This is a genomic window from Paenibacillus sp. MT86, from assembly GCF_058792535.1.
Genome location: NZ_CM179499.1, coordinates 786629 through 844299, shown reverse-complemented (window position 1 = coordinate 844299; position 57671 = coordinate 786629). Strand labels below are relative to the sequence as shown.

Annotated in this window: 48 protein-coding genes and 1 riboswitch (1 of these 49 cut by a window edge); of the genes, 16 read left to right on the top strand and 32 right to left on the bottom strand. The window is 53.3% G+C overall.

Annotated features, from left to right (window positions below):
* Positions 1-263 precede the first annotated feature (263 nt).
* Together map and AC3RCL_RS03630 are read right to left on the bottom strand one after the other, a co-directional pair.
* Entirely contained in the window at positions 264-1013 is a 750-nt protein-coding gene (map, locus tag AC3RCL_RS03635; RefSeq protein ID WP_096777091.1) for a type I methionyl aminopeptidase, read from the bottom strand.
* 268 nt (positions 1014-1281) lie between these two features.
* Entirely contained in the window at positions 1282-1470 is a 189-nt protein-coding gene (locus AC3RCL_RS03630; protein WP_006208082.1) for a hypothetical protein, read from the bottom strand.
* A gap of 378 nt (positions 1471-1848) precedes the next feature.
* Here AC3RCL_RS03630 and AC3RCL_RS03625 point away from each other — a divergent pair, with 378 nt between their 5' ends.
* The 4 genes from AC3RCL_RS03625 to AC3RCL_RS03610 all read left to right on the top strand — a co-directional run bounded on the left by AC3RCL_RS03625 (position 1849) and on the right by AC3RCL_RS03610 (position 5796).
* Positions 1849-2886: a serine hydrolase domain-containing protein gene (locus AC3RCL_RS03625; protein ID WP_492534594.1), complete on the top strand. Its 1038-nt coding sequence runs from the start codon at positions 1849-1851 to the stop codon at positions 2884-2886.
* Between the two features lie 165 nt (positions 2887-3051).
* Entirely contained in the window at positions 3052-3330 is a 279-nt protein-coding gene (locus AC3RCL_RS03620; RefSeq protein ID WP_009590511.1) for a hypothetical protein, read from the top strand.
* Positions 3331-3393: 63 nt separating this feature from the next.
* Positions 3394-5358, top strand: a complete 1965-nt coding sequence (locus tag AC3RCL_RS03615) for an electron transport protein (protein WP_096777093.1) — start codon at positions 3394-3396, stop codon at positions 5356-5358.
* A 99-nt stretch (positions 5359-5457) separates the two neighbouring features.
* Positions 5458-5796 (top strand): DUF4870 domain-containing protein, encoded by a 339-nt coding sequence (locus AC3RCL_RS03610; protein WP_009593435.1) that lies wholly within the window; start codon positions 5458-5460, stop codon positions 5794-5796.
* 126 nt (positions 5797-5922) lie between these two features.
* Here the strand turns inward: AC3RCL_RS03610 and AC3RCL_RS03605 are convergent, their stop codons facing one another.
* From AC3RCL_RS03605 to AC3RCL_RS03575, 7 genes are all read right to left on the bottom strand, one after another.
* On the bottom strand, positions 5923-7284 hold the full coding sequence (locus AC3RCL_RS03605; RefSeq protein ID WP_009593442.1) for a nucleobase:cation symporter-2 family protein: 1362 nt from the start codon (positions 7282-7284) through the stop codon (positions 5923-5925).
* A 39-nt stretch (positions 7285-7323) separates the two neighbouring features.
* Entirely contained in the window at positions 7324-7893 is a 570-nt protein-coding gene (locus AC3RCL_RS03600) for a xanthine phosphoribosyltransferase (protein WP_096777095.1), read from the bottom strand.
* A gap of 146 nt (positions 7894-8039) precedes the next feature.
* A riboswitch (purine riboswitch) is annotated at positions 8040-8140 on the bottom strand.
* Between the two features lie 164 nt (positions 8141-8304).
* Positions 8305-12117, bottom strand: a complete 3813-nt coding sequence (locus tag AC3RCL_RS03595) for a stalk domain-containing protein (protein ID WP_492534593.1) — start codon at positions 12115-12117, stop codon at positions 8305-8307.
* 171 nt (positions 12118-12288) lie between these two features.
* The gene (locus AC3RCL_RS03590) at positions 12289-13386 is read right to left on the bottom strand and encodes a metallophosphoesterase (RefSeq protein WP_492534592.1); all 1098 of its coding nucleotides are present in this window, start codon (positions 13384-13386) and stop codon (positions 12289-12291) included.
* A 117-nt stretch (positions 13387-13503) separates the two neighbouring features.
* A complete protein-coding gene (locus AC3RCL_RS03585; protein ID WP_009593441.1) occupies positions 13504-13815 on the bottom strand; it encodes a hypothetical protein in 312 nt (103 codons plus the stop codon).
* 223 nt (positions 13816-14038) lie between these two features.
* The gene (locus AC3RCL_RS03580; protein WP_492534591.1) at positions 14039-14971 is read right to left on the bottom strand and encodes a TrmB family transcriptional regulator; all 933 of its coding nucleotides are present in this window, start codon (positions 14969-14971) and stop codon (positions 14039-14041) included.
* Positions 14972-15068: 97 nt separating this feature from the next.
* Positions 15069-15899, bottom strand: a complete 831-nt coding sequence (locus tag AC3RCL_RS03575) for a zinc ribbon domain-containing protein (RefSeq protein ID WP_492534590.1) — start codon at positions 15897-15899, stop codon at positions 15069-15071.
* Between the two features lie 376 nt (positions 15900-16275).
* On the opposite strand from AC3RCL_RS03575, the gene AC3RCL_RS03570 reads away from it, so the two are divergent.
* A complete protein-coding gene (locus AC3RCL_RS03570; RefSeq protein ID WP_012818902.1) occupies positions 16276-16644 on the top strand; it encodes a hypothetical protein in 369 nt (122 codons plus the stop codon).
* Positions 16645-16815: 171 nt separating this feature from the next.
* On the opposite strand, the gene AC3RCL_RS03565 is transcribed toward AC3RCL_RS03570, so the two are convergent.
* From AC3RCL_RS03565 to AC3RCL_RS03555, 3 genes are all read right to left on the bottom strand, one after another.
* On the bottom strand, positions 16816-17694 hold the full coding sequence (locus AC3RCL_RS03565) for a M15 family metallopeptidase (protein WP_096777100.1): 879 nt from the start codon (positions 17692-17694) through the stop codon (positions 16816-16818).
* Between the two features lie 186 nt (positions 17695-17880).
* Complete coding sequence (locus AC3RCL_RS03560) at positions 17881-18624, bottom strand: hypothetical protein (protein ID WP_492534589.1); 744 nt, start codon at positions 18622-18624, stop codon at positions 17881-17883.
* A 79-nt stretch (positions 18625-18703) separates the two neighbouring features.
* Positions 18704-21805 carry a DEAD/DEAH box helicase gene (locus AC3RCL_RS03555; protein ID WP_213580152.1) on the bottom strand — a complete coding sequence of 1034 codons (3102 nt, stop codon included), beginning with the start codon at positions 21803-21805 and terminating at the stop codon, positions 18704-18706.
* A 321-nt stretch (positions 21806-22126) separates the two neighbouring features.
* Between AC3RCL_RS03555 and AC3RCL_RS03550 the strand changes: the two genes are divergently transcribed.
* Positions 22127-22339, top strand: a complete 213-nt coding sequence (locus AC3RCL_RS03550) for a PLDc N-terminal domain-containing protein (protein ID WP_096777103.1) — start codon at positions 22127-22129, stop codon at positions 22337-22339.
* Positions 22340-22418: 79 nt separating this feature from the next.
* Here the strand turns inward: AC3RCL_RS03550 and AC3RCL_RS03545 are convergent, their stop codons facing one another.
* The 3 genes from AC3RCL_RS03545 to AC3RCL_RS03535 form a co-directional block, all read right to left on the bottom strand.
* Positions 22419-23708 (bottom strand): ABC transporter substrate-binding protein, encoded by a 1290-nt coding sequence (locus AC3RCL_RS03545; RefSeq protein ID WP_096777104.1) that lies wholly within the window; start codon positions 23706-23708, stop codon positions 22419-22421.
* A 140-nt stretch (positions 23709-23848) separates the two neighbouring features.
* Positions 23849-24685 (bottom strand): carbohydrate ABC transporter permease, encoded by an 837-nt coding sequence (locus AC3RCL_RS03540; protein ID WP_012818896.1) that lies wholly within the window; start codon positions 24683-24685, stop codon positions 23849-23851.
* Positions 24685-25566: a carbohydrate ABC transporter permease gene (locus tag AC3RCL_RS03535; RefSeq protein ID WP_009593034.1), complete on the bottom strand. Its 882-nt coding sequence runs from the start codon at positions 25564-25566 to the stop codon at positions 24685-24687. Before AC3RCL_RS03535 ends, AC3RCL_RS03540 begins: the two co-directional genes overlap by 1 nt.
* Before the next feature lie 153 nt (positions 25567-25719).
* On the opposite strand from AC3RCL_RS03535, the gene AC3RCL_RS03530 reads away from it, so the two are divergent.
* From AC3RCL_RS03530 to AC3RCL_RS03520, 3 genes are all read left to right on the top strand, one after another.
* Complete coding sequence (locus tag AC3RCL_RS03530; protein ID WP_492534588.1) at positions 25720-27504, top strand: sensor histidine kinase; 1785 nt, start codon at positions 25720-25722, stop codon at positions 27502-27504.
* A gap of 1 nt (position 27505) precedes the next feature.
* Positions 27506-29122, top strand: coding sequence for a response regulator (locus AC3RCL_RS03525; RefSeq protein ID WP_213580150.1), 1617 nt, complete (start codon positions 27506-27508; stop codon positions 29120-29122).
* Between the two features lie 95 nt (positions 29123-29217).
* A complete protein-coding gene (locus tag AC3RCL_RS03520) occupies positions 29218-29982 on the top strand; it encodes a TspO-related membrane protein (protein ID WP_192569806.1) in 765 nt (254 codons plus the stop codon).
* Positions 29983-30088: 106 nt separating this feature from the next.
* On the opposite strand, the gene AC3RCL_RS03515 is transcribed toward AC3RCL_RS03520, so the two are convergent.
* From AC3RCL_RS03515 to AC3RCL_RS03480, 8 genes are all read right to left on the bottom strand, one after another.
* Entirely contained in the window at positions 30089-30469 is a 381-nt protein-coding gene (locus tag AC3RCL_RS03515) for a RidA family protein (protein ID WP_009593048.1), read from the bottom strand.
* Positions 30470-30537: 68 nt separating this feature from the next.
* Positions 30538-31212: an NAD(P)H-binding protein gene (locus AC3RCL_RS03510; protein ID WP_096777108.1), complete on the bottom strand. Its 675-nt coding sequence runs from the start codon at positions 31210-31212 to the stop codon at positions 30538-30540.
* A 71-nt stretch (positions 31213-31283) separates the two neighbouring features.
* A complete protein-coding gene (locus AC3RCL_RS03505) occupies positions 31284-32570 on the bottom strand; it encodes an MFS transporter (RefSeq protein ID WP_492534587.1) in 1287 nt (428 codons plus the stop codon).
* A 146-nt stretch (positions 32571-32716) separates the two neighbouring features.
* Positions 32717-32992: a hypothetical protein gene (locus tag AC3RCL_RS03500; protein WP_012818890.1), complete on the bottom strand. Its 276-nt coding sequence runs from the start codon at positions 32990-32992 to the stop codon at positions 32717-32719.
* 32 nt (positions 32993-33024) lie between these two features.
* Positions 33025-33228 carry a CsbD family protein gene (locus AC3RCL_RS03495; protein ID WP_009593042.1) on the bottom strand — a complete coding sequence of 68 codons (204 nt, stop codon included), beginning with the start codon at positions 33226-33228 and terminating at the stop codon, positions 33025-33027.
* 245 nt (positions 33229-33473) lie between these two features.
* A complete protein-coding gene (locus AC3RCL_RS03490) occupies positions 33474-33689 on the bottom strand; it encodes a twin-arginine translocase TatA/TatE family subunit (protein ID WP_012818889.1) in 216 nt (71 codons plus the stop codon).
* Positions 33690-33778: 89 nt separating this feature from the next.
* A complete protein-coding gene (locus tag AC3RCL_RS03485) occupies positions 33779-34330 on the bottom strand; it encodes a RidA family protein (protein ID WP_492534586.1) in 552 nt (183 codons plus the stop codon).
* A 22-nt stretch (positions 34331-34352) separates the two neighbouring features.
* Positions 34353-35957, bottom strand: coding sequence for a flavin monoamine oxidase family protein (locus tag AC3RCL_RS03480; protein ID WP_492534585.1), 1605 nt, complete (start codon positions 35955-35957; stop codon positions 34353-34355).
* A gap of 282 nt (positions 35958-36239) precedes the next feature.
* On the opposite strand from AC3RCL_RS03480, the gene AC3RCL_RS03475 reads away from it, so the two are divergent.
* Together AC3RCL_RS03475 and tatC are read left to right on the top strand one after the other, a co-directional pair.
* Positions 36240-36491 carry a MerR family transcriptional regulator gene (locus tag AC3RCL_RS03475; protein WP_012818886.1) on the top strand — a complete coding sequence of 84 codons (252 nt, stop codon included), beginning with the start codon at positions 36240-36242 and terminating at the stop codon, positions 36489-36491.
* A 23-nt stretch (positions 36492-36514) separates the two neighbouring features.
* Complete coding sequence (gene tatC / locus AC3RCL_RS03470) at positions 36515-37285, top strand: twin-arginine translocase subunit TatC (RefSeq protein ID WP_492534584.1); 771 nt, start codon at positions 36515-36517, stop codon at positions 37283-37285.
* 181 nt (positions 37286-37466) lie between these two features.
* Here the strand turns inward: tatC and AC3RCL_RS03465 are convergent, their stop codons facing one another.
* Both AC3RCL_RS03465 and AC3RCL_RS03460 read right to left on the bottom strand, forming a co-directional pair.
* Positions 37467-38972 (bottom strand): HD-GYP domain-containing protein, encoded by a 1506-nt coding sequence (locus AC3RCL_RS03465; RefSeq protein ID WP_192569809.1) that lies wholly within the window; start codon positions 38970-38972, stop codon positions 37467-37469.
* Positions 38973-39302: 330 nt separating this feature from the next.
* Positions 39303-40052, bottom strand: a complete 750-nt coding sequence (locus AC3RCL_RS03460) for a hypothetical protein (protein ID WP_492534583.1) — start codon at positions 40050-40052, stop codon at positions 39303-39305.
* Here AC3RCL_RS03460 and AC3RCL_RS03455 point away from each other — a divergent pair.
* A complete protein-coding gene (locus tag AC3RCL_RS03455; RefSeq protein ID WP_492534582.1) occupies positions 40051-46623 on the top strand; it encodes a WIAG-tail domain in 6573 nt (2190 codons plus the stop codon). The two genes, AC3RCL_RS03460 and AC3RCL_RS03455, sit on opposite strands and share 2 nt — an antisense overlap.
* Positions 46624-46949: 326 nt before the next feature.
* Here the strand turns inward: AC3RCL_RS03455 and AC3RCL_RS03450 are convergent, their stop codons facing one another.
* Complete coding sequence (locus AC3RCL_RS03450) at positions 46950-48200, bottom strand: MFS transporter (RefSeq protein WP_492534581.1); 1251 nt, start codon at positions 48198-48200, stop codon at positions 46950-46952.
* Positions 48201-48560: 360 nt separating this feature from the next.
* On the opposite strand from AC3RCL_RS03450, the gene AC3RCL_RS03445 reads away from it, so the two are divergent.
* The gene (locus AC3RCL_RS03445; protein ID WP_492534580.1) at positions 48561-49079 is read left to right on the top strand and encodes a sigma-70 family RNA polymerase sigma factor; all 519 of its coding nucleotides are present in this window, start codon (positions 48561-48563) and stop codon (positions 49077-49079) included.
* Positions 49076-49924, top strand: coding sequence for a DUF4179 domain-containing protein (locus AC3RCL_RS03440; protein ID WP_492534579.1), 849 nt, complete (start codon positions 49076-49078; stop codon positions 49922-49924). The genes AC3RCL_RS03445 and AC3RCL_RS03440 overlap by 4 nt, the downstream gene beginning before the upstream one ends.
* A gap of 123 nt (positions 49925-50047) precedes the next feature.
* Here the strand turns inward: AC3RCL_RS03440 and AC3RCL_RS03435 are convergent, their stop codons facing one another.
* The 3 genes from AC3RCL_RS03435 to AC3RCL_RS03425 form a co-directional block, all read right to left on the bottom strand.
* Entirely contained in the window at positions 50048-51109 is a 1062-nt protein-coding gene (locus AC3RCL_RS03435) for an NAD(P)-dependent alcohol dehydrogenase (protein ID WP_492534578.1), read from the bottom strand.
* Positions 51110-51148: 39 nt separating this feature from the next.
* Complete coding sequence (locus AC3RCL_RS03430; protein ID WP_492534577.1) at positions 51149-52825, bottom strand: glycoside hydrolase family 13 protein; 1677 nt, start codon at positions 52823-52825, stop codon at positions 51149-51151.
* Positions 52826-53023: 198 nt separating this feature from the next.
* Positions 53024-55276 carry an ATP-binding cassette domain-containing protein gene (locus AC3RCL_RS03425; RefSeq protein WP_492534576.1) on the bottom strand — a complete coding sequence of 751 codons (2253 nt, stop codon included), beginning with the start codon at positions 55274-55276 and terminating at the stop codon, positions 53024-53026.
* Between the two features lie 288 nt (positions 55277-55564).
* Between AC3RCL_RS03425 and AC3RCL_RS03420 the strand changes: the two genes are divergently transcribed.
* Complete coding sequence (locus tag AC3RCL_RS03420; RefSeq protein ID WP_012818875.1) at positions 55565-56140, top strand: 5' nucleotidase, NT5C type; 576 nt, start codon at positions 55565-55567, stop codon at positions 56138-56140.
* Positions 56137-56367 (top strand): hypothetical protein, encoded by a 231-nt coding sequence (locus tag AC3RCL_RS03415; protein WP_009591802.1) that lies wholly within the window; start codon positions 56137-56139, stop codon positions 56365-56367. Before AC3RCL_RS03420 ends, AC3RCL_RS03415 begins: the two co-directional genes overlap by 4 nt.
* 72 nt (positions 56368-56439) lie before the next feature.
* Here the strand turns inward: AC3RCL_RS03415 and AC3RCL_RS03410 are convergent, their stop codons facing one another.
* From AC3RCL_RS03410 to AC3RCL_RS03400, 3 genes are all read right to left on the bottom strand, one after another.
* On the bottom strand, positions 56440-56595 hold the full coding sequence (locus AC3RCL_RS03410; RefSeq protein ID WP_006208027.1) for a hypothetical protein: 156 nt from the start codon (positions 56593-56595) through the stop codon (positions 56440-56442).
* Between the two features lie 191 nt (positions 56596-56786).
* Positions 56787-57314, bottom strand: a complete 528-nt coding sequence (locus tag AC3RCL_RS03405) for a DinB family protein (RefSeq protein ID WP_492534575.1) — start codon at positions 57312-57314, stop codon at positions 56787-56789.
* A gap of 108 nt (positions 57315-57422) precedes the next feature.
* Positions 57423-57671, bottom strand: the 3' portion of a protein-coding gene (locus tag AC3RCL_RS03400; protein ID WP_009591821.1) for a phage holin family protein. Its footprint extends 51 nt past the window's final position; 249 of the gene's 300 nt are visible here — the last part of the coding sequence; its start codon lies beyond the right edge, outside the window; the stop codon is at positions 57423-57425.

Below are 57671 nucleotides of genomic sequence, written 5' to 3'. Positions count from 1 at the left end.
AAGTCGTCAAAGTCGCGCCGTTACTGATTTTGCAATCGCTTTCAAATCGCACCTTCCACCCCGCGACCCCTCATTCGACATTCTTCACATCCCGTCAACGACAGCCTTCATAGCTATATATACAGTCATTTCCGCCTTTTTGAATCTGTATGCAGCCCTCCCCCCTTTCGACCCTAACAAACATGATGAAGGAGGTGTTCCTCGAAAGCCGCAACCGGCCCTGCAAAGAACGCCTCCTATTATTATGGTATATTTTCGGCATCTTAATCCGTCAGAATAACAGCATCTCCACGCGTAATGGCAATCGTATGCTCATACTGGACGCCCACCGATCCATCCGCGCTGGAGATGGTCCAGCCGTCATCCCCCCAGAACACCGCCCCTGAACGGCCCAGGGTAAATACCGGTTCGATGGTAATGACCATGCCTGCTTTGAGTTTGAGGCCCCTTCCGGGATTTCCATAGTTCGGCACATCGGGCGGCTCGTGGATGGCGCGGCCGATGCCATGACCGACAAGCGGTTTGACGATCCCGTAGCCTTCCCTCTCGGCAACCCTTTCGATCGCATGGCCGACGTCACCCAAGGTTGCGCCGTGCCGCGCGGCCTCGATCCCTTTAAACAGAGCTTCGTGCGTATGCTTCATCAGCCGCCTTACTTCCGGGGAAACCTGATCCACCGCATAAGTCCAGCCCGAGTCGGCCAGCCAGCCGTTCTTGTTGACCACCATATCAATGGTGACGACATCCCCGGATTGCAGCGGCCGCTGGTCCGGAAATCCATGGCACACCACCTCGTTGACCGATGCGCAAGTCGCGTAAGGAAAACCTTTGTATCCTTTTTGCTCGGGGAAGGCCCCGTTCTTCTCCAGAAACTTCTCGACCCTGGCATCGATCTCGCCGGTCGTGATCCCCGGTTTGATGACTTTCGCTATTTCACGGTGACAGGCGGCCAATATGCGCCCGGCCTCGCGGATATGTCCGATCTCTTCCTTCCGTCTAAGCTGTATCCTCACATCTGCCCACTCCCTTATATCCTTATCGGATCGATTGCTAACAATATATGTAGGGACCGATGCAAAATGCCCCGAGAAGCAGACTTTCCGCGTAACACGAAGACACCATGATTGAAAAATGGCTAAACGCAAAAAAACCGCTTTCGGGACATTTGTCCCAAAAACGGTTTAACCATAGGCTCTAAAATGGTTCATGTCATTAGTCGTTAACAAGGTGAAGATGCGATGCGTGTCTGTGATATTTCTATAGACCAGGTGCTGTTACAGGTTACGAAACGGAGGAATTCAGCTTGCCAAGTTCATGCTCAACAACAAGAGTAAGCTCTTCTTCGTAGCCCCCCATAATATGGTACTTCCGGACATACTCCTTTACAAATTTTTTCGGATCTTTAGGCCGGAAAATTCGTGTCATTTCCCGCAGACTTTCCTTAACCTCATTGTGACCTTTCGTTGCCATGATGGATCCCTCCCAAAACGTGTGGAATAAATTACTCCGTTTAAAGAGAATGCCGAAAAGATCTACCTCATTAAGTTGAAGCCATATTGCAGTTCTTACGGTGACCATTAGGTTGATATTCAGCAACTTACCAATGCACCTGACACTATACATACCCTAACAGCATGCAACTGAATCATTAATATATTATATCATATTCCTCTGTTTGTTTCATCTTTCCCAAAAATTGTTTTTCTGTACTATGTTTTTTCGCCGCGTCATCGGTTGCGCACAGAATTGGTTAAGATACTTTTAAGCGATCCTGCCGGCTGCAAGCGGCGAATGCCGTCACCGGAATCAAAGATTTGAGAAGATGAGATACAAGGAGGCCGTTATATCATGGTGAAGTCACAGACTATCCTGCATTCCCCCGTTGCCTCAAGCCCGCCTATTCCCGTTGCGGAGCCTGAAGACGCAGGCCTTCGGCGCGACGCGCTCGATCGGGTAGACCTGATCATACAGAAGCAATATCCGAAAATGCGGAGCTTCCTCCTCCTTCATGCCGGCAAACTTATCTACGAACGCTACTACGGCGGCCACGGCATATCCTCGCTGAATGATTTAAGGTCGGCCACCAAGAGCTTCACGTCTGCGCTTTGCGGCATCGCCCTCTCACGCGGCGAACTGCCTGAACTGAAAGCCTCCGTGACCGATATCTTTCAGCGATACGTTCCCCAGCGAGCTCATCCGTTATTGCGCAACGTGTCCCTTCATCATCTGCTGACGATGACCTCGGGCTTTGCGTGGCAAACCGGTAAAAAGCTCGGGGAACCGCTCATCCACCGTTTCCACCGCAACCGGAAATGGACGAGCTTCGCCCTATCCCTCCCTGTCGTCGAACAGGAAATGGGCCGATTCCAATACCGGAGCACCGATTCCCACCTGCTCTCCGTTGCGATTAGCGAGGCCACGGGAATGGACGCCTACACCTATGCCCGGAAATATCTGTTCGAGCCGCTCGGCATTCGCCATGCCGCCTGGTCCCCGAGCCCCGAGGGGCACAGCATGGGTCATATCGGCCTGTATCTTACCTCCCGCGACATGGCCAAATTCGGTCAATGCTGCCTGGACGGGGGACAGTGGCAAGGCACGCCCGTCATTCCTGAAACCTGGCTTAAGCAGGCGCTCACTCCGCAGGTGAAAGGCTATCCGGCTTTCGGCGATTACGGGTTCCAATGGTGGACCGGCATTCAGAACGGATCGGTTTATGCGCTCGCCCACGGCCATGGAGGACAGCAAATCTACCTTTTTCCCCAGTTGGATACGGTCGTCGTATTTACGGCAGACAGTAAGGTCAGCCGCTGGAAGAACCCGCGGGTACTGCTGGAACGCCATATCCTCGAGGCCCTGAAATCCGCAGCGGCTTCCGCCGAATAGCTGGCAAATCGCAAACCTCGTTCTTTCTTCGCAAGAAGCGTTTGTGCCTTTTCCAAGCCCATTCACTGGCTAACATGCAAATTTCGGCGGATAGTCCCCCCTCTTTCTGGTTACTTTATGCCATATGAATCATTTCTTAAAATCAAGCTGAGAGGAGCATGCGACATGTCCGGTAAAGACAAGAATCTTCACCCGATTTCGAGAGAAGGGGTTGACGTGGACGGAACGTACACGAATGAATGGGGACGGGAGGAATACCTGAAGCGAGGAGAGGAATTCCCGTTCGATCCGCAGATGGGCTCCACGGAGTGGCGGCTGGCGGAGTATGACTTCGACAACCACCATCAAGGCAGAACAGACGAGCGTCTGGTTCCGAAAGAAAAAGGTCCGGATAAACAGGTGAATGCCGAATCTCCGCTCCGCCATGACGTGGAGGTAGATTAAAGCCCTTGCATACGGCAGCGAAGAGATGATTCATCAGACCCGCTAATAAAAGGGTGATTTGATATGCGAAAATCGAAGCGGCTTCTGCTGTGGCTGATCCCGATCGCCATCGCGGCAGCCTTATGGCTCATAGCTAATGTCGTGGAACCGGAGTATGCCTATGTACCGCCTGCGCATAAATTGGAAAATTCCAATTCCACGCAAATCCAAGTCCGGCAAACCGATGTCATTCGCCAGTATGACCTGTGGGGCAAGACGCTTACGGTCCCGGGAACCGCTTTGCAGGATCAGCACCCCCGTTTGACAGCGGCCAATGGCGCAGTTGAGGTAAACAAAGAGCTGCTTGCCCTGGGGCGCCGCACGATGTATGAGGAATCCTTTGGCAATGAGGTGTTCTTGACCGATATTTTGGGAATCGTCGACGGTCCGATGAAGCTCAAAAACGTTGCTAAAGCCCTTGCCGAGCTGAAAGGACGGGGAACCACCAATTTGCGCGTCGAGCTTGATCAGGATGTGACCATCGGCGGCAAAACCTTCCGCAAGGGGGATAAAATCGATACCGGCTTTGACGTAGCCAAAGGAGCTTATTCCCCCATTGGCGTAACGTTCAAATATGCCGAAGGCAAAACCCGCATCGGCGTTAGCTGCATGGCCTGCCATGCCACCGTGAACCGTGATACGGGAAGGGTCGTGGAAGGCGCGCCCAATTCCGATCTGAACCTCGGTTTAATGCTGGCGTTGGCCCCGAATAGCGCAGCGTATTTCACCCACACGGACGTTGCGAACCTCGTGGATTATGTCAAGAACGGGCAGCGTACCGTCATAAATTCCAAAGGGCAAGCCGAAGCCCTCCCGGATCCCGCCCTGCTGGAAAAAGCCGTTGACGACAATCTGATCAAATGGGCGCCCGGCAATTTCGATACCACCGTCGATAAGGTCAGCGACGTGACCCAAATTCCCGATATGTTTACAAAGGGCGACCATCCGTACAGCTGGAGCGGCTTCGCTATCGCGGGTCCCTTCAAAGGACTCAGCACCTTCAGCAACAATGTTCACGCCCAAAATACGGATACCTTGAGCCAAACCGAGGTCAGCGAGCCGCTAATGGGGATCGACAAAGAGATTTATGTGGGCACCATCCTGCAAAATGCGGCCCATCGCAAGTTTCGCTATGATCCAAGCAGCGGGCTGAAGCCGACCGAATTCTTCGACCGCCTGGACCCGAATCCCGGAACCCCCGGCGTTAATGAGGTCATCAAGATTCCGAACTTCCCCAAGGTTTCGGCCATAGCGCCGAACGGGCTGTATATCAGCTCGCCGGGTTTTAAGGCCGGGGAGCAGGTTAATGCCATGTCCGCTTATCAGAATACCGTCCGTCCGCCTGAAACCGATAAGGCTGAAACCTCCGATGCCAAGACCCTCAGCCTCGGGGCGGAAGTTTTCAAAAAAGCGCAGTGCATCACTTGCCACGCAGGCGACTATTTTACCAACAACCGCATTCTGCGTGCGGCAGAAATCGGCACCGAGCCTGCAAGGGCGAAGGCCTTCCATTTTACGCAGAACGCTTTTGGCGAGGCGGAGTTCTACCCGCCCGACACGCCTGTCCCGATTCCTCCGGACGCCAAGGCGACTAAAGTCCCGCTGGATGGAATAGATCCGGAGCAGATTCAGCTGGGCTTCGGCCATAAATCGGGCGGCGGTTATAAGGTCAAAGGATTGATCGGCCTCCGCTGGTCGGCACCGTATTTGCACGACGGGGGCGTCGCGGTCGGGCCGGAGCTGTCGCAAGCCGGAGTGCCGGCAACGCTTATGAAGGGCATTCACCCGGATCCCTACAACAGCCTGAAAGCCCTGATCGACCGCAAGCTGAGACTGCGGGTCGTTGAGGCGAACCGCAAGGATTCGAGACTCAGGGACACCCACGTCACCGGTCAGGGACATGAGTATTGGGTCGACGAAAGCAGCGGGTTCACGCAGGAGCAGCAGGATGCGCTCGTGAAATATCTGCTCCAATTGAAAATGAAATAAGTCCGGGATATATCCATCATACTTTGTCCCATCGGCTCATAAGGTAAGGTATATAGCTTGCCCTACCCCAGAACCGGTCTAAGACAAGGAGTTGATGAGATGTCCCCTTTCAAATCGTCCACAGGACTTCCCGAGAATCTGGCCGCGACGCTGTGCTATCTTCTTCCGATGGTCGGAGGAATTCTGTTTCTTTCATTAGAAAAGAGAAGCCGATATGTCATATTCCATGCGCTGCAGTCCTTGCTGGCCTTCGGCCTTCTGGCCGTCGCCCACCTGCTGTCGAGCGCGGTGCCCATCATCGGCCTTCTGGCCTCCGCCCTCCTGGCGCTGGTCGGCGTGCTGATGTGGCTGGTGCTTATGTTTAACGCCATTCAAGGAAAATGGTTCAAGCTGCCATGGATCGGCAATTTCGCGGAGAAACAAATGCAGCGTATCTAAGCTAGGTCATGCAAAAACGGCTTCCTCCCATGATTGGGAGGAAGCCGTTTTTTTTGGGCTTTAGCCCTAGACCGATCAGGATCAAAAAAGCAGCCGGAACGGATCCGGCTGCTTTCGAAGATCATCTTAAGCTGCGTGCCCTTCTGTCGTCTCGCCTCGCTCAGTGCGGGTCGGCTTCGTATATTTCAAGCCGTTAAAGATCAGATTCAGCACAATCGCGGTCAAGCTGCCGGCCACGATGCCGTTATCGGCAAGAATGCGCAGGTTGTCGGGCAGGCTGGCGAACAGGCCCGGCACGGTTGTGACGCCAAGACCCATGCCGACGGAACACGCGATAATGAACAGATTCTCATGACGGTTAAGGTCTACTTGATCCCCTAACATCCGAATGCCGGAAGACACCACCATGCCGAACAGGGCAACCATCGCCCCGCCCAGAACCGACGTCGGCACAAGCTGCGTCATGGCGGCAATCTTCGGCACGAATCCGATCAATACAAGCAAACCGCCTGCCACTACGATGACGTCGCGCGTCTTCACGCGGCTCATCTGAATCAAGCCAACGTTTTGGGAGTACGTGGTATACGGGAACGAGTTGAAAATACCGCCTACCACAATCGCAAGACCCTCCGCACGGTAACCTCGGGACAAGTCCTTGGAGGTGATATCGCGATCCACGATTTTGCCAAGCGCCATAAATACGCCCGTCGATTCGGCAACGCTGACGATCGCTACCAGAATCATCGTCATGATCGGAACGATTTTAAACTCCGGCGTGCCAAAAAAGAAAGGCTGCGGCGCGCGGAACCAGCCGGCTTCGCGCAATGGGGTGAGATCGACCCCGCCGTATAACGCGGCAACCAGGGTGCCGAGAATGAGACCCAAAAGAACGGAGATCGAACGCAAGAAGCCTTTGGCAAAACGGTTCATGATAATAATGAAGGCAAGAACGCCGAAGCCAAGGGAAATGTTCAGTGCGCTGCCAAAATCCTCGCTGCCTTGGCCGCCCCCAAGGTCGTTCAAGGCTACGGGGATCAGCGTCAGACCGATAATCGTAACAACAGAGCCTGTAACGACAGGCGGGAATACCTTAATCAGCTTACCGAATAAACCGGAGAACAGAATGACAAATAAACCGGAAGCGATAATCGCTCCATAAATAGCCGACATGCCATGCTGCTGTCCGATAATGATCATCGGACCTACGGCCTGGAACGCGCAGCCGAGCATGACCGGAAGGCCGATACCGAAGTACTTGTTCCCGAATACCTGCAGCAAAGTAGCGACCCCGCATGCCAGCAGGTCGATGGCGATGAGATACGTCAGCTGCTCCGTCGTTAAACCGAGCTGCCCGCCAACGATAAGCGGTACGATGATTGCCCCTGCGTACATTGCCAATACATGCTGCAAACCCAGCGAAAAGGTTTTGCCCGGACTCCGATTTTTATCGAAAATCGGTTCTTGCACCGCTTGTTTCTGTTGTTCCATGGCTTGTTGATTCCCCCCGTTAATTTGTTAGCTTTCGTTCTATGCGAATGTCACAACGCCGTCGTCAAGTGATGCAATCCGTACGAGCGATTCTACCCGGTAGCCCGCTTCGGCCAGCAGGCGTCCTCCCGGTTGAAACGCCTTTTCAATGACGATCCCGATGCCCACCACTTCGGCACCCGCCTGCTCGACGATTCGAGCAAGCCCGAATGCCGCCTCGCCGTTGGCAAGGAAGTCATCCACGATCAATACTTTATCGCCTGGCTTGATGAATTTCTTAGCGACCGTAATTTCGTTGGTCTCCTGCTTCGTGAAGGAGTACACCTTCTCCACGAATATATCCTCACGGAGCGTCAGCGATTTCTGCTTCCGTGCAAAGATGAGAGGCACTTCCATCTCAAGCGCGGTCATGATGCCCGGTGCGATGCCGGAGGATTCGATGGTCAATACGCGAGTCACGTTCGCTTCCTTGAACAATCGCGTAAATTCCTTTCCCACCTCTTTCATCAATACCGGATCCATCTGGTGATTCAGGAACGAATCCACCTTCAGTACCTGTCCGCTTAATACAATGCCTTCCTCTTTCACTTTGTTCTGCAGTAATTGCATGATGCTCCCCCTTAAATTTGTTGTCCGCATTCCAAGCAAAAAAGCCCACTTCCTCCCTTCACCGAATCGCCGGGAAAGAAACAAGTGGGCATAAGCAGCAAAAACGCACCGTTAGCCGTCCGATCAAACGGAATTGACCTGGCTTGTCCGCTGCTGCTATAACCCGTAGTCCAATCATTTCCGGTGATCGGGTAGAGACATGCAGGCCGATTCCTGCACCTATACGAGAAAATGTATGATATCCGAATTCCTTAGAATGCTTACGTATAAATGTTATATTTCCGAATGAATGAAGTATAACGCATTCCCTATGAAAAAATAAAGTGAAAATTTACGGAAATAATAAACTACTGGTCAATTAAAGAAAAAAAAGGCTGCCCCATACGATTAATGGGACAGCCCTCCCTTGCATCAACTTGTAGGTGTCACTTCGATTATCCATTCCAGGGGCTCACCGATGGGCACCGACATATCGCTGTTTATATCAACCAGCTGGATACGGAGCGTATAAGTCCCGACATGAGCTTGCTGCCAGCGGAACAGGATATCGCTCCCATTCCCTCCCAGATCCATATCCCCAGCCGTTAAACCTGCATTCACTCGGTACACCCCTTCACGATCCGGAGTTGCGATCTCATACCCCTCCGTCGGAACCGTTCCCGGCTCATGCGGCTTCATCCGGAATCCGAGTACGCCCAGACTTACCGGCTGACCATGGTCATCGAGAATCGTCAATTCGTAGCCAACCCGGGTATCCTCGCTCAGTCCGTACGCTTTGGAAGAAAACCCCCAATACATATCAAGGGCTGCCGGAAACGGCCCTTCGCCAATGAATTCGAACTGCGAGAAGGGACTGACCTGGATGGAACGGACGCCTTCTCCAAGCACAGTCAATTGTCCTTCCTTGATCTCAAGCAGCTCAATCTTCTCCGTATAGCTGCCCGGCTCCAGCAGATCGGCGTAGAACTCCAGCGGAATATCCGGCGAAGCGACCTCGCTTAACTTAAAGCCGATACCATCAACAGACTGCAGCGTAAAGCTTCCCTCTGCGTTGGATTCCACCGTCTGCTCGCCATGACGGACAGGCAGACCCACGACCGGACTTCCATCCCTTGTCAGCGTCACCCTGACTTGAACTTCCATGTCATCGGCATAGCCTTTCGTCTCGAAATGAATGGATCCAAAATAATTGTCTGGGCGGGCCGACAGTTCACTGCTCATATCATCGCTATATATAACCTTCACGAAAGGGTCGGTCACAGGCGGCTCCGTCGTAGGAGGTTCCGTTACCGGAGGCTCAGTCACTGGGGGCTCGGTCACAGGCGGACCGGTTACTGGCGGCGATACGCTGCCTCCTGATCCCGAGCCGCCGCCAGGAATAACCGGCGTCGGCAGCCGAGCGCCTTTCTCCTGCTCCGCCTCTTTCTTGCCCTGGAGAAAGCGTGCCTTCTCCTCTGCGCTTAAGGATTGAAGAAGCTGCTCTTCGGCCTTCTTTTTCATTTCCTCCTGTGCTTTCCTGTTCGCTTCGTCCTGCTGCTTCTTCTGCTGCTCGATCTTTGCCAGCATATCGCCGAGTTTCTCATGCAGCTGATCCAGCTGATTCTGCTGTTGATCTTGCTTCTTCTGTACCTCTTCCTGCTTGCGCTTCAGTGCTTCCAAGCGCGCCTGCTCCAAGGCAGGGTCGAGGCCGGCTTGTTTATCCAAATCTTTCACTTGGCCAAGATCAAATATCTTCCCCGAATCCGGGTTTGCTTCTTTAATCAGTTTATCTAATTCTTCTTGGCTGGCTTTTTTCTTATCAAGCGCCTCTTTCGCGATATTACCGATGAGGTTATTCAAATTATCCGCGACTTTTGCCAAATCGTCCGGCGATTTCATAATCAAGTCCTGGGTGCCGTTTCCGCTTTGCCCGGACTGTAGTTCTTGCCGCTTCTTCTCAAGAAACTCCTCGTTCTCCCGGTCGATGTCGTTCTTATTCTTAATTATCTGAGCAATGATTCCCGGCGAAGCGTTCCCAATCAAATCCTCAATATCGATGAATTGTACAGGGGGTCGTCCCTCTTGTGAACCGCCTAACGATATTTGTTGCGCGGGACTAATCGTGACCATGCCGGATAGCAGCAAGGAACCTTCTGTGCCTGCCGGCACCAGCGAAGAGCTGACTTTCCCGCTAGCCGTCACTACGTTTGTCATTCCTGTTAAGGGGTTGACGGTGATTATAAAATGCGTGCCTTGTACGCTATTGTCCGCATAACCGGTCCGCACGTCGAATCGATCCGTCGACCGGGCCAAGTCGGTAACATCATAATAAGCCTGCCCAGCCTCCAGATTCAGCCGAGTTACGTTGGAGATGCCAATCTTGCGAAGCTGCTCGGCCACCAGCGTCGTGTCGTTGCCTAACGTAATGACATCTTCCGTATCCAGAATCCGAAGCTTGGCGCCTCCCGTGCCGGAGCCGGTAACAATTTCATCGTCTTCGCCCAGCATCATCCCCTTGTAGGCATCCACCTGCGCATACCCGCCGTAACGGATCTTGGCCGAACCGGTGATTTCCACGATCTGCATGCGTCGCGGCGTAAATTTCGAAGTGCTGAAGCTAACATCCCCCGGCTTCGTTTCACGTTCAGCCAAATCCCGGATGATAACCAGCTTGCCGCTTTCGTTCCATTGGACATCCTTGCCCATCAGTTCGGCCACCGCTCGCAGCGGAGCCATCATCTGGCCGTTGGCGATATACGGCTCAACTTCCGTCGCCGCTCGGGAAACTTCTTTGCCTGCCTGATCCCGAGTCATATAGGGATCTCCGGCTTGCAGCGTGATGACATCCTCGCCAAGGGCTAATGTCATTTCCTTATTCTTGGCATCGTAACTCATACGGGTTCCGAGCAGCGTGCCTAACGTTCTGACAGGCACCACGATCTGGCCCTCTTTCATAACGGCCAAGTCGCCCAATTGAGCCGCCTGATCTCCATAAGCTGCGGCGATCCCTTGGCCTGGTTGCCAGGCATCGGGCGTCTTATAGCCGGACCATGCCCGGACGGCCCCATTGCGTTGGTCCGCGATGAACAGCTCCCCACTATCCGAAGCAACGGCAATATCCGCCGGCGCGTTGAATCTGACCTCGCTTTCAATTCCATCCGCGTAACCTCTGGTTCCGCCGGCCATGGTGGATACGCGTTCGTCTTTCAGTTGACGCACGGCATGATTATGGGAATCTGCAATGAGAAGTCCATCCTCCGCGCTCCATGCCAATCCCCGAGGCGAGTTGAAGCGGGCTGCACCCGCAGCTCCGTCCAGATAGCCAGGATCTGCGTATAACGCGTCCTTGGCGTAGCCATCGGATGACGGACCGCTGCCGGCGGCCGTCGAAACGGTCCCTTTCCCGAAATCGATATAGCGGATCGCGTGATTGCCCGAATCGCTGACATACAAATTGCCTTTACCGTCAAGCGCAAGACCTGCCGGCTCGTTAAATTGCGCTTCAGCAAGCGATCCGTTCTTGTAGTCCCCTGCCAAGGCGATGACTCCGGTGCGAACCTGGACAGCACGCGTCGACGGGCTGCCAATCGTCGTTACTTCCCCACCCGGGGAGATTCTCCTAATGACGTGGTTTAGTGTATCCGCCACAAACAGAATGCCGTCCTCCGTAACCGCAACGTCCTGCGGCTCTTGGAACAAGGCATCTTGAGCCTTCCCGTCCTTCAGCCCCATCCGTCCGTTGCCCGCTATGGTGGTTACCCTGCCCGCTTGATCGATTTTACGAATCGCATGGTTGCCTGAATCGGCTATGTACACTTGACCTTTTCCGTCAACGGCAATCCCGGACGGCCGGTTCAAAAACGCAAGCTCGCCCTGGCCATCCAGGAGCCCGCCGATCGGAAGTCCCCCGCCGTCCCGCTTGTAGGACAAGGAGGCACCTGCGAGAATGCTGCTCTTCCCGTCCTTTATTTTGCGAATCACATGGTTCTCCGTATCGGATACGATAACGGAGCCGTCAGGCAGCCAAGCCACACTGCCCGGTTGTCGCAATCCTTCCGAAGCCAGTGACGAGGATAGCCCGGCTGCATTCCCCGGCCCCCCTGCAATCGTAGTCGATTGACCTAAAGGTAATCCGTTGCCGGCGACGAGCTTCTCTTTGCTTGGAAGAGGTGCAGTTGATGCTGCCATGGCGTCGCTTGCTCCCCCAAATATACTCCCCGCAAGGACAGCGGCTAATGCCATCATGCCCATCCTTCTAAACCTAATCGAAACCAAATCCTTAACCCCCCTATACCTAAGTGATATTTCTAGCAAAAATCATACAATAATCCGGTCCTATCTGGATACATAATTTTCCTGATATATCTGACATCAAAAAAAAGCCACCTCAACGGTAGCTTTCTCCGACAATTTCATCTATTGAAACGTAACATGGATCTGCACGATCTCGGAGCGGGAGCCCAGCCGAATCGGCGGTCCCCAGAAGCCGTAGCCCGAGGACACGATGGAATGCATCCGGCCTTTTTGCAGATATCCCCAATCGTTCTCGAACAGGGCCCTCGTAATCAAATGAGCCGGGAATACCTGACCGCGGTGCGTATGCCCCGACACGATCAGATCAACGCCCTGCTGCTGTGCTTCGTCCAGCGCATTCGGCTGATGATCGAGCAGAAAGACCGGCTTGGATAAATCGGCCCCTTCCATGATCGCGGACAAATCGGCGCGGTCCTGATCCTGCTTATCCCGCCTGCCTACCAGCGTCAAGCCCTCCACCGTCAGTTTCTCGTCATACAGCACGGTCATGCCGCTGTCCTCGAGAGCCGATATCAGCTCCGTAATCTCCCCTTCGAATCGGTCATGATTGCCAAGCGAAGCATATACGCCATAGGTCGCCTGGATATCTCTCAAAATCCGATCTATCCCCTGGCTTAAATAAGCATCCAGATCATCATCAATAATATCGCCTGGAAACAGCACCAGATCCGGCTTCAAGCCGTTGATCTCCTTCACCATGCGCTCAGCGTGCGCCTTGCCAGACAGGACGCCGAAATGCATATCGGACGCCATGACGATATTCAGCTTCTCCATGGTACCCGCATCCTTGTCCACCAGAATATCGTAAGCACGTACGGTTGGACTATAAGCGTTAAAGGAGCCGAAACCGATCGCGATCACCATCAGCACCAGCACGACGGATACCGCCGCCTTCTCCAGCCCATCTCTTCGCAATGCCGTCATCCTCAGCAGCCATAACACGATGTGCATCAACGGGAGAAGGATAATCAGCACATAAAAAATAGCCATCCAATACGATCCTATAATATTCAGCACGGTTGGATTACCGAAAAACCGTCCTGATATAAACGATGTCGATACCACGGTCAGCACGACTATGTATACCCATTTGAGCGCCATGGACGGCCCCGGCCTCAACCAGCTCCATACGCTTCGTCCAATATAATAAACCAGCAAGCCGTATATCAAAAGCGCCACGATTCCTGCAATAATAAACATCGCCATCCCCTTCCGTACATCCATTATAGCAAGCGGATTTTACAAATCCCAGCGGACGTTGGCGGAAGGCGGAGGGCTTATGATCTTCGCATGGTTCTAAATAGCATCAAGAAGCCGTTACAAACCCGTGCGTTGTTTCGGCAGCAGCTCGTTCAGCAGCGCCTTCAAATTACGGTCTTCCGTATATCGCTCCTGCCCCATATCCAATTCATTCACGCGTATATACGTATAGCTTTCCGCGCCGTTCTCCGGTTTAAAGAGAAGTTCATCATGCGGGTCAGGCACCACCCGGTACTCCATTTCATGAAACATATCGAGCAGCTGCTCACCTGTAGGAGTCTCTCCCTTATCAACAAAAATCAATCCCCGCAGCTTCTTGGGGCCTTCTTTATGTCCGACTGTAAAATGAACGATGCATTCCATGCTCATCCATCTCCCTTCTTGGTTGTTATGTTATCGGTTCATACCCGTCTCATTCATGTTCTCCTGCCATCTCGGCCTTCATTCAAGCCGGTTGCCGGTCTTAAGCAAATAAACGCCAAGATGAATCCCGGCGTTCCTAATCATTATGTCTATTCCATTCTACGATGAAACATGATGCTTAACTGTGACAAAAGTCACTTCCAGAAAGGTATTGATCTACAACGTGCCCCTAGGCCGTATTGCGATTGGAGTCCCCGTTCACTTCTTCTTCGGGATCGCCTTCACGCCCCGCCAGCGGGCGGGTTATCGATGACGCAGCCACGTCTTCCTGGTCTTCCTGGTCTTCCTGGTCTTCCTGGTCTTCAGCCTCCGGCTCCGCATTAAGATACTCGCTTTGAATCAGGCCAAAGTGTTCTCCGTAACGCGCTTCCAGCTGCCCGCCCATATCCTGTTCCAACTGGAACAATACCATCTCCTGGGTAAAATGATGCAAGAGCAGCTCTGCCATGACCGGATGCTCCGTGATGACCGCTCCCGTATCATAGTCCCCGCCGCGCATCCCTAAGATGCACCATTGCCGATCGACGACAAACGAGAACTTCCGGCCGCCGGCCCTGCGATTCGCAAGGTCGCTCCACCCGGGCCACGCCAAAGTTCTAGAGAGTCCCTGATCCGGACCGTCGCAAGCCCACAGCACCTTTACCCCTCTGGCCTCCGCTTCCGCCAGCGGCTCACGGAGCAGCGACGCCTCCTCGCGCCAGACGTCAACGACGATCTCCCGTTTCGCCCGCTTCAGTTCCCGTACAAGCACATCAAGCACCGCCTGATCCCCCTCCATGCTAAGGAAGGGAGCGGCCGTGCCGCTGCTCCGCGGCAGGCTCTTCTCCACAAAAGCGAGGGATGCCTCCACGCGCCCGGATATCATCCGCGTCAATTCCTCCGGCTTCAGCGAGCGGTAACGGACAGGTTCCCCGTCCATTCGCTCAAGCGCTCCCTGCCGCTCCAGACGCTGCATGGCCGCATAGACGTTGGAACGCGAAGCGCCCAAACGTTTAGCTACCTCATACCCGCCTGCAGGCCCATGCTCGGCAAGGTCCACCATAATCTTCGACTCAATTTCCGTAAATCCCAAATTGCGCAAATGATGCAGCAATTGTTCCATAATATTAGTCCTCCCATAGATGCTCGAACGCTTGCTCTATCATTCACACTGTCCTTTATTCATCGCGCAAGGGCATGATCGTCCGAATCCCTATCTCTTAAATCTGTTCAGCTCCGCAGCGCGGACACCATTTCGAGCCTTTCGGCAGGTCGACGCTGCAAATTTGGCACTTCACCATGTCGCGGGTCGCTTCATCGTCTCCGACGTAGTCTTGACTTTGATTATTTTCCTGCCAGAAACGAATGCGGCGGTCCAGCTCCAGCTGTCTCTCCCGCTCGCGCTCAAGCTCTTCCCAATGGCGGCGTTCCCTTTCCTGCTCCTCCTGCTCGAGGCGCAGCCGTTCAGGATCAACATCCGGTTCAGACGATCGCTCGATGATCTCCTCGCGCTGGCGTTCCGGTTCAGGATCGTAGAGGTCGGGCTCGTACGGATCCGGATTCGGACGATAATCATAGGTCTGGACATCGTCCTGTTCCTCCTGGATTTCTTCAGCCGCAGCATATTCGCGTTTATCGAACATGCTCTTGCGCTCGGGCTCCCGCGGCTCTTCCGGCGCTGACTCCTCAGGGTCAATCAAATTGGCAAGCTTGTTTCCGCAATACGGGCAGAAATTCGCGTCCAGCGCGACCACGCGTCCGCATTCGCAGACCCGTTCATTCTTGAGCACCGCGATGCGGTTCCGTATCGCTTCGATTTGCTCCTGCAATCCATCGCAGGTTTGCGCGAGCTCGACCATCTCCTTTTCCGCAATCGTCATATCCTGCTGACGGTAGCCCTCATAGAATACTTTACCCATCTGCAAGTAATACGAGTTCTTCTGCTGTTCGATTTCGGAAATTTGGCTGTTGAGCTTATTCACTTCGACCACGTGCTGCGCCTTTTCCGTTGCGCGGTTAGCTCCATCCTTGAGTTTCTGTAAAATCTTCATTTATGAATCCTCCTCTTTCTCATATCCCGATTCACCGGCGGTACGCCGGCACATTGTCGTATCTCTTCATCAAGGTTATAAACGATTTATAGCCAGCCATAAACCGGCTGCCCCATGTTTCTTTGCAGTTCGCAGATTTGCTCATGTGTCATGATATGATCCTCATCGTCCAGTATACTGCCGTCATGGTGATTCTATCATACCAAATTCCTTGCCCCATGTGAAAAAGGAAGCCCCTTCCAACTTCGCTTCTGATTCATCCGGCCCCCGAACGTGTATATGATTAGAAAAATGCATAGCAAGGGGCGGCGGCCGGTTTAAACCCCGTATCCTATTCCGTGCAGCCTTGAGCTGCCGAAGTCTGGAGGGATTTATCATGACAAACGATAAAAAGACGTATTATGTTTCAGTCAATCACAACCTGATCCAGGATGTACCGAACGATACGAACGAATATGTCGTATATATGGATGATGAAGAGGTCTCGAAGCTGAGGGGGCTGCTCCATGAGGTCAGCAGCAGCGACCGATATGCTTTTAAACGGACGTTCGTCCCATATAAATCGGCAGATCATGACGATGCCGCCGAGGAATACGATGAACGGACGATTAATCTGTACACCTTTCTCCATGAACATGGGGATGAACGCACCCGCAAAACCATCGAGGATATGAACATCATCGGCAAGCTGAACGATACCGGCTACGATGATCCCGGTTATGAAGACTCGCCACTGAATAAGTAATCCGAATGCTTCAGTCCAAAAACAAAGGAATCCCGGAGCGAGCCGCTCCGGGATTCCTTTGTATAACTAGAACATCGCCCGGTCTTGCGCAGGTCCTGTTCTACTTTATAGATTCGCAAGCCGCGGTACAAGGATAAAAAGTCCCGTTTATCCTACGACTATTAGCACAGCTTACAGTTTAATGTTCGCTTCGTCGAAATACTCCTCCAGCGTCAGGCCGCTGTCGGCGATGTCCGGTGCCAAATCCTTTCCTACGTAACGGATATGCCAAGGCTCGTATACATAGCCGGTAATATCCTCGGCCCCTTCCGGATAACGAATGATAAAGCCGAATTCCGGCGCGCGGCTCGCCAGCCACTGCCCTTCCTCCGTATGGCCGAACGTTTCCTCCAGCGCATTGCCCGCGCTAGGGCTGGATACGTCGATGGTCAGGCCGGTTTGATGCTCGCTCGTACCCGGCACAGCGCTTACGCGGTTAGCCTCGGCTTCCCCCTTGGTACGAACATTGTTCTCATATATGGTTTTTTGACGGGCATAAGAACGGTATCCCGATACGGCCCGAAGCTCGATGCCGTCCGCTTTGGCCGCATCGAACAATTCCTCGAGCGCATCCGCCGCTTCTTGTCTCAGGTGCCGTTTCTCGTGCGGCTCGTCAAAAGAAAACGGAACGGCCGGCTCCACAAGATCACTCGGCTCATAGCCGTCCGGCAAACTCCGCTGCTTGTTCACGACTACCGTCACGGCCTCCGCATTGGTCACGACCTGCTTGCCGCCGCTCTCCTGGATGGTGGCCTGGAGTGCATTCTCGCTGCGCTTTGCCATGACCGGATCCGCCGGCTGATTCTCAGCCCCCGTTTCCCCATTCTCCGATCCGCCTTCAGGAAGCGTGCTGCCTTCCTGGCCCTCGGCCGGCGACTGCAATTCCTGCCCCTGTTCCTTGCCGGAGCCGGCATCGTCGGATTGGCATCCCGCCAGAATGGCCCCTGCTAACAGCAGGGATGACAGCATTACGCTTGTAAACCGGATTCCTCTTCCCGAAAATGCATTCATCTCTGCTACTTCCTTTCCCACAGTTTGTCCTGCCCCCATTGTACCTTATTCGGAATAAACAGGACAAACGAGCCGCTGACGAATCATGACGGATTTATACCGTTTACGTCAGGTATTCGGCAGCTTGCCTCGATTTACGGCGCCGCTCTTATCGAATTCCATACCATTCTGCAATGGATGTCCAAGCTATGGCGAAGGCGGCTCCAAGCTGCGGCGCTTCTGGTCCGCTTGCTTGGCCGCCCCGCGAGCGATCAGGGCAAGCGCTTTGGACGCGCCGCGAACGCCCGGCAGCAAGCCTGTCCAGTCGCCCGCCGGGCCGAGCTGATCCGCCGGAGGCGGCGGCGACAGCTGCACCGCCAGCTCGCTAAGCTGCTGGCCGGGCCGGTGCAAGCGGCCCTCGGCCGCCGCTTCGGCCACCCATTCGCCCGGAGAAGGACCGGACGGTCCCTTCTCCTTCGCGCGGGCGGCCGACTCCGCGGCAGAGCCGCCTGCCGGCAGCGGGGCTGCTTTGGCCCAGGCGTCGAAGACGCCGGCCAGCAGCGCTTCCCGCGGCAGCCCCAGCAGCGTCAGCTGCTGGAGCGGCTCTGCCGCCAGGCGCCGGGCTGCGGCAGCCAGCAAGGCTGCGGCATGCCCGCAAGCCGCTCGGCCGCATGTGCAGCGCGCTTCGGCGGCAAGCTCTCCGCCCCGCAGGGGGGATGGCGCCAGTTCATCCAGCCAAGGGGCGTCCTGACCTGCAAGCAGGCGGTACAGCGCCTGCGGGTCTTTCTCCAGATAAGCCAGAACCGCCTCGCGGGCGGCAGGATCCAGTTTCTCCACCTGAACGCTGACCTCATAAGTCTCCGAAGATTCGATGTCTCCATCCGCTTTTCCCTTCAACCATCCCGGTTCGATCTCGAGTCTGAGCCCTTCGGCTAATCCCGCAGTTTCCATAGCCCGCACCTCCTTACATTCCATTCGCGTACCGGTACGCCTGGTAGGCATGATGCCATCCGCGGACCGGCATTTTCGGTTACATCCAATCCTGCTCCTGAAGCTCGATCAGCTGGCGGAGCTCGCCGTCCGACATCTCCGTCAGCCAGGTTTCGCCCGACCCGACCACCTGCTCGGACAACGCCTTCTTCTGTTCGATCAGCTCGTCGATCCTCTCCTCCAGCGTTCCCTGGGAAATCAGCTTGTGCACCTGAACGTTGCGGTTCTGCCCGATCCGGAATACGCGGTCCGTCGCCTGATTCTCGACCGCCGGGTTCCACCATCGGTCATAGTGGAGCACATGGTTCGCACGGGTCAAATTCAGGCCTACGCCACCGGCTTTCAACGACAGGACAAAGAACTCCGTCCCCTCGCCTGCCTGGAACGCCCGTACCATCTCATCCCGTTCGCGTTTTTGCACCCCTCCATGAAGGAAATACGGCTGTTTTCCGTATTTACGTCCAAGCATGCTCACCAACAGCTCGCCCATGCCCACATACTGGGTAAAGATCAGCGCCGATTCTCCCACATCAGCGATGCTGTCCAGAATTTCGAGCATGCGCTCCATCTTGCCGGAGGACTCGGGACGCACAGCGCGTCCATCGTCGCGTCGAAGCAGCTGCGGATGATCGCATATCTGCTTCAGCTTGGTGAGGGATGAAAGCACAAGCCCCTTGCGCGCCATGCCCGTCCGGCTCTCGATCTGTCCCATCATCTCGTCGACGACGGCTTGATACATCGCGCCTTGAACCTCGGTCAGCGGACAATACGATTTCAGTTCCAGCTTCTCCGGCAGATCCTTGCGGATGTCCGGATCGCTCTTGAGTCTGCGCAGCATGAATGGAGAAACCAGCTTGTGAAGCTCCCGGAATCTCTCCTGCTGCCCTTCGCCCGGCGCATAGCGCTGACGGAAGCTGTTAAACGATCCGAGATATCCCGGATTGAGAAAATGGAAGATCGACCACAGCTCCGCCAGACGGTTCTCCACCGGCGTCCCCGTCATCGCAATGCGGTGCGGCGCGGATAATTTCATGACGCTCTGCGCCTGCTTCGTACGATAATTTTTAATATACTGGGCTTCATCGAGCACCACGCTCGACCACTGGATCGCGGATAAGTCCCCGCCGTCTCTTCCAGCCAAGTGATACGTCGTCAGCACGATATCATGATCGGCCGCCTCCTGCAGGAAATCGTCTCCGCGCAGACGGCGGACGCCGTGGTGCACATGCAAGGTCAGATCCGGCGCAAATCGCTGAATCTCCCGCTGCCAGTTACCCAGAAGCGAGGTCGGGCAAATGATCAGCACCGGGTCTCCCGCGGCTTCGGTATTGAGGCGCTCCAGCAGGCAAGTGATGACCTGCACCGTTTTTCCAAGCCCCATATCGTCGGCAAGGCAAACGCCAAAACCCAAATCGCGCATCACGCTTAGCCACTGATACCCCCGCTCCTGATACGGCCTCAACTCTCCGTGAAGCGAGGAAGGGATCGGGCGGGACGGAAGCTTGCGCACCGTTTCCCCGTCCAGCAGGGAGGACAGCAGGCCCGTTGTCTCCACTTCTTCGATGAAAAGCCCCTTCCACAAGCGTTCTCCATCCATTTCGGCGCTAAGGTGCATCCATTCAGCCAGCTCCATCTCGCCCTTCTCATGGCGTTTCATGAAGCGCAGCACCTGATTGATCTCCTTCAAATCCACCTCAACCCATTCCCCGCGGAACTGGACGTAAGGCAGATTCTGTTCGGCCAAAAATTTCAATTCCTCTCGCGTCAGGGTATGGCCGCCCATCGCGGCGGATATTTGGAAGCTGACCAGATGCTCCATTCCGAGCACCGGCGTCGACTGTGCTTCGCCTGACGATCTTGCATCCGGCATCATTTTGAGGGATAAGCCGACGCGGCGGCGTCCTTCCCTGCTCCAGCGGGACGGCATTTGAACCGTAATGCCGCTCGCCGTTAATCTCGGAACCGATTCCTTCATGAACGTCGACAACCGCTCCAGCGGCAGGGTGACGCTCTCCGGAGCGCGCCCGTACAAGCCTTCCGCCAGCTCGGGAGCCAGCGCCGCGGCTTCTCCCAGCCTCATGAGCAGCTGCAGCTGGGCCCCAGCATACATCCGTCCGCGCAGCAGCTGATCGGATTCCGGACTTCCCCATACGCTCCGGACCGGCATCAATAAGCCTTCATCCTCCTGGCTTCGTGCCCAGAAGGTTACCTTCCAGTCCTTCCGGCTCTCTTCCAGCGGCGGTTCGAGCCGCAGCCCAAGGGCAAGGGTTCCGTTCTCAGGAGGCTGATCCTCCCCGCCGGCGTAAGGGAACACGGTCCCCCCGACCCGTTCTACGGCTTCCTCCAGCTCGCCCACTTCCTCCGCCGTTCCTTGAATGGGAATATCCCGACTGACCGTCAACAGACTGTTCCACCACAGCTCGGTAAGCGGGGATTGTCCCCTCCGGTAGTTCGCCAGATAGGCCCTCAGCTTGTCCTCCGATTCGCGAACGGCAGCCCTGGCTTGACTGTCGATCACGCCGCACAGGAAAGAATACAGCACGATCGCCCCCGCTTCCTCCCGCGTGGAAGGATCGGTTCCGGCAAGCGCTGCAGGCGTCCCGATGGCAATAGGAGGAATATTCGCCGCCAGCTGCAGAAAACGGGCCGTATCCTCGGTATTCAGCTGCGGTTTCCATACTGCTTTTATCGTGTGCATCGACGTTTTGCGCCTTCCGGCGGAAGGCACCTCCGCCGTCCCTGGTGCAAACCTCCCCTGCAATAACAGCTCCAATGCGAATCTGCTCGCTTGCACCCAATATTCCATTTCTTCGCCGACGGCCAAACCCTGAGCTTGGGTATGCTCGGGATCCAGCGAAACCAGCATGGAGAATGCGTCTCCCGGTGTCAGCGCAAGCCCTTCCATCGTCCGTCCGCCAAGCGTCTTCCGTTCCGGACGCCGCGCGCTTTTCGATCCGAGGACTTTGGCCGGATATCTGAGCTCGGCAAGCCGGAGGGAAGCGTTAGCGAAGGGACGGGTTCCATCCGGTTTGCGAAAGGTTCGGACCACTCTGCTCCATGCATCCACTCGGGGCTCCGAAACCTCACCGGAAAAACAAAAGAATACGTCACCTAACCATACGCCATAGAGCGGTTGATTCATCGTTGTCTCCCGTCTTTTCCTGCTTTATAGATATTATTACTATCTTATACGATAGCAACCTAATTTCAAAACGATACGGATTATGGCCATCGCCAAAATAACGTCAACCTTTATCATACCATGTATTTACTATTTCGTTATGATCTATGTATTGCATAGCGAATTCTTCTATTATATAGAGTAATGAAAAATCCTTGTTCTTATGCAGTCTCCCGTTGATTCTTGCCGCCCAAATTTTCGAAGCGTGCATTTTTTATGCGACCCTTCCGCTGATCCGGCGTATGTAGATCATACATTAAGAGTTCGGGAGGTCTTGCATTTATGAGTTTTATAGGCTTTGGTATTTTCGGGATTGCGGCTTTATTGCTGGGATTGTTCTTCTTTCTTCTTCACATTGCCGTCTGCGTATGGGGTTATAACGATGCCCGGCGGAAAGGGCGCAGTCCCGAGTTCGCGATTCTTGTTGTGCTGGGTTTATTGTTCTTCCCTGTGGTAGGTCTTATTATTTACCTGCTGATTCGCAATAATTATTAGCCTCCACAACAAAAAGACGGTGCAGGTTCGTCCTGCACCGTCTTTTTTGACGTCCATAATCATTCGGATGGCACTCGTGTTACTTCGCCTTTAAGCTGTCCCATGATTTCTGAATGCCTTCGAACAATTGGGTTTTGTCCACGTTGCCAGCCACATAACCCTGCATCTGGCTGCCGAATTCATTCATGCCGCCGTCCGGGAATTTGTTGAATTCCCAGCTGAGCGCTTTGTTCTCTTGGCTGTACTTCATGACATCGTTCCCCAGATCGCCAAGCGTCTCGCTGTTCGCCTCGATGCTGGTCAGTGCCGGGATGAATTTGAACTCTTCCGTAATGTAGCGTTTACCGGTCTCGGAAGTGACGAGCCAGTTCAGGAATTCCTTGGCTTCGTCCTTCACCTTCGATTTGTTGTTCACGACCCAGTTGTTCGGCACGCCGACCGGAAGCTTGTCGTTCTCTTCGGCGTTGTCATTGATCGGCATCGGCAGAAGGCCGATGTTCAGGTCCGGGTTGATCCCGTCGATCTGCACCTGCGTCCAATTCCCGTTCTGGGTCATGGCCGCTTCACCGCTGGCAAAGGTCGTGATTTCCGTGTTGTAATCCGTCGTCAGCGGGTTCTTCTGGCCGTATTGGACGGTGAGGTCGAACAGTCTCATCCATTCATCGAACTTCGCGTTGCCAACCAGCTTCTCCGTGCCTTCATTCATTCCTTTGACGAATGCATCGGGATCTTCCTGATGGGCGAACGGAATGTTCAGCAAGTGGTTGGCCAAAATCCAGGTTTCCTGGTATCCGTTCACGAATGGCGTGATCCCAGCCGCTTGCAGCTTTTTGGCAGCTTCCTCAAGCTCCGTGAGCGTCTTAGGGAGTTCGGTGATTCCCGCTTGCTCAAACAAGTCTTTGTTATAAATGAATCCGTAACCTTCGATGGTCATCGGTTGTCCGTACAGTTTACCGTCTTTTGTCATCGGTACTTTGGCAACGTCAACAACGTCCTTCACCCATGGCTGGTCCGAGAGATCCTCGACATTCTCAAACCATGTCTCCAGATCGCGGTATCCGCCGACGTTGAAAATGTCGGGCTCATCGCCGGAAGCGAATTTCGCCTTCAGCGCCGCACCGTAATCGGAGCCGCCGCCAACCGTTTGAATATCCAGCTTGATGCCGGGATGCTCTTTTTCGTACTCGGCCTTCAGTTTGTTCAAAGCCTCGGCGATTTCGACTTTAAATTGAAAAATCTTAATCGTTTTCGTTCCGCCCTCGGCACCGCCTTCAGCGCCTTGGCTGCCGTCCTCATTGTTGCCGCAGGCTGCAAGCAGCGTGGAGAAAGCCAAAACCATGACCAGGAGCAGCTTACCGTATTTCTTCATTGTAAAACCTCCCTTTTTTTTCTATAACATCGTGTCCAGCATTCGTTGATAGCGTTTACTTTTTCAGTATAATCAACCTATTTTCGTTAAATCAGGTATTATATTGATCTTTGAGGGGGAAGGAATTGACCGTTTGGCGGTTATCCCTTCACCGCTCCTTGCGTAATTCCCTCTATGATGTACTTCTGCATGGCCAGAAAGAACAGAATGACCGGCATGATCCCCAGCACCAGCGCCGGGAGGGCCAAATCCCACTGCTTGGTATACTGCCCAAAAAAGGCAAAAGTAGCAATTGGAATCGTCCGAAGCTCGGCAGACTGCAGAATCAGGGATGGCAGCAGGTAGTCATTCCATATCCACAAGGTGTTCAGGATGATCACCGTCACGAACATCGGCTTCATCAGCGGGAAAACCACCCGGAAGAATACGCCGTACCCGCTGGAGCCATCCACGGTCGCGGCTTCCTCGATCTCCATCGGGATCGATTTCACGAAGCCATGGAACAGGAATACGCTCAGCGGAACCCCGAAGCCCAGGTAACAGATAATCAGTCCGTACAAGCTGTTGTTAATGCCGAGCGTTGCCGTCACTTTCACGAGCGGAATCATGATCGATTGGAACGGAATGACCATCGCCGCCACAAACAGCGCAAACATGATCTGGTTAAAACGCGTGTTGCGGCGAACCATCTGGTAAGCGGTCATGGCGCTTAACATCGCCAGCAGCAGGTTGCTCGCCACCGTAACGACCAGCGAATTCCAGAACGCCTGCGGGAAGTTCGTGATGTCCCACGCCCGTGAATAGTTGCTCCATTCGAACGTGGTCGGAAGCCCCGCCGAATCGGTTAACAGCTCGCCGAAGGTTTTGACGGAGTTCACGAACAGGAAGTAGAACGGGACTAGGAAGAGCAATGCCACGATGACCATGATGATCTCGGTGGCCATGGTGTTCAGCCGGTATTTTCTTGTGGTCTCCATTAGGCTTCAACCTCCTTGCTCTTCGTGAATCGGACTTGCAGGCTTGTTATGATGGCAACCACGATGAAGAATATGACCGCCTTCGCCGTTCCGAGTCCGAGACGGTTATTCGTATAGGCCTCATTGTAAATATTCATGGCCACCGACTCGGTCGAGCCGAACGGGCCGCCTTTGGTCAGGGATAGGTTCAGGTCGAACATTTTGAATGACCAGGAGATCGCCAGGAACAAACATACCGTAACCGCCGGCATCACAAGCGGGATGATAATGGACCGCAGTACCTGCCCCCTGCTCGCCCCGTCGATTTCGGCAGCCTCCAGAATATCCTTTGGCACATTGTTAAGCGAGGAGATGTAGATGACCATCAGGTACCCCGCCGTCTGCCATACGAAAACGATTACAATTGCCCAAAAGGCAGTTCCCTTTGTGCCGAGCCAAGGCAGGTTAAAGAATCCGAGGTTCGTGGCATTGCCGATCGCCGCAAACCCTTTGACAAAGATAAACTGCCAGATGAAACCGAGCAGCAGGCCGCCGATGACGTTTGGCATGAAGAAGATCGTCCGCAGCACGTTTCGTGTCTTCAGTGGCTTCGTCAGAAAGTACGCCAGAATAAATCCTAGAAGATTCGTAAGGATGACGCCAAGCACCGTAAACCGGGTCGTAAACCAGAAAGCATCCCGGAATTTATCATCGTTGGTAAAGATGGTAACAAAATTATCGAAGCCGACAAAGTCGATTTTGCTTGACACGCCATTCCAGTTCGTGAAGGAATAATAAAGACCCAGGAGGAACGGAATGATCATGATGAGGATGAAAAATATGGTGGAGGGCCCCACGAAAAGAAACTGCTGCAGCAGCGCCGAAGATTTTTTTCGATTCATCCCTTGATCTCCCCTTTTCGTTAAGTTGTTGTATGATGTACAGCTATTATGCGGTAACCTGTAAACAATAAACACGGAGAATCATGAACCGTTAGGTGTAAAATATTGACCATACGCGCTTATGTCCATTCGATAATTCCGAGGTGATCCTTCATGAAATATCGCAGCATCCAGACCCGGCTGATCACGTTCATGCTCGCCGTCACGACCATCCCGCTCCTGCTCTCGTTAATCATCACGTTTACGCATACGCGGGAGTCCGTGAAGGAGCAGACGGTGAACGAAAATGTGCGGCTGATCTATCAAGGAGCGACCAATCTGATGAACTATCTGCGCGGCATCGACCGCGCGTCGCTGTCCGTTTATTCGGATCCCCATTTTTTGCGCAACCTTGCCCTGGATCCCGATAACCACCGGGTCGTAGCCGAGCTGTATGCAACCTTGCAGGCCATCCAAACGGGCACGCAGGACGTTCATCAGATTTATCTGCACAATCAATTGACGGGACAATCCACCCAGATATCCAGCAATCTGCCAAGAAGGGAATTCAGGCAGGCTCCGTACCGCAAAATAGAAGAGTTCGGCGAAGGCAATACAGCCATCGAGCCCGTCCATCGGGTGCATAGTTACGGGTTCCCTCCGCGACCCGCGGACATCCTGGATTTTGAGGTGATCACCTTCTACCGATCCATCACCAACGTGCCTGCGCCGGACCAATATGCCCTCATGGCCATTGACGTGAAACTCGACAGTATCTTGGCCATATGCGATCAGCTGTATGCTAAAGGGGAAGAGGCGCTATACTTGATTGATAGCAGCGGCAGCATCATATACGGTCCGGATCCACAGCAGAGAGGTCAAGCACTGGACGATCCTGAGCTTATGGACGTCATCGCTCAAGCGGAAAGAGGATATTATGACGGCGAGGATGCGATGATTGTCTATGAAAAGCTCGATTTGCCTTACGCACCCTGGACGCTCGTCAAGCAAATTCCGCACCAAACGCTGTACAAACATTCGACGGAATTAACGAGCATTAACGCGATTATTGCGATATTAGCGCTATTCATTGTCATATTCGGCACATTATGGATATCGATTCGAATCACAAAACCCATTAAACAGCTCACAACCTATATGAATCAGGTGAAAACCGGGCGGCTCGACGTGAATATTGACGTGACAAGCCCGGATGAGATCGGAATTCTGTCCCGACGCTTCCGAACGATGATGGATACCATCAACAACCTGATCCTGCGCGAGTACCGGCTGGAAATCGCCAATAAAACCAACCAGCTGAAGGCGCTTCAGGCCCAGATCGATCCGCATTTTCTATACAATACGCTCCAGTCCATCGGCACCTTGGCCCTGCAGCACAACGTGCCGAGGATCTATTCCCTGCTCTCTTCGCTGGCGAATATGATGCGCTACAATATGCGCAACAGCGAGGGCAAAGTGACGCTTCAGGATGAGATCAACCATGTGCGGCTGTACCTTGAGCTGCAGAAACAGCGGTTCCGCGATCAGCTGGAAATCATCTGGGATGTGGATCCGGAAAGCCTCACGACCCCGGTTCCGAAGATGATCCTGCAGCCGATCGTTGAGAATTATTTCAAGCATGGCATGAACACGCACGCCGGCGTCGGCCGCATCTCCATCTCCACCCGCATCGCGGAGGATGGCCGCTTGATCGTTGTCATTGAGAATAACGGGGCTTCCATCGAGGAGGAGGAGCTCGCCTCGATCCGCGGCAAACTTGAGACGGCCTTTCATCACCCTGACCGAAACGATGCCGGCGAAGATTCTATCGGGCTGTTGAACGTATACATGCGGTTGAACCTGTACTCCAACAATCATGCTGAATTAACCATAGAGAATGCAGAGCCCCACGGCGTCAAGGTTACGCTCGATATCAAACCACGGGAGAGTGAACACTAGAATGAGAGTATTGATCGTAGATGACGAACAGCACGTTCGGGAAGCTATAGGGCTTCTGGCAGACTGGGAACGGCATGGCATAACGGAGATCGACCAGGCCGCCGACGGCGAGGAAGCGGTAAGGCTAATCGAGGAGAAGAAACCGCAGATTGTCCTGACCGACATGCGGATGCCCCGCAAAAACGGACTTGAGCTGCTGACCTGGCTGCATGCCGCGAAACCGGATATTAAAGTGCTTGTCATCAGCGGATACGATGATTTTGAATATGTGCGCCATACCATCCGTTCGGGAGGCATCGATTATATTCTCAAGCCCGTGGATCCGGACAGCTTGAACGAGGCGCTGGCCAAAGCGGTTGAAACCTGGCGGCTTGAGGAAGAGAAACGGCGGCATATGACCAATCAGACTATTGAAATGAATCAGATGACCCCATTCTATATGGACCGCCTGCTCTCGGATCTTGTGAACGGTTACGGCAGCCGGGAAAGCGTCGTCTCTCAATTGCGGAACCGGATGACGCTGCCCGAAACCGGCATGGCTTGCAACGTTGCCGTGCTCCGCGACGATCAATTTGACGAAGCTTTGCTGTCCAAATTCCGCAATAGGCGGCATCTGCTGTCCTTCACCCTCATCAACATTTGCAATGAGCTGTTGAAGGATCGCGGAGTAGCCTTCCGGCATATCGACAAGCCCGGAGAAATCATCCTGCTCTGTTGGAATCCACGTCTTCCCTTTAACGACCTGCTGGATCGAATCAATGACGGGTTCTTCTCCACCCTTCGCAGGCGGAGCCATTTCGGCGCCGCCGAAGCAGGCGCTTTTCCCCAAGATCTGCCCAAGGCTTATTCGACTGCAGTCCAAGCCCTGTGCAGCCGCAATTTACTGACTGGCAAGTCCCACATCCATCGTGAGCGCGCCGTCGAAAGCGAGGGCTCCCGTACCCTGCGGCTCTCCTCCTACGAGGAGGAATTCAAGCTGGCCGCGCTCAGCGGGAGCAAGGAGCGCATCGAGGCGGCCACGGCAGAGTGGCTGCAAGAGGTTCGCGAGAGGGATCTTGTTTCTCCCGAGCATCTGATGAGGTGGAATTCGGAATGGGACTGGATCCAGTATCACTGGACGGAAAATGAAGTGAAAAGCACGCAGGAGCCCGTCGAGGACGCTGAAATTTCGCAGGACCTTCCCTCCGCGCTCCCTTACAGCGAGGATGGCATGATTTGCTGGGACCGCTGGCGCGAACAGATCAGCGGAAGGCTTTACGCGGCATCCCGGGTCCTTACCCAGATCCATTCGAAGGACAGTCACATCATTCATGACATAGCCCAATATTTGGAGCAGCACTATCATGATGAGATTTCGCTGCAGCAGATCGCAGGCAAGTTTTTTCTTAGCAGGGAGTACATCTCCCGTAAATTCAAGCAGGAATTCGGCGTGACGTTATCGGATTTCCTCGGTCGGATTCGAATCGAGAAAGCCAAAACGCTGCTGCTCAATCCCCAAATTCGGATTGCCCAGATCGCGGAGATGGTCGGTTACCAGGACGAGAAATATTTTAGCAAAGTGTTCAAGAAGATGGAGGGTTTCACGCCGAACGAATATCGCAAGAAGCATATGAATTAAGGAAACGATAACCCCCTTTCTTTTGGCTGCTGGCTCGTTATCCATTCTTTTGGGTATATTCTATATAGTCCAGACTGATATCAGGAGGAGATTGTATGTACCGCACGAACCCGTACCGCTGGTGGAACCTGCTGTTTTTCCTCGGGGTTATCACCGTGAACGTGTTATCGGGCATGCTGCCGCTGGGCGGCAGAACGACCGGGGAGATATCGGATATGTATTATACGGCGATCACTCCCGCAGGGTATGCCTTTTCCATATGGTCCGTCATCTATGTGCTGCTGCTCTTTTTTGTCATCTACCAGCTGCGCCGCGACTCCGGAAACCGGGACTCCGTCAAATCCATCGGTCCATGGTTTATTCTCAGCTGCGTATTCAATATGGCCTGGCTTGTACTATGGCACTATTTGTATATTGAATGGTCTGTCGTTGTGATGTTATTGCTGCTGCTGACCCTATGGGTTCTATATGTGCGCACGCATGCGATAGACTATCCGACGCCCGGCGAGAGATTCTGCCTGAAGCTGCCGTTCAGCCTATATATCGGCTGGGTGTGCCCTGCCTTTATCGTCAATGTCGGGATCGTGTTCCAAAAGAATGGCTGGAGCCTCTTCGGGCTGCGCGAATCCGCTTTGGGTATCGCCCTGCTCTGCGTAGGCGCTTTACTCGCCATCCTGATCGGACTGCGATACCGGGACGGCATCGTACCGCTGGTCTTCACCTGGGCTTACATCGCCATCGCCGCCGAGCATCGGGAGACCGACAGTATTTTAATGACCGCCTTCGTGCTCTCGATTATCTTGTTTGTATTTGCCATATGGCTCTTCTTCACGCGCAATCGAAGACGATCCCGGTATTAAAGCCCGGATTCATCGGCTCGTTCTTCAGAATTTTCATCGAAAGGATTTGGAACAAGCAAAAGGAGCTTTGCCGACGCAGGCAAAGCTCCTTGTACGTTCATATCGTTTAATTCTTAACGGCTATAACCTCGATCTCTACCAATCCGTCCTTCGGCAGACGAGCAACCTCCACGGCACTGCGCGCAGGATACGGCTCGGAGAAGAAACTGCCGTACACTTCGTTCACCGCCGCGAAATCGTTCATATCCTTCAGGAATACCGTGGTTTTAACCACTTGATCCAGGCTTGTCCCGGCAGCTTCAAGGATTGCCTTGACATTGCTAAGCGAAAGCTTCGCTTGTTCCTGGACCCCTTCACCGAATTCTCCTGTTTCAGGATTCAATCCCAGCTGGCCTGAAGTATATACGAATCCGTTGATTTCTACAGCTTGGCTGTATGGTCCGATGGCTCCCGGGGCTTTGTCGGTCGATATGATATGTTTACTCATGATATATCACCCTTTCTATGTATTCCTATATGTGTACATTGTAATCCGCCGCGGGTTCTCTGGCAAATTTAATCAGCGGCCTCGCCTAGAACATGCATCACTTCATTGGTGTATACATGATGGCCTTTCATATCCGTTAGACCGATGTTCACCATGGACCTGGCGACCTTCTGCGCCGGAATGGCCCGGTATGGGGCAAGCTTCGGACCCCTGAATGCAAAGTCGAGGGAAGTCATCAGAAGCGAAGCCGCCCGCTCCCCAAACCGCCGTTCGGGCCTCTCCCCCAGCAATAACGACGGTCTGAACAGATGCAGCCCCCGGAAACCGATTCCGGCCAACCGTTCTTCAACCTCTCCCTTGGTGCGAAGATAGAAATTACGAACCTTCGGATTGGCGCCTACGGAGCTGACCGCCATAAATTGCCTCACTCCGTTCTGCTTGGCCAGCTCTGCCGCCTTGATGACATAGTCCACATCCACTTTACGGAACTGCTGCTGGGACCCCGCTTTCCTGATTGTGGTCCCCAGACAGCAATACACGCTATGGACGCCGGAAAAAGCGTCGCCGTATCGTTCCAGCTGGTCCCACTCCACCAGGATGGGCAGCAGCTTGGGATGCGTGACCTCCGGGAGTCTTCGCACCAGCACGCGCACCTCATCAAGCTCCCCGCGGCCCAGCAGCTCGTCGGTTACCGAACGCCCCACAAGCCCCGTGGCCCCGACTACGAGTGCAACCTTTCCCAACGAAACCCCTCCTTTTCGTTCATCATATGAAATATCCATGACATGAAAGACATCGGCTGCCTGCCGTTCTTCTAAGCGGAACGAAGCACTCTCCGCCCCACCGTCAAAGCAATCAGTACCATCAGCACGCCCACCGCGGTTTGAAAACCATATCGGGATACCCACTCGGGCGCATGTGCAATCCCTTTGAATATGAGACCGCCCAGCATGGGACCGAGAAAAGAGGCAAACCCCGTGATGGAGGAGTATACGGCAATGAACATCGGCCGTTCGCTTTTCGGCGTATCTCCGATCATGAAGTTAAAGGCAAGCTGGTTAAAGCCGCCTACGCCGGCACCAAGCAGCATATGCGATAACAGCAGCACCGGAATTACGGGCAGGACGGACAGCAAGCCCCATGTCAAGCACGACCCCGCAATCAGCGGCAATGTCCAATAGAGCAAGGTTCTGTTGCTGAAACGCGCATTCAAATTTCCCCATACGTAGAAACCGATCATCATGATCACGGTCTGCGCAACGGTCATGATGGATACGATCGAATACGAAATATGCAGAACGTCCAGCATGGCGTACGAGTAGAGCGGAACAATCAACGTCTGCAGAAAGAGCCAACCAGCCAGAAACAGCGTAGATTTGATAAACGTGGTATCCGACAGCGGCTTGCGGATCATCGCCCTGAACTGACGCTCGCTCGAATGCTCGAAGGGAGGATCAGGATACAAGAAGAACATGGATAAGTTCGCAGCGATGGCAATCCAAGAAATCATAAACAGAATCAGGAAGCCCCCGCCGCCGGGATAACGGTCCAGGATGATCCCGCCAACAAACAGGGTCAGGGCTCCGAGCGCATTCAGGATGGTATTGCGTATGCCGAAATAACGTCCCCGCACTTTGGCCGGCACCATGTCGCTAATCAGCGAGGTCCACAGCATGCCGGATACGGTATTGGCAATAAAGGCGCCCATATAAAGGATCATAAACACCGGAACCCACCATCGTTCCGGAAAAATAAACGGGATCAGGCCCGTAGCCCCCCACAACATGCGGTGCATAAAGGTAAACACAATCATTGCTTTCTTGCGATACTGCAAGCGCTGGATCAGGTACGCAACCAGAATCTGAAGCACGTTGAATAGCGTGGTGACGGCCAGAACAAAACCAACCTCACTGGATTCCGCGCCTAAGTACAATAAGTACCCTGTCAAAAAGGGGCCGCCCAGCAGCGTCTGCAAAATGATCGCCGGAACCCCTTCCCATGTGGCCGTCATCAAATGTTTGCGTTGATGCGAAACCTGTTTGCGCGGCTTGTGAATAACCTGGACAGCCTTGATGTTGATACACTCCTTCGATGTCTTCAAATGGGCTGATCAAACTTCCTTTTGACCTCATTCTACACCGCATCGGACCCAAGTCAATATGACTTTTGAAATATAAAACTCACATGAATTTCTCATTGCATATTACCTGGACAGACAGGCTTAAAAAGTCAAAAAAAGAGCGCAAATCAGGCTCGATTTGCACTCTTTCTCCATGCGGTTATGAAACTGGCCAGCGGTTTCCATTCCCTGCCGAGCCAGCCGGAGGACTCGGAAGATTCTTCCGCCATGAAGCCCGCGGCGGGCGCTGCCGCCTGCTGACTGTCCGTGACAGGGAGAATCTCCTCGTTCGTCATCTCATAGTATCCCAAATGATAGGTGCTGACCATGTCTCCGTGTAAGGTAAACACCTTGCCGTCACGAATATCGATCACCTTGCCGGTCACAACACGGGATTCCAACATGATTCGTACTGCCTCCCTTATCGTCTTGTGGACTAGTCGCGGTATCTTGCACTCCAATCCGTATATTCGCGCTCCGCCGCGTCCTTCGTATGCCCGTAGCGTTCCTGCAGCTTGCCAACCAATTTATCTTTCTCGCCGTCGATCACATCAAGATCGTCATCCGTCAATTTGCCCCATTGCTTCTTCGCTTCACCCTTCATCTGCTTCCATTTCCCTTTAAATACGTTGCTATCCATAAATATCAGCTCCTCTTAGCGTAATGGATGATGAATTGTATCATTGCCTGTACTTGTGTATACCCGTCAGGAGTTTCTCTGAATCCTGGCAAACGATGACAACGGGGAGTTTCCGCTCTCGAACCATACCTCAAAGTGCCGCATGCAAAAAGCTGCCGCCGTGGACTTCAACCATCCGTGGCAGCAGCTTGGATTGTACAGAGATATCCATTTTCATAGCATAAGGCAGAAATTAAACTTCCCTATCAGCCTTTCAGTTTGATGACGGCTCCCTCCCTTTCCCTCTCCTTATCCTTCTCCTCCTCTTTATCCTCGCCAACCAGCTCTCTGGCGGAGGCTTTGAATTCGGACAATGTGCGGCCCACCGCCCGGCCGAGCTCGGGCAGCTTGGAAGGGCCGAACAGAATGAGCACGACTATCAAGATCATCATCAATCCGACGAAACCGACATTTTGGAACATAGAACCCAACTCCTTTAATATGTGATGGTAACGGTTCATGTTGAAAGCCAGCGGCTATTCGATCCGCCGCTTCGCGAAACGAGGACAACTTACTTTTTCTTATCCTTATTCGGGTATACGGCTACGGCCTCAATCTCAATCAACCAATCGGCATTCACAAGACCGGCTACCCCCACGGTGGAACGCGCAGGCTTAACCGGATTCTCCTTCGTATTAAAGAATTGGGCGTATGCGTCAAACCAGCCGGTATAATCAAAGGTCCCGTTCTTCGCTGCATCCGGGGTCAAGTACACTCTCAAATAGACGACATCCTTCATCGTCAATCCCTGCTCCTTCAGCTGCTTCTCGATTTCCTTCAGGATGCCGATCCCCTGGGTTTTCGTATCGCCATAGCGTTCATAAACCGTTTTGCCGTCTTTGTTCAACAATGGCGGAACCGTCCCGCTCGTATAGAGATAAGAGGAACCCTCCGGCACGACTACCCCGCTGGAGATCGAGGATGTAGGACTGCCGTAAAATTGGGGGGCCGGCAAAGCTTTGGCCGGCTTCTTATGGGCAGAAGCGCCGTCGACATATGCGGTTAAGCTTACGGCACTGAACAGCATGGCGAGTGCCAGGAACGTCTTCAGTTTATTTTTCATGGGTTATGGACTCCCTTCTCCATTATGATTTCATGACGCGTTGATGGATATCGGTTACGACCTCGCGGGCGGACTCGATGGCGCCTGCCTGCCAGGCCGTAATGTAGCTGATATGCTCCCCTGCCAGGTAAATGCGGTTATCCGGCTTGCAGAGGGTCGGGTAGTAGGTTTTCCTATCATTGGCGGAATAGGATACCCAGCCACCCTCCTGGTATTGGGTCTTCTTCCAGTCGATCGAGAAGGAGGCCTCGAACTCCTTCGGATACTGCGGATGGATCTTGGCCCCCTGCGTCAATGCCAGTTTCTCGCGCTCGGCATACGACATGCTGCCGAGTTTATCGGCGATGCCCCCGTACGCATAATAGCCGAGCAGGATCCCCTTCTTCCCGAAATAGTCTGTCGGCGGATAGTAGATTTGCGTAATGTCCATATTCGTCAAGCTGCTGCCGCCGTACAGATACTCGTCTTCTTCCCAGAAACGGCGCTTGAACTGCAAACCGATTTTACCTGCGGAGGCGTAGCCCACGCTGCCGATGGCTTTGGACATCTCCGGCGAGAAGTCGGCCGGGATCTTCTTCAATACCGTCAGCGGTATGGTGCAGATGCAGTAATCCCCGCGAACTTCCTGGTCTCTGCCGGAATGGCCGTCCGTATACACAATCCGCACGCCGGAGGAGGACTGGCGAATTTCCTTTACCTCGGCCCGGTACTTGATCCGGCTGCCTACCCGTTTCTCGAATGCCTTGACGATGGCGTCCATGCCGCCTATGGGGTGAAACATCATCATCTGCTGGTCGTAACCGTATTCGTTGCTGAAATATTTGCCGAAGCCGGAATTGATGATGGCCTTCAAATCGAACGGATCGCGGAGAACGCCGGCATCCAGTCGGCTTCCCGGTTCATCCTTATACCCGCCGCGCTCCGATCCCTTGTAGAACAGGTCCGGATTCAGATCGCCTTCGGCCTTCAGATAATCCACCAGCTTCAGCTTCTCTTCCGCCGTCAGCGGCAGATCCAGCGCATTTTGATTCACGGCTTTGGCCAGCATCTCGGCCACGTAACCGCGTACGTCGGCTTTGGCTGCACGCTTGGGGACGCGCTGTCCGGACAAAGCCCCCACGTTCTCGTTATAGTAATAGCCGCTCTCGTTCACGTTGTTGAAGGGCTCGATGGCTACGCCAAACTTCTTGCAATAATCCAGCGTGACGTGAAACTGCGGAATCCGCATCGGGCCTGCATTGAAATACAGTCCGTTATCAAAACGGGAAGTCTGACGGCCGGATCCGATCTCCGACACGGAGGTTCCTTTGCGGATCGTCCAGTTACGCCCGCCGGCAAAGCTCTTTGCCTCCAATATCGTGCAGTCGTAACCTGCCAGACCAAGCTCATACGCTGCCGTCAGGCCCGCGATCCCTGCGCCGAGAATAACGATCTTCTTGCCGCCCCGGCCGCTGAGATGCAGGTCATTCTTTCCGGGTGGGGTATATTCCGCGGCTTTCAACGTTTCCGGCGTAAGGAGCCCCATCGTACCCATCAAGCTGAAGACGGCGACAGATCCGCCCACCTTGCCAACGGTCGTCAGAAATTGTCTCCGGGTCATCTCTTTTGGTTGTTCTTTTGTAGCCACCCTCGTTCACTCCTTCGCTAGTTTGGGATTGGATTGGATTCATGAGCCGATCTTAGCAGAGAAAACAAAGTTTGACTTAAATATTGTTAGAATTCCTCACACAGTTTTTTATTTTTTGAAAAATGATTGCTTTTTCACTTTCTTTTTCATAAAATCATGTCATAAATCCTTCCAAGAAGGAATGGATTCACCCAAATTATTACCGTTTTATCTTCTTTGGTTTTAATCCCAAGCCATTAACAAAGCTCAGGGTTAACAATACTTACATAGGAGGTAAAGAGCATGGAGAGTAAGGTGATGAGTATTGGGGTTGTTTGCGAACTGACCGGATTGACCGAAAGGCAAATCCGGTATTACGAGGAACGCAAGCTCATATTTCCGGAGCGTACGAAGGGAGGAAACCGCAGATATTCTTTTGAGGATGTGAAGAGCATTCAGGAAATCCATCAAAAAATGCAGGAGGGATTTAATACGTTTGAACTGAAGGAATTGAATAAATCGAAAAAACAGCGCTGCACGCCGATCTTCCGATGATGACCAAAGGAGTGACGAAGTCTATGGAGTTCAAGAATACCATGACGCTGCTCGAGCACATCGCCGAACTTAGAAAGCGAATCCTTCTGGTAGCCGCCGTCTTTCTCCTAAGCATGGCGGCAGGCCTGTTCGCCGCACCCCATGTGTTATCCATGTTAAAGCACCATTCACCCGCCTTTCAGGTAACCTGGAACGTATTCTCGCCCTGGGACGGTCTCCGCATCTATATGAGCATCAGCATCGTATTGTCTCTGCTTCCTACCCTGCCGTTCGCCCTGCATCAAATCTGGCTGTTTGTCAATCAGGGACTGAACGGCCGCGAGCAGAAAGCGGCCCTTCGGTTTATCCCCTTCTCTGCGTTATGTTTTCTCATAGGGGTCGCGTTTGCGTACTTTGTCGTTTTTCCGATGAGCCTCGCTTTTACGACGGGAATCAACAGTCAGATGGACCTCGTCGAGACGTACGGCGTCGCCCAGTACTTCGGTTTCATGTTCAATATCATCATCCCGCTGTCTCTTGCCTTCGAGCTGCCTGTCATCGTCCTGTTTCTGACGCGAATAGGAATATTAAGCCCGGCTATCCTGCATACCATGAGGCGCTACGCCTACGTCGTTTTGGTTATCGTTGCGGCGCTGATCTCGCCGCCTGACCTCGTATCGCACCTAATGGTTGCCGTCCCGCTCATCGGTCTATATGAAATCAGCACATGGCTGGCAGGCTGGATGCATCGCAAGGGGAAGGATGCAGAGCATGAAGAAGGTACGGAAATCGATACGGCTCACCAGATGATCTGATATCCTTGTTTTTTCCTGTCGGCTCCTGCAAGGAATCAGCATGATAAACGTGCTGGACTGCAGCATTTGGCAGCATGTAGACGACATACCCGCAAAAAAGAGGCCGTATACCTGCACAGGTACGGCCTCTTACTTGCTCATCAAAGAATCCGTGCAGCTGCGTTCCTTGGCCGGTCCCCCGCTAACGGATCGTAATGACCTTCTTCTCCGCTTTCATGTATTTCACGAACATGCCCGCATAATCGGGATCCCACTGGGTTCCCCTACCAGCTTCCAATATGCTCAACGCATCCGCGGATTTCATGCCGCTGCGGTACGGCCGATCCGACGTCATGGCATCATAGGCATCGGCCACCGCAATAATCCTGCCGAACAGCGGAATTTCCTTTCCCTTCAGCCCGTCAGGGTACCCGCCTCCGTCATAGCGCTCATGGTGGGAGCGCACCCCCTCCAGGTAAGGAGCCATCGCATCGGCAGGCTCGATTTGCAGCAGAATGTTCTCCCCTTGCGCCGGATGAGCCTTTACCTGATCGAACTCCTCTGCCGTCAGTTTCCCTTCCTTCAGCAAAATGTTGTCCCTGACCCCGATCTTGCCGATATCATGCAGCAATGCCGTCTTATGCAAAAGATCAACCTGCTCTTCGCTTAGTCCGGCCAGACGGCCGATCAACACCGAATATTCCGCTACCCGAAGCGAATGGCCGGCCGTGTAAGGATCTCTGGCATCCAGCGCCGCCGCCAAAGCGGCAAAATAACTGTCCAGCAGCTTGCGATTCCGTTCCTCGCGCACCTGCAGCCCGCGGACCATCATATTAAAACCCGCGATCAAATTGGAAAATTCATCGGAGTAGAGATTGGAGGTCTGAATCAGACGGCCCTCCTTGATCTCATTCATCGCCCGGTACAGCTGACGGATGGGACGCTGCAAATCCTGGGTCAAGAGCCAGGCGCCGATATAAGCAAATCCGACCCCAAGCAGCAATATAAATCCGGCCCAGCCCCAATACTGCTGGGCTACAATCTGACTAAGCCCCTCCAACCGGATCTGCACGGCCAAACTGAACAGAAATAGCGGAAAGGTGCCGATCAGCATCGTACTCAGCAGAAATTTCGTCCGAATCGCCATGAACACATGGCCTTCAAGAGAGAAATCCACGCCATAACGCGACAGCGCCTGCCGCCGAACTTCCTTGATCAAAGGGCGAATGGCGGCTATGGTGAGGAAAAATTCGATCATGGCATGACAGCTGGCCAGCAGGACCGCCCCCAGGCAAGCCAGCCATATGTAGAACGGCGGGAAATTCAGCTTCCCCTGCTCCATCATCCAAACGGTAAGCAGAATGGCCGGAAGCGATAAACCGAGCAGATGCGGTCCGAATATGCGATATACCGCCAAACGCGGCATACGGTGAATGCTCAAATACGCTTTTTCCAACGTTTCCAAATCCGTATGGCCTTCATCAAATCCCGCGTGAATCGGCCGTAAATGGCGAAGAAAGACCGTCAGCTCCGATGCGACCATTACCATGAACGAAATGGCCAATATGAGCATTAGACGCACGCCTTCCCGGGTGGGAATCTCGAGGGTCGTTACCATTAATACGCCACCCACAACAAGCACAGCTGCAATGGACCCGATCATATAGTTCCGGATTAGCTGTTTAAGAAAAGACTTATACAGTTGCATGGAACGCCTACTTTCATTAAACGGATAATAAACATCGGCAAGGCATATGCGATCCGAACGTATTCGACATGATGCTACAAGTTTAAGAGCTCGGCAGCAGAATTTGCAAGAAAAAACTGTTAATATGAATATCGTAGGATTTCAGGAAAAAATCAAGCGTTTTTGCATATCATTCTAATATTCGTTTGAATATCTTTGCTTATTACATGCAGTTGTGCTATAATAATTAATTGTTACACGAAGTTTAACCCCGTAAGTTCCTCGAAACATGGTTATTTACATCTCTGTTGAAGTGCAAATTCCTATTTTATGACCCTAAAAGTATGAGTTTTATGGAACGGTTTTCTGATTCACACTGGAGCGGTCATCGGAGCCGCAAGGACGAAAGAGAGGCAGGGCTTTTGTCGTTTTAGAAGCAAAGATTCTTGAAGAAACTTCAAATACGGAACCGACTGTGCAGCCGTAAAGGCGCCAGGGGTTAAATTTTATAAGCGCTATTAAGCGCACAATGAAGGACTCGGCCTTTGCCGGGTCCTTTTTCCATGGATGCGCCGCCATTTCGATTCTTCGAATCCCAAAAGACCAGTGACAGCCGCCTAAACGGCTGCATATGATACCGGAGACGATCAGTATTCGGAAGGAGCGTGCAGTTTTGAAGAAAAAGAAAAAAAACTCGTCAACATCTTCTAACCAACCCTTCAGAGTTGACCCTAGTACCAGGGAACTCGACCTGTTGGGGCGGGGTAATGGACGCAGTCCTGAAAAAGAAAAAGAAAAAGAAAAAGAAACAGAACAAGATAAAGAAGCCCGCATTCTTTCAACATTACCCCTCGCGGATCCGGAAGAGGATCTCATCGGCATTTTCGAATTAAGGCAGCAAGAAAGAGAAGAAGTCATCAAACCCGTAATATTAGACGAAGCTATTTCTGTATCAACAGAGGTTACTGCATTCTCTGATGCCGTGCCGGTAAATTCCGACTCCGCCGCGGCAGCAACTGACTCCACAGCATTATCTTCTACGGATTCCGTGACACTGTCTTCTGCAGATTCCGTGACACTGTCTTCTGCAGATTCTTCCATGACACTGTCTTCTGACGATTTGACGCTATCTTCCGATCCTCTGCCGAACACGGAAATCGAGCCGGAGCAGTTGATTCTTGAAAAGGAAATGCCAGAAATTAAGGGAGCATTTATATTTACAGAGGACATAGGTGAATATGCCATAACCGAGAACCGGATCGCCTCCAAGTCGGTTACGGCTTCCAAGCTTGCTCGTGGAGCGGTCGGTCCCGAAGCGCTGCAAGACTATAGCGTTTCCAGCCTTCATCTTGCAGACGAAGCCGTGACCTCAAGCAAAATTGCTCCATTGTCGGTCACGGGCGAGCATCTCATGGATGGAATCTTATCGACGCGCAAATTCAGGGACGGCTCGGTCAACGCAAGCAAAATCAAGGATGGCAGCATAACCACCCAAAAGCTGGCGGACCATGCCGTTGAAGGGAAGAAAATAGCCGACGGAGCTATTACAGCAAGGCACCTCGAGCAGCTGCTCGTATCGACGGAGCTGCTGGACGACCAATCTGTCATTGGAGAAAAAATCGCATCAAGCGCCGTAGAAACCCGGCATATATCCAATGAGGCGATTCACACTTCCAAGCTTGCCGACAATGCCGTCACGTCATCCAAAATCCGCGATGGCGCCATCACCGGAAACAAAATAGCGGATAGCGCCGTAGACGGCTCCCATATACAGCAGAAATCCATTAACAGCGACCATATCGTCAGCAGGGCCGTGACATCGGAGCATATTGCCAAGGGAAGCATCGGCCCCGACCAAATTGCTGTTAGAGGCATTGGCGCCGACCATATTCAGAATGGATCGCTGGGCGCCCGCCATCTGGAAGACGGTGCCATAGGGCCTGATCAGATTCAGCCTGGTTCCATCGGTCCCGAACAGATCGACGTCAGCGCCGTGTCCACCCGGCACTTGAGCGATTCCAGTATAACGAGCTCCAAACTTGCCGATCAGTCAGTCCATACAGCCAAACTGGTCGAGCAGGCTGTTACGGCCTCAAAAATTGCTGATCAGAGTGTTCTCCCGAGTAAGATTGCCAATGAAGCTGTACAAACCCGTCATTTGGCTAAAGGGGCCGTAGAATCATCCCAAATCGCTTCGGAGGCTGTTCAAGCCCGGCATCTCTCTCAAGATGCAGTGAAAGCAAAACATATCGCAATCGGCAGCATCTTGCCACAGCACTTTGCTCCTGAAAGCGTGCTCGGTGCGGCAATCCATTCCAGAACGATTGGAGAGCAGCACATGGCGGACCGTTCCATCGCGAGACAGCATCTTCAGCGAGAATCGGTTGGGGAAGAACAGCTTGCACCCGAAAGTGTAACGGGCAGCAAGCTGGCGTTGGGCTCGGTTGGCGGCAGCATCATTAGGCAGAGTGGCGTGACTTCCAGCAATATCGCAAGCCAATCCATTCTGCAGCAGCATCTGGCTGCAGACAGCGTCGGAGCACATGCCATACAAGACGGGGCGATCCAATCATCGCATTTGACCAACGGCTCGGTTGCCAGCTGCCATTTACAGACCGAGAGCGTAGGAACAGAAGCGCTTGGACGCGGAGCGGTAACGAGCGACAAAATTGCCGAAGGCAGCGTAATCGAATCTTCCATCGGCGAAGGGGTTATTGCACCTCGGCATCTGGCAGACCATGCTGTAACGTCCCTGAAACTGTCGCCGGAAAGCGTGTCGACCGACAAGCTGGTGGATCTTTCCGTTACGTCGTCCAAACTTGCCGAAGGCAGCATCACTGGTGACAAAATAGCATCCCAAGCCATTCGTTCCACCCACCTGTCAACCCATTCCGTCGCCAAGGAAGCCATTCAGAATGGAGCCGTTACCTCAGACAAAATTGCCCAGCAGTCGGTTGAGGGAGTGCATCTTGGACTGGAATCCATCTTGGGCAAACATATCACCCAGGAAGCCATCCACGGCTACCATTTGAAAAAGAAATCCATCACGCTAAACCATTTGGCTGACGAGAGCCGATCGCCCGATATGCTGTTTGCCGACGGAAGCATTCCAGGAGCGAAGCTTGAATCGCAATCGATTACGGAAGACCACCTTACCCCTTCATCTGTGTCGGGGACCGTATTGAAAACAAACGCCGTTAGCGGAGAAAAAATCAAACCGCTCTCCATCTCGGCAGTGCATCTGCAAGAAGCGAGCGTCCTTTCGGACCATCTTGGTTTGGAAGTGGTCAAATCACAGCATATTGAGGATATCGCTGTAACCGATCGGCATATTGCGTCAGGCTCGATCAGCGCAAAGCATATCCAGAACGAAAGCATTGAATCGTCGCACATCGAGAACGGTGCCGTTCTTTCCGAGCATATTGCCGGAGAATCGATCCATGGAAACCATCTCAGTGAAGGGGCTGTGGCATCCAAGCATATAGAATTATTCTCTATTCAAAGTCACCATCTCGCCCCTTACTCCGTCAACATGGCCCATCTGGCGGATCAGTCTGTCGGCCATGTCCACTTGCAACCGGATAGTGTGGGAGTCGATCAGCTGCAGCCTGGGTCCGTCAAATCAAGACAATTGGCAGAAGGTGCCGTGCTTCCCCATCATTTGCAGACGCACAGCATCACCACGAAGCATATTGAAGCCGGTGCGATTACAACGGAGCTTATTCAGGATCACGGGGTTACGGGAGCAAAAATTGCTCATGGAACGATCACCGGCTCAAACATTGCGGCAGGTTCTCTGAACGGCTCGAAAATAGCCGAGGGCTCTATTGAAAGCCGGCATCTCGGTCCGGACGCCTTTGATAACTTCAACCTGGCTAACGGCTCCGTTACGGGGAGCCAAATCGCCAAGGAAACCATCACGGGTGCGAACATTGCGGCTGGTGCTTTGAACGGGTCCCAGATTGCCAAGGGCTCTATCGAAAGCAAGCACCTCGCTCCGGACGCTTTTGATAACTTCACTTTAGCCGAAAACTCTGTAACAGGAAGTCAAATTGCTGGGGGAACCATCACCGGCGCGAACATCGCCGACGGCTCCTTAGACGGATCGCAGATTGCCGAAGGCTCCATCGAGAGCAAGCACCTCGCACCGGATGCTTTCGACAACTTCACCTTAGGAAAGGGTTCTGTTACGGGAAGTCAAATTGCTGAAGGTACCATCACTGGCGCGAACGTCGCCGATGGCTCCTTGAACGGGGCGCAGATTGCCGAGGGCTCCATCGAAAGCAAGCACCTTGGACCCGACGCTTTTGCTAACTTCACCCTGGCCGGCGGATCTGTATCCGGAAGACAAATCGCTAAGGGAACCATCACGGGCGCGAACGTCGCCGACGGCTCACTGAACGGGGAGCAGATTGCAGAAGGATCCATTGAGAGCAAACACCTTGCACCAAATGCTTTTGACGACTTCATTCTGGCCGAGGGCTCTGTTTCAGGAAATCAAATCGCTGAAGGGACTATCACCGGCGCAAACGTGGCCGAGGGATCCTTGAACGGTTCCCTGATCGCCGAGGGATCCATTGAGAGCAAACACCTTGCACCAAATGCTTTTGACAACTTCATTCTGGCCGAGGGCTCTGTTTCAGGAGGCCAAATCGCTGAAGGGACCATCACCGGCGCGAACGTGGCCGAGGGATCTTTGAACGGTTCCCTGATCGCCGAGGGATCCATTGAGAGTAAACACCTCGCACCGGATGCCTTTGATAACTTCACCTTGGCTGACGGCTCTGTTACAGGAAGCCAGATCGCTGAAGGGACCATCACTGGCGCGAACGTGGCCGACGGCTCCTTGAACGGCTCCCAGATTGCAGAGGGCTCCATCGAAAGCAAGCACCTTGCATCGGATGCCTTTGATAACTTCACCTTGGCCGAGGGTTCAGTAACAGGTAGCCAAATCGCTGAAGGGACCATCACCGGCGCGAACGTCGCCGACGGATCACTGAACGGGGAGCAGATTGCCGAGGGCTCCATCGAAAGCAAGCACCTCGGACCCGATGCCTTTGATAACTTCACCTTGGCTGACGGCTCTGTTACAGGAAGCCAGATCGCTGAAGGGACCATCACTGGAGCGAACGTGGCCGACGGCTCCTTGAACGGCTCCCTGATTGCAGAGGGCTCCATCGAAAGCAAGCACCTTGCATCGGATGCCTTTGATAACTTCACCTTGGCCGAGGGTTCAGTAACAGGTAGCCAAATCGCTGAAGGGACCATCACCGGCGCGAACGTGGCCGACGGCTCCTTGAACGGCTCCCTGATTGCAGAAGGTTCCATTGAGAGTAAACACCTCGCACCGGATGCCTTTGATAACTTTACTCTGGCTGACGGCTCTGTTATAGGAAGCCAGATCGCTGAAGGGACCATCACCGTCGCAAACGTGGCCGAGGGATCTTTGAACGGTTCCCTGATTGCAGAGGGTTCCATCGAGAGTAAACACCTCGCACCGGATGCCTTTGATAACTTCACCCTGGCTGACGGCTCTGTTACAGGAAGCCAAATCGCTGAAGGGACTATCACTGGCGCGAATGTGGCCGAGGGGTCCTTGAACGGCTCCCAGATTGCAGAGGGCTCCATCGAGAGCCGGCACCTTGGACCGGATGCCTTTGATAACTTTACCCTGGCCGACGGATCTGTTACCGGAAGCCAAATTGCTGAAGGCACTATCACCGGCGCGAACGTGGCCGAGGGCTCACTGAACGGGGCGCAGATTGCCGAAGGCTCTATTGAGAGCAAACACCTTGGACCGGATGCCTTCGATAACTTCACCCTGGCTGACGGCTCAGTTACGGGAAGCCAGATCGCTGAAGGGACCATCACCGGCGCGAACGTGGCCGAGGGGTCTTTGAACGGTTCTCTGATTGCAGAAGGTTCCATTGAGAGTAAACACCTCGCACCGGATGCCTTTGATAACTTCACCCTGGCTGACGGCTCTGTTACTGGAAGCCAAATCGCTGAAGGGACTATCACTGGCGCGAACGTGGCCGACGGGTCCTTGAATGGCTCACAAATCGCTGAGGGATCCATCGAGAGTAAACACCTTGGACCGGATGCTTTTGATAACTTCACCTTGGCCGAGGGGTCTGTTACCGGAAGCCAAATTGCTGAAGGCACTATCACTGGCGCGAACGTGGCCGAGGGGTCCTTGAACGGCTCCCAGATTGCAGAGGGCTCCATCGAGAGTAAACACCTTGCACCGGATGCCTTTAATAACTTCACCTTGGCCGAGGGGTCCATTGAGAGTAAACACCTCGCACCGGATGCCTTTGATAACTTTACCCTGGCTGACGGCTCTGTTACAGGAAGCCAAATCGCTGAAGGTACTATCACCGGCGCGAACGTGGCTGAGGGATCTTTGAACGGTTCCCTGATCGCCGAAGGATCCATCGAGAGTAAACACCTTGGACCGGATGCCTTTAATAACTTCACCTTGGCCGAGGGGTCCATTGAGAGTAAACACCTTGCACCGGATGCCTTTGATAACTTCACCTTGGCCGAAGGGTCCATTGAGAGCAAACACCTTGCACCGGATGCCTTTGATAACTTCACCTTGGCCGAGGGATCCATCGAGAGCCGGCACCTTGGACCGGATGCCTTTAATAACTTTACCCTGGCTAACGGCTCTGTTACAGGAAGTCATATCGCTAAAGGTACTATCACCGGCGCGAACGTGGCTGAGGGATCTTTGAACGGTTCCCTGATCGCCGAAGGATCCATCGAGAGCCGGCACCTTGGACCGGATGCCTTTGATAACTTTACCCTGGCTGACGGCTCTGTTACAGGAAGCCAAATCGCTGAAGGTGCTATCACTGGCGCGAACGTGGCCGAGGGGTCCTTGAACGGTTCCCTGATCGCCGAAGGTTCCATCGAGAGTAAACACCTTGGACCGGATGCTTTTGATAACTTCACCTTGGCCGAGGGGTCTGTTGAGAGCAAACATCTCGCTCCGGGTGCCTTTGATGACTTCACCCTGGCTGACGGTTCTGTTACAGGAAGCCAAATCGCTGAAGGGACTATCACTGGCGCGAACGTGGCCGAGGGATCTTTGAACGGTTCCCTGATCGCCGAAGGTTCCATTGAGAGTAAACACCTTGGACCGGATGCTTTTAATAACTTCACCTTGGCCGAGGGCTCTGTTACCGGAAACCAAATCGCTGACGGGACCATCGAGAGAAGACATCTTAGACCGGACGCTTTTGATACCTTTACACTCGCTGACGGCAGCATTGACGGCGACAAATTAGGCAAGTCGGCTGTCGCTAGCGTTCATATTTCCGACGGGGCTGTTACCGGCCAGCAATTGGCTGAATCAGCAGTCACTGCACAGCATCTGGCCTTCACGCCGGTGCGCAGCTCAAGCGGGAAGCCGAAACTTCAGCAATTTGGAATGACCCCCTTTGTATTGACAGGGGCCGGCACTCAGACCGAGGTAACCGTCCTATTCGATGAACCTTATGCCGGCATTAATTATGTTATCGTGGGGATGAGCAACAATCCTGGTTTCCAGATCTCCCTGAAATCCCAGCGCGAGGATGCAGCAGTTCTGGAAGTGATCCGCCAGCCGAATTGCAGCCTTTCCTACGGCTTCGTGTCCTGGATTGCCCTTGGCCCTTCACTATAACCAGAATATCAAGCCCAAAAGCGGCTCTCCTATAGCGATAGGAGAGCCGCTTACACGTTATTCATGCCATCGTCATTCTAATGAATCGCATACTCTACCAGCCTATGTTTCCGCAGGAAAAGGGCGTGGATTGTTTCAAATACGGCTTACGAAATTAAAGCCTTGCATAAGGATATGGATGAAACGCCTGTTCATAACGCGAGTCCCCGTAGTATTCAAAAATAAAAAAGACGAGCTTAACGCTCGCCTTTTTTATTTTCGAAATTGTCTGCATGTATGAAACTTGCAGTCATCAAGTCCGGCGGGAGGATGAACCTATATGCCAATTATACCGCGCGTCCTCCTCCTTGTGCTGCGCTTTCCCCTGCCCCCGGCCACCTCGTTCGTATGATTGCAGCGTAACAGCCCGAGATGAACAACACCGCAGCTGCAATGATATACGTAGTCCGGACGCCGTATTCGTCGGTGATGAACCCGAACAGCAGCGTGGATAGGCCAAATACCAGCGAAACCATCGCGCTTTGAGCCGCATACACCTTCGGCAACAGATGAACGGATACGCTTCGCTGCAGAGTGGTCTGCAGCGAGACGGATTTCAGCTGTTCAAAAACGCCGAAGCCTGCCGAGAACATAAGGGCCAGCCAAGGCACCGAGGTCAATCCAAAACCGAGCGTCATCAGACTGATGCCGAAGGAAGAGCAGATGACGAACTTGCGAATATTGCGGTCGATCAGCTCCGCGCCTCTCATTCCGAACAGTCCGCCCAGCATGAGTCCCAGGAAAAAGCTTGCGTTGATATATCCCCACCACGCCTCCTCCCTGTGGAGCACATCAGCCACGTACACGTAGATGATCGCTGCGATCCAGATCACGCCTGCCATCGTCTCCAATACATAAATCACATGAATCGCCCGAAGGGAAGGCTGCTTCCAAATGAGCGCCCAGCCTTCTTGAATGGAGCGCCCTTTCGAAACGCGCGTCTTCTCTTTCGGTTCCGGGGCGGCTTCATGCCGATCCTCTATAAGTTTCATGAAGACTGCCGCTGCCAGGGACAGCGCAAAGGTCAGTCCTATCACGCTGCTTCCGCCCATGACTGCGACCAGCAATCCCCCAACGGCCCAGCCTCCCAGTTGGATCATCTGATCCACGATGGCAACAAAGCTGTTCGCTTTCGTTAACTCGGCGGCATCCACCAGACGCGGCAGCATGGCATGGCTGGCAGGTGCAGCCCAGCCATCGAGCAAGGAGATGAGAAATACGAATCCGAGAATCGCATAAACCGTCGCCTCCTGCTCTCCCAGTGCATAGCAGGTTACCATCAACAGGAACAGCACGGCCGTTTTTCCGATCTGAGACGAAACAAGCAGCGACTTGAGGCTGTACTTGTCCATTAAAACGGGCGCAAAGCTCCCGCTGATAAACCGGGCCGTCGTCGTAACGAAAGGGATCATGGCCATCAACATGGCAGATCCCGTAATCCCATGGATCATAGCCATCAGGCCGACAATGTAAAATAAATCGCCGCTATTGGCGAGCGCCTGGCCTATCCAGAGATATCGAAAGGATTTCCGTTTCATCTTTCTACCCCAATTCTGTATTTAGTTGTGCGGGTTGGGTAGAAAAACCTACATGTTCTGGCCTCCGTTCATTTCATATGACTCATATAGTAACATCCTTCATGTCTTCTGTTAAGCTGCTCGGTATTTTTCAATCCCTCCTCATTTCAGCCTTGGATTCGCACAGACGGCGTAACCGGCCTGGTATATCCCTCCATTCGTCTATTTTTTATCCCGGACTAAAACTATTTGGCCCTCTCCACGGTCTAATGATCAGTCAAGCGCACTCAAGTACTTGAGTTGATCCCATCAATCCGGCCAATGAATGAACAGATCAACGAATTCGTGCCATGACATGTATACTAGTGCTAGTAGTTAGGAGTGAGTGAACTGAGAGCGAAAGAATCGAAGCAACAACAGTTCAGTGAACATATCGAGAAATGCAAGAACAAGTTATACCGGGTGGCCTATTGCTATGTCAAAAACGAGCAGGAGGCACTGGACATCGTCTCGGAAGCGACCTATAAGGGATACCTCGCTTATGAGCGGATAAACGCGCCGCAGTATTTTGATTCTTGGATGACCCGGATCGTCATTAACGCTGCCATCGACCATCTCGGTCGCAAGAAGCGGTTTACCTATATGGAAGACCAGGCCCAGGACTACGCGGCTGCAGAGCATGCGGTCCCGCTGGAGGAGAAAATGGATCTGTACGATGCGCTGGACAAACTGCCGCCGGAGGAGAAAACCTACATGATTTTGAAGTTTTTTGAGGACCTGCGCTTTAGGGAAATGGCGGATGTGCTGTCATTGTCCGAGAACACCGTCAAAACCAGGTTTTATCGCATTATCGGAAAATTGAAATCTTATTTAATCGAGGGAGAGGTCGATAGCCTATGACAGGAAAAGAACGCTACGAACACATTGAAATCCCCGCTCAGTTAACAGGCGTTATAGATGCTGCGCAGAAAAAGGCGGCCACCCGTAAACGATCCAGACGCATGATGAGGTATTCTTCCGTTGTTGCAGCGGCCGTCGCCCTGCTCTTCGTGGTCAATATCCCAACGGTAGCCAATGCCTTATCCAAAGTACCCGTGGTGGGCAGCATCGTTCAGGTGCTGCAATTCGGGGGCGGCGGCGAGCGGACCGACGGCGTTACCGTAGGAACGGAAGCTTCCGAGGATGTATTCAAGATTCATTTTGATCAGGAAGGCGAGTCCGTTTCCAGCGTGCCTGCCTATACCGTCGACCATAGAGATGCCCCGAACCGCCTTATTTTCACGTTTAACGGGGTTCGAAATTTTGACTATGATACCATCAAGAAAGACATGCTGGCACTTCCGCTGGTGAAGGATGTTTATGAAAATGTGATTCTGGACGATTCGGCCATGCGTTTTGTCGTTGAGCTGAAGGACGGCGTGAAGCATTCCGTATCGGAATATAAAGATCCCGGCTATTTGGAGCTGAAGCTTACTTCCACCGGCGAGCCGGTAACTCCGCGCAAAGTCTTCTATATCCGCAGTGAGACGATGCCGCAAGGGGAATCCCTGGCCATTCTTGAAGAGATTTACTTGGAAGACGACGTGACCTTCATTAAGGCGGCCGGCGGGGACTTCATCGCGGTCATCGGCGGATTCGACACCCGCGAGGCTGCCGAGCAGAAGCTCGGCGAAATTTCGTCGCGCGAGACCTACGGCGATGATCTTCGCATCGACAGCTGGATGAGCAATGTGCGCCCGGACTAACCGGCAACACATGAAAAAAGCACCGCTCCGACAAGTGTTGGGGCGGTGCTTTTCGATGATCACATTATCAGGTTCGGTTGTACCGCCAGCTCCGGAAGCAGCTCTTCCTGCCGCAAAGAAACGTTATGCGTTTTGATGAGGATAGATCATGACTTTGACGCTGGTGTCCTTTTGCGTGCGGGCAAGCTCCACGGCTTCCTCGATCTGATCCAAAGAAAACTGGTGGGTGATGATGTCCCGTATGCGGCTGCCCTTGTTCTGCAGCATCTGAATAGCGGCCGGATACGTATTCGCATAGCGGAACACACCGTATACATCCAGCTCGGCGTCAACCAAAGCGCCGATATCCACCGGAATGGCATCCTTTGCAGGCAAGCCTACAAACACGATGCGGCCCCCGCGGTTCACATAACCGATGGAATCCGCGATGGCCCCGGCATTGCCCGATGTTTCGATGATGAGATCGATTCCCTTGCCGCCCGTAAGTTCGACCAATCGCTGGGGCACGGATTCGTCCATGGGATTGATCACGCCGGAGGCCCCCATCTGAAGGGCCAGATTGCGCCGGTAATCCACGACGTCGCTGCCGAATACCTGTGAGGCTCCGGACATTTTGGCTGCCTCCATGGCAAGCAGGCCGATCGGGCCCAAACCGAGCACCAGCACCCGGTCCTCCGGCCGGATACGCCCGCGGCGTACGGCATGAAGGCCAACGGACAGCGGCTCAAGCAATGCGCCCTCCTCAAAGGACATTTCATCCGGCAGCCGGAACAGAAAGTCGCTGCGAACCGCAACGTATTCGGCCCAGGCACCGTCAACCGGAGGAGTCGCCATGAACACCACGTCCGGGCACAGGTTGTAGCGTCCGCTTTTGCAATAGGCGCATCGCCCGCACGTAACGCCCGGCTCCACGGCTACGCGGTCACCGACGGAGACATTTGTCACCTTCTCCCCCGTTTTCACAACGACTCCAGCCAGCTCATGTCCCAGAATCAACGGCTCCTTCACCTCATACCTTCCGATCCGTCCATGCTCATAATAATGCACGTCCGAACCGCAGATGCCGATGCAATACACCTTAATCAAGGCTTCATCCGGCTTCGGCTCCGGAATGGGCACCTGCTTCACCCCAATGGATAAAGGACGATCAAGAACGGCGGCAGACATCAAATTAGGCTGCGACAAGCTGCATTCACCTCTCATTTCAAGAAATCGCTTACCCACTTAGTTTACACGATAAACTATCGCTTCATAAGGGTTTAAGGTGAATTGGCCGAAACTCCGGTCCGACCGCTCGTAATTGGTGAGCACCACTTCCGGATGACGGCCGCTCCATTCCGCTGGAAACTGAAACTCCGGCGTCCTGCCGTAAAAGTTCAATACGATCAGATATACCTCGTTCCCTAATGATCTGGAATAAGCGAAGATCTCCGGATGCTCCTCCAGCACGGCTTCGTATTTTCCGTAGATCAGCGCCTCGGTGGACTTGCGCAGACGGATCAAGGCCTTATAGTAATTCAGAATGGAATCCGGATCGGCCAGTTGATGCTCCACGTTGATCTCATGATAATTCGGATTGGACCGAATCCACGGCACGACGGATGAGAAACCGCCATAAAGCGTGTCATCCCACTGCATCGGCGTTCTTGCATTGTCCCGGGCCCGGTACGCGATTCTGCGCATCGTCTCGGACACGTCTTTTCCGTCCAACAGCCGCTCGCGGTAATAATTGTAGATCTCCACGTCCCGATAATCGCTCAGCTCCGGAAACTCGACATTCGTCATCCCGATTTCCTGCCCCTGGTAAATGAACGGCGTCCCTTGCATCAGCATAAAAAAAGTAGCCAGCATCTTGGCCGATTCCTTATGATAGTGGACCGGATCGCCAAAACGGGATACGGAGCGCGGCTGATCATGGTTCTCCATATAGAGAGCGTTCCAGCCTGTCCCTTCCAGGCCCGTCTGCCATTTATGCATGATCTGCTTCAATTCGGCCAAGTCCCAGACGGCGTAATCCCAGCGCCCTTCGAGTCCGAAATCGAGATTGACGTGCTCAAATTGAAAAATCATGTTCAGCGCCCCGTTCTCCTCCCCGATCCAGCGGTCTGCTTCGGAGATTGGAATGCCGCTGGCTTCGCCCACCGTCATAATGTCATAATCGGCGAACGCTTCGCGTTTGAATTGCTGAAGAAATTCATGGATTCCCGCGATATTCCGGTGACCGGGATTTGAATCGACATATCGAAGGTTGTTTGGATTCGGCATGTCGGGCAAACCCGGCAGCTTCTTAATATGGGTGATCGCGTCCACGCGAAAGCCGTCGATCCCTTTATCCAGCCACCAGCGGATCATCCGCACCAGCTCTTCCCGGACCGCCGGATTCTCCATATTTAGATCAGGCTGCTTTTTCGAATAGAGATGGAGATAATATTGACCCGTTAATTCGTCGTATTCCCAAGCGGAACCGGTGAACACCGATTCCCAATTGTTCGGCTCGGCCCCGTCCCTCGGGTCCCGCCAGATGTAATAATCCCGCCTCGGATTCGTTCGGGAGGAGCGGGCTTCCATAAACCACGGATGTTCATCCGAGGTATGATTAAGCACCAGATCCATGATAAGGCGCATGCCGCGCTTATGGATTTCGGCCAGCAGCCGGTCGAAGTCGGCCATCGAGCCGAATTCCGTCATAATATCCTGATAATCGCTGATATCATAGCCGTTGTCGTTATTGGAGGATCGATAGATAGGGCATACCCATATGACGTCAATCCCGAGATCCTTCAAATAATCCAGACGGGATATCACCCCTTGCAGATCCCCGATGCCGTCTTCATTCGAATCCATGAAACTGCGCGGATAGATCTCATACGCAACGGCTTCTTTCCACCATGCTTTCCGCATTGCCTGATCCCCCGTTTACAATCAAAATGCTGCCCATCGCGGTATACGGACATTAGTCGTTTATACATTCTTATGAACCGACTCCTGCCTAAGCCGCAGTCTGTGGCAGCATACAGTATTGCCGTTTAAACGATCATATAAGCCTGATAACCATAGAATGGCCATGCCGCGGGGATATGCGGCACAGCCATTCTAAGTCTATCCTCTCACGTATTTACCGGTCAGGGAGTGTTCCGCCGCGATCAGTTCGGCGGGCGTTCCTTCGAATATGACCCTCCCTCCCCTGCTGCCGCCTTCGGGCCCGAGATCGATGATCCAGTCCGCCTGACGGATCACGTCCAGATTGTGCTCGATCACGATCACCGAGCTGCCGTTATCGACGAGCCGATTCATCATGTCCAGCAGATGCCCGACATCCGACATATGCAGCCCCGTCGTCGGCTCGTCCATGACGTAAATCTGCCCCTGCTTGTGCAGCTCGCTGGCCAGCTTGATGCGCTGGCTTTCGCCCCCGGACAGGGTGCTCAGCGGCTGTCCGAGGGTCAGATAGTGCAGGCCCACGTCATGCAATGCTTCCAGCCGCCGCTTGATTTCTTTTTTCTCGAAAAAATCCAGCGCCTGCAGCACCGTCATGTCCAGCACCTCGGTGATCATTTTTCCATGGAGCTTGTACTGGAGCACATCATCCTTAAAACGTCTGCCGTCACAGGTATCGCACGGCGACTTGATGCCTTCCATGAAAGCCAGGTCCGTATAGATGAAACCGAGCCCGTGGCAGTCGGGGCAGGCCCCTTTGGAATTGAAGCTGAACAGGGACGGACTCTGGCCGTTCGCCTTGGCGAACATGCTCCGGATGTCATCCATGATCCCCGTGTAGGTGGCAGGGTTGGAACGGATCGAGGCGCTGACGGCAGACTGGTCGATGACAACAGCCTCGGGATGCTGGGACAGGAAGGCATGGTGAATGAGCGAGCTCTTTCCTGATCCCGCTACGCCCGTGACCACGGTCAATACGCCTACCGGGATATCCACCGTCACATTGTTCAGGTTATGATGATTCGCATCGGCAATGCGCATATGCCCTGTAGGTACGCGAAACTGTTCCTTCATCGGCATCCACCGCTTCATATACCGCCCGGTTAAGGTGGAAGCTTGGTCGCACAGCTGCTCGACCGTCCCTTCAAAGACAATTTCCCCTCCCCGGGTACCGGCATTCGGCCCCACATCCACCACATGATCGGCAATTTCAATCACGTCACGGTCATGCTCCACGACCAGCACGGTGTTACCCTTGTCGCGAAGCTTCCTCAGCATGCCGTTCAGACGGTGAACATCCCGCGGATGCAAGCCCACGCTCGGCTCATCAAAAACATACATCATGTCCGTCAGGCTGCTGCCCAGATGCCGGACCATCTTGACCCGCTGCGACTCGCCTCCGGAGAGCGTGGTCGTCTCCCGGTTCAGCGTCAGGTAATCCAGTCCCATATCCATCAAATGCTGCAGCCGCTCCGCTAAGCTGGCTACCATGCCGGCAGCGATCGGCTCCTTGATATCCAGGATGAACGCTTTTAGGTCCCCGATCTCCATGGCCGCACACTCGGCGATGTTGAATCCGTTGATCCTGCAGCTTAACGCAGCTTGGCTGAGCCGTGTCCCCTGGCATAACGGGCATGTGCCGTGCGTAATGAAATTTTTCACGTGATTGAAGGTTCGTTCGGACAATTCGCTGCTGTCTCGCTGAATATACAGGCGGTTAAACTTCAGCACGAGGCCTTCGAAGTCGGACTGCACCGGTCCGCCTTTGGACGGGAACGTCACTTTTCCCTCCTTGCCGTACAGGAAGAGATCCCATTCCGCTTCGGAATAATCGGCCAGCTTCTTGTCGTTATCAAAGAAACCGGACATGGTGTAGTTCTTCATATACCAGCTGTCCACCGAGAAAATCGGAAACCGGACCGCTCCCTCATTCAAGGATTTGGTCATATCCAGCAGCTTCGTCAGATCCAGCTCCACCTTCTTCCCGATTCCCTGGCATTCCGGACACATGCCCTGCGGATCGTTAAAAGAAAACGCATTAGAATAACCTACGAATGGCTGCCCCACCCTCGAAAACAGCAGTCGAAGAACGGCGTACAGATCGGTGATCGTGCCGAGCGTGGAACGCGAGTTCCCTCCCAGCCGCTTCTGGTCGATGACGATGGCGGTCGACAAATTTTCGAGCGAGTCCACGTCCGGGCGGCTATGCCGGGGAAGCCGGTTCCGGACAAAAGCGGTGAACGTCTCGTTCAGCAATCGCTGGGCCTCGGAACTGATGGTATCAAACACGATGGACGATTTGCCCGAGCCGGATACGCCGGTAAAGACGGTGATTTTTCGTTTTGGAATTTGGAGCGAAACATTCTTTAGATTATTCTCCCTGGCACCGCGAATGCGGATATATTCTTGCGGCATGGCCGTTCCTCCTTTGTGCCCTGTAGTGCTCCTATTATAAAAGGGCATTCATGACATGTACTGTCATAATGAAGGAATGCTGCTATGATTCCGGTCGAACCCGCGCCGGGAAAATATCAGAAGGGTTGCCGACCTATTAATGTTATACTTAATTTATAATGAGTCAGGGGAAGGGAATGCAACATCCTTCCATTTTTGATTTTGGTTTGCCAATATGCATCCTGTCCATTACAATTTACGGAACATCATCTTTCGAAGATTTCATGATTACAGGAGAGTAATGACGATATGAGCAAAAAAATAGTCGCCATCGATATGGATGATACGATCTGCCATCTGATTCCCAAAGCCATCCATTATCACAATTTGCAGTACAAGGATCCCCAGCTTACGCTCGATCAGATTACCGATTACAACCTGCACCAAATCTGGCATCCTGAATGCTCGGAAGAATTTTTCTTCGGAAAGCCCGGTTTGTATGAAGAGCTCGAACTATTTGACGAATATACGATTGACGAGGTTCACAGAATGACACATGATTATGATGTCATTGTCGTTACCGCAGCCCGCCCATCCTCGGTGCCCGAGAAATGGAGATGGCTGCAGAGGCATATGCCTTTTATTCCCTTCGAGAATTTTTTCGTGGCCAAGCGCAAGGATTTGGTGGAGTTTGACCTTCTGATTGACGATGGTCCCCATAATGCGATTGCTGCGAGAAAAGCCGGAAAACAGACCATCCTGATTCCGCGCCCATGGAATGCGCATATTCAGCATGAATTTATTCTGAAGGATTCCTGGAAGGGAATGAACGAGTTAGTAGACCGCATGTTATCCGATTCTAATCATCAAGGGGAAATGAAATGAATATAGACCGCAATAGCCGGTACCTGTCGCAAGACATCCATTTTTTCGCTGCCGCGCTTTCGGAAACGCTGGTTTCCGTGTGGGAGGAAGACCCCGCAAGCGTATACGTGGAGATCGAGCGAGGTTACATTGAATGCTACACGCCGGATGTCGTCCGCATCCGCAACGAAGAAACAGGTTATTTGACGCACTACAGCCGTGATACCGCGATGTTTCAGCGGATGTAAAATACGATAAGAGCCGCTTCCCTTGCCGGGAGGCGGCTCTTTTTATTGCCCGATTTACCTTTTTTGCCAAGTTCACCTTTTAGCTGACAAGACAAGAAACAGGGTTGCGAGCGGGCCTAATAACAGTGACAGCAGAAACCAGTTTAATCCCGTTCTGTTCTTTCCTTGGGCCAGCCCGGCATTGATCAGCGCCAGCGTTCCCCATCCCACGTAAAATTCGTTATTCATCGTATCCCCTCCGAACCGCATTCTATCTGGCTTAATACGTATGGCGGAATGAATCGTTGCAGGATATGCGCAAAAAGAGCAAGGAATGCTCCCTGCCCTGCGTGGTTATGAAAATCATGGCACATTCGCTTAAAATGCCGCGATGCGCGGCTCCGGGAAGAAGCCGAAGCTTCCCAGCGTCGGGACGATGCTCACGCTTGCTCCAATTCCCTTAACAGCTGAAATATCTGTCCCCTGTGATGGGACTCATGCTCAATCAGATGATAGATGACCCATTCGGGCGTCACATCGTACGCCTCCAGTCGTCTGGGTCTTCTCCAGTCCGAAAGGTCCATGCCTCGGAAATGGGCAACCAGTTCCTGACGAACCATGTACATACGGTGGAGATGCTCAGCGAGCGGCTGATCCAGCACTTCGGAAAGACGGTTATCCTCCGTACGGTGATCCCAGGGGAAACCTGCCTTTATTTTCGGGTCCCAATCGGATTCAAGCACCTCGACGTACAGCCAGTCCGCTTCGATTAAGGCAATATGGTATAGCAGTGAACCGATGGATTGCCGGCCGGCCGCCTTATGATTCAGATGCTCATATGGGATCCCGGCCAGCCGTTTCAATATCGTCCGCCGCACGTCCTCAAGTCCCCATATCCAGCGGCCGATCTCCGGCTCAAACCCAGGCAGCGCCTCAACGGTCAACGTTTTCCTTTGCAAGTCTTTCACGCTCCCTCTCATGATCTCATGCACTCTAGGATAACAGGCGGGAGACGCAGGCTACAAGGTAACGTTCGGTTTAGACCAAATTGATCCTGGGGCCCATTGCAGCCGTTCTTACTTCTTTCTGGTCGCAATCGCCTCTGCCGTTTGTTTAACGGCCTGATGCCCGAATACGGCGAACGCTCCCGCAAGGATGCCTTGGATGATATTCTCCACGCTCCAGCCGATCAAGCCGGTTGTCAACAGGATGGATACGACCATAACCACATATACGATGCTCCAATTCGGAACCTTAGGCGTTTGCTTCAGCACGTATCCGATCACCCAACAAGCGGCAACGACCATAAACAGCCGCGGATCGAT

Coding starts and splice junctions, on each gene's coding strand:
- AC3RCL_RS03630 (WP_006208082.1), bottom strand. CDS start 1,470: ATGGCAACGAAAGGTCACAATGAGGTTAAGGAAAGTCTGCGGGAAATG.
- AC3RCL_RS03625 (WP_492534594.1), top strand. CDS start 1,849: ATGGTGAAGTCACAGACTATCCTGCATTCCCCCGTTGCCTCAAGCCCG.
- AC3RCL_RS03620 (WP_009590511.1), top strand. CDS start 3,052: ATGTCCGGTAAAGACAAGAATCTTCACCCGATTTCGAGAGAAGGGGTT.
- AC3RCL_RS03615 (WP_096777093.1), top strand. CDS start 3,394: ATGCGAAAATCGAAGCGGCTTCTGCTGTGGCTGATCCCGATCGCCATC.
- AC3RCL_RS03610 (WP_009593435.1), top strand. CDS start 5,458: ATGTCCCCTTTCAAATCGTCCACAGGACTTCCCGAGAATCTGGCCGCG.
- AC3RCL_RS03605 (WP_009593442.1), bottom strand. CDS start 7,284: ATGGAACAACAGAAACAAGCGGTGCAAGAACCGATTTTCGATAAAAAT.
- AC3RCL_RS03600 (WP_096777095.1), bottom strand. CDS start 7,893: ATGCAATTACTGCAGAACAAAGTGAAAGAGGAAGGCATTGTATTAAGC.
- AC3RCL_RS03595 (WP_492534593.1), bottom strand. CDS start 12,117: ATGATGGCATTAGCCGCTGTCCTTGCGGGGAGTATATTTGGGGGAGCA.
- AC3RCL_RS03590 (WP_492534592.1), bottom strand. CDS start 13,386: ATGTTTATTATTGCAGGAATCGTGGCGCTTTTGATATACGGCTTGCTG.
- AC3RCL_RS03585 (WP_009593441.1), bottom strand. CDS start 13,815: ATGAGCATGGAATGCATCGTTCATTTTACAGTCGGACATAAAGAAGGC.
- AC3RCL_RS03580 (WP_492534591.1), bottom strand. CDS start 14,971: ATGGAACAATTGCTGCATCATTTGCGCAATTTGGGATTTACGGAAATT.
- AC3RCL_RS03575 (WP_492534590.1), bottom strand. CDS start 15,899: ATGAAGATTTTACAGAAACTCAAGGATGGAGCTAACCGCGCAACGGAA.
- AC3RCL_RS03570 (WP_012818902.1), top strand. CDS start 16,276: ATGACAAACGATAAAAAGACGTATTATGTTTCAGTCAATCACAACCTG.
- AC3RCL_RS03565 (WP_096777100.1), bottom strand. CDS start 17,694: ATGAATGCATTTTCGGGAAGAGGAATCCGGTTTACAAGCGTAATGCTG.
- AC3RCL_RS03560 (WP_492534589.1), bottom strand. CDS start 18,624: ATGGAAACTGCGGGATTAGCCGAAGGGCTCAGACTCGAGATCGAACCG.
- AC3RCL_RS03555 (WP_213580152.1), bottom strand. CDS start 21,805: ATGAATCAACCGCTCTATGGCGTATGGTTAGGTGACGTATTCTTTTGT.
- AC3RCL_RS03550 (WP_096777103.1), top strand. CDS start 22,127: ATGAGTTTTATAGGCTTTGGTATTTTCGGGATTGCGGCTTTATTGCTG.
- AC3RCL_RS03545 (WP_096777104.1), bottom strand. CDS start 23,708: ATGAAGAAATACGGTAAGCTGCTCCTGGTCATGGTTTTGGCTTTCTCC.
- AC3RCL_RS03540 (WP_012818896.1), bottom strand. CDS start 24,685: ATGGAGACCACAAGAAAATACCGGCTGAACACCATGGCCACCGAGATC.
- AC3RCL_RS03535 (WP_009593034.1), bottom strand. CDS start 25,566: ATGAATCGAAAAAAATCTTCGGCGCTGCTGCAGCAGTTTCTTTTCGTG.
- AC3RCL_RS03530 (WP_492534588.1), top strand. CDS start 25,720: ATGAAATATCGCAGCATCCAGACCCGGCTGATCACGTTCATGCTCGCC.
- AC3RCL_RS03525 (WP_213580150.1), top strand. CDS start 27,506: ATGAGAGTATTGATCGTAGATGACGAACAGCACGTTCGGGAAGCTATA.
- AC3RCL_RS03520 (WP_192569806.1), top strand. CDS start 29,218: ATGTACCGCACGAACCCGTACCGCTGGTGGAACCTGCTGTTTTTCCTC.
- AC3RCL_RS03515 (WP_009593048.1), bottom strand. CDS start 30,469: ATGAGTAAACATATCATATCGACCGACAAAGCCCCGGGAGCCATCGGA.
- AC3RCL_RS03500 (WP_012818890.1), bottom strand. CDS start 32,992: ATGTTGGAATCCCGTGTTGTGACCGGCAAGGTGATCGATATTCGTGAC.
- AC3RCL_RS03495 (WP_009593042.1), bottom strand. CDS start 33,228: ATGGATAGCAACGTATTTAAAGGGAAATGGAAGCAGATGAAGGGTGAA.
- AC3RCL_RS03490 (WP_012818889.1), bottom strand. CDS start 33,689: ATGTTCCAAAATGTCGGTTTCGTCGGATTGATGATGATCTTGATAGTC.
- AC3RCL_RS03485 (WP_492534586.1), bottom strand. CDS start 34,330: ATGAAAAATAAACTGAAGACGTTCCTGGCACTCGCCATGCTGTTCAGT.
- AC3RCL_RS03475 (WP_012818886.1), top strand. CDS start 36,240: ATGGAGAGTAAGGTGATGAGTATTGGGGTTGTTTGCGAACTGACCGGA.
- tatC (WP_492534584.1), top strand. CDS start 36,515: ATGGAGTTCAAGAATACCATGACGCTGCTCGAGCACATCGCCGAACTT.
- AC3RCL_RS03465 (WP_192569809.1), bottom strand. CDS start 38,972: ATGCAACTGTATAAGTCTTTTCTTAAACAGCTAATCCGGAACTATATG.
- AC3RCL_RS03455 (WP_492534582.1), top strand. CDS start 40,051: ATGACACTGTCTTCTGACGATTTGACGCTATCTTCCGATCCTCTGCCG.
- AC3RCL_RS03460 (WP_492534583.1), bottom strand. CDS start 40,052: ATGGAAGAATCTGCAGAAGACAGTGTCACGGAATCTGCAGAAGACAGT.
- AC3RCL_RS03450 (WP_492534581.1), bottom strand. CDS start 48,200: ATGAAACGGAAATCCTTTCGATATCTCTGGATAGGCCAGGCGCTCGCC.
- AC3RCL_RS03440 (WP_492534579.1), top strand. CDS start 49,076: ATGACAGGAAAAGAACGCTACGAACACATTGAAATCCCCGCTCAGTTA.
- AC3RCL_RS03430 (WP_492534577.1), bottom strand. CDS start 52,825: ATGCGGAAAGCATGGTGGAAAGAAGCCGTTGCGTATGAGATCTATCCG.
- AC3RCL_RS03425 (WP_492534576.1), bottom strand. CDS start 55,276: ATGCCGCAAGAATATATCCGCATTCGCGGTGCCAGGGAGAATAATCTA.
- AC3RCL_RS03420 (WP_012818875.1), top strand. CDS start 55,565: ATGAGCAAAAAAATAGTCGCCATCGATATGGATGATACGATCTGCCAT.
- AC3RCL_RS03415 (WP_009591802.1), top strand. CDS start 56,137: ATGAATATAGACCGCAATAGCCGGTACCTGTCGCAAGACATCCATTTT.
- AC3RCL_RS03410 (WP_006208027.1), bottom strand. CDS start 56,595: ATGAATAACGAATTTTACGTGGGATGGGGAACGCTGGCGCTGATCAAT.